The sequence below is a fragment of the Microbacterium sp. NPDC090281 genome, assembly GCF_044769635.1.
Classification (GTDB): Bacteria; Actinomycetota; Actinomycetes; order Actinomycetales; family Microbacteriaceae; genus Microbacterium.
The window spans coordinates 2270157-2326746 of sequence record NZ_JBIVYH010000001.1 but is presented as its reverse complement, the minus strand read 5'-3'; the positions used below and the strand labels follow the sequence as shown (position 1 = coordinate 2326746).

Genomic DNA, 56590 nt, shown 5'->3' with positions numbered 1-56590 from the left:
GTCTCCTCGCGGTCGTCATCAGTCGGCGACTCCCGCACGGCTCCTGGTGGTGGAAGTCGTTCGTCCTGGGTGCACTCAACATCGGCGCGTTCTTCCCCCTGCTGTTCCTCGCTGCCGAGCGGCTCCCGGGCGGCGTCGCTGCAGCCGTCGCCGGAGCGCAGCCGCTCATCGTCCTGGCCCTCGGAGCCCTCGTCCTCCACGAGCGCATCCGGCCGATCACAGCCACCGCGGCCGTGGTTGGCGCGGGCGGTGTCGCGCTGGTCGTCCTCGGTCCCGCTGCCGAGCTCGATCTCTGGGGCATTCTCGCCGCTCTCGGCGGTGTCACGGCGACCGGAGTCGGAATGATACTGACCAAGCGCTGGGGCCGGCCGGTCGGCGTGGGGCCCGTCTCCTATGCAGGCTGGCAGCTCAGCGCGGGCGGCTTACTGCTGCTGCCTCTCACCCTGATCGCCGAGGGTGTGCCGCAGACGATCGACGGCGGCGCCGCTCTCGGCTATCTGTGGCTCGCCACCGCGGGCGGGATCGTCGCCTACACGCTCTGGTTCCGCGGGATCCAGCAGCTGCCGGTCATCGCGCCGGGACTCCTCGCGCTCCTGTCCCCCATCGTCGCGACGGTCCTGGGGCTCGTGATCGCCGGTGAACGGTTCACCCCGCTCCAGGCTGTCGGATTCGTCCTCACGCTCGGCGCGCTCGTTCTGGGGCAGCTCGTCGCGCGTCAGAAGTCCCCCTCAGACGCACGTACGGAGGCGACGGTCGCGCAAGCGCTCACGACGCCGCGCTGAGACCGGGTCAGCTCTTGCCGAAAAGCTTCTGGATCTCGGCGAGGTCAGCTTCACTCGGAGCCTGAGCTGCGCCGCCGCCCAGGCCGAATCCCGAGCCGGTCGGGGTCGCGGTCGAGGTGACACCGGCGTTCTCGGCTGCCCGCTTCGCGGGGTTGCCCGATCGAGAACCACCGGAAGACTTGGCCTTCTTCCCGCGCTTCGAGGACGCTCCGGGGCGGCCCATCCCCGGCACGGCACCCATCCCGGGGATGTTGGGGGTGCCGCCACGAGCCACGGTCTTCATCATCTTGGCCGCCTGCTCGAACCGCTGTACCAGCTGGTTCACATCCGTGACGGTCATGCCGGAACCGCGTGCGATGCGCAGGCGACGCGAGCCGTTCAGAACCTTGGGGTTCCGACGCTCCCCCGGCGTCATCGACCGGATGATGGCCTCGGTGCGATCGATCTCACGCTCATCGAAGTCGTCGAGCTGCTGCTTCATCTGCCCCATGCCCGGGAGCATCCCGAGCATCTTCTTCATCGAGCCCATCTTCTTCATCTGCTGAAGCTGGTCGAGGAAGTCCTCGAGCGTGAAGGCCTCGGTCGCGAGCTTCTCGGCCATCTTGATGGCTTCGTCCTCGTCGAAGGCCTGCTGGGCCTGCTCGATGAGGGTGAGGATGTCACCGAGGTCGAGAATGCGGCTCGCCATGCGGTCGGGGTGGAACGGCTCGAGGTCTTCGAGGCGCTCACCGGTCGACGCGAAGATGATGGGGCGACCTGTGACGGAGGCCACCGACAGCGCCGCGCCACCTCGGGCATCACCGTCGAGCTTCGAGAGGACGACGCCTGTGAAATCGACGCCCTCCTGGAAGGCCTTGGCCGTGTTGACGGCGTCTTGACCGATCATCGCGTCGATGACGAACAGCACCTCGTCGGGGTCCACCGCCTTGCGGATGTCGGCTGCCTGCTTCATGAGCTCGGCGTCGACGCCGAGGCGACCGGCGGTGTCGATGATGACGACGTCGTGCTGCTGCCGACGCGCGTACTCGACGCCGTCGCGTGAGACCTTCACCGGATCGCCGACGCCGTTTCCGGGCTCGGGAGCGAAGACCGTGGCACCGGCCTGCTCGGCGACGACCTGGAGCTGGTTGACGGCGTTCGGACGCTGCAGGTCGGCAGCGACCAGAAGCGGCGTGTGCCCTTCGCCCTCGAGCTGCTTGGCGAGCTTGCCCGCGAACGTCGTCTTGCCGGAGCCCTGAAGGCCGGCGAGCATGATCACGGTCGGCGCCGTCTTGGCGAACTGCAGTCGACGCTGCTCGCCACCGAGAATATGGACGAGTTCCTCGTTGACGATCTGCACGACCTGCTGGGCCGGGTTGAGCGCCTTGTTGACCTCGTCGCCGAGAGCGCGCTCGCGCACCTTCGCGGTGAACTCCTTGACCACGACGAGCGCCACATCGGCGTCGAGCAGGGCACGACGGATCTCGCGGACGGTGCCGTCGACATCGGCCGCGGTGAGCTTTCCCTTCGTGCGCAGATTGCGGAAGGTCTCGGTGAGCCGATCGGAGAGCGTGCCAAATGTAGCCATGGTGCTCTGATTCTACGCGAGCGGAAGCTTCTTGCTCAGCGCAGCGCGGAGTCAGGACCAGGGCAGGTCGTGAATCGTCCCGAGCGCCTCCAGCAGGACGGTCTCCGGGGATCCTCGACCGGCACCCTGCTCCGCCCAGACTCGCAGGGAGGACAGGACCGCCGCCGCGTGCGCAGCTCCGAGGATGTCCGCACGGATGACATCGACACCGGATGCCGCCGCGGCCAGGGACACGGCCGCGGACAGCCGTGCGAGACGCAGCCCCGTGTCGCGGACGAGCTCCTCTTCCAGCCCCATCGCAGCGGCGTTCCGAAGGGCGAGAGCGAGCGGGTCCGGCGCGAAGTCGCGCACCACCAGCAGCAGGATGTCGCGCACCGACTCTCCCGTGGCGGCTCTGCCGAGCTGTTCGAGGGAGCGGGTGGCAGCGCCGATCCGCTCATCGACGCCGGACCACAGCACGTCGCTCTTCGAGGCGAAGTAGTTGAAGAAACTGGAGCGGCTGACTCCGGCACGCTGAGTGATGTCCGCCACGGAAGTTGCGTCATACCCGCGCTCGAGGAAGAGCTCGCACGCCGCCTCGGCGAGAGTCTCCCGCGAGGACGCCTTCGGGCGGCCCGCCCTGCCAGTGGAAGTCATGTCCTCACGCTACCGCGATGCGTGGCGTGGCGACGCTCGAGGCCGATCGAGGGAGTATTGTTGCCCTCGGTCCATTTATGCAACGAAGGTGGCTACGTGATGCTTGAGATCCTCACCCCCGGATTCGCTCCGACACCGGTGCCGTACATCGACGGGTGGGAGCTGCAGCGACGCGTCCACGCCGACGTCGTCGACGGCACGCGTCCGGACACGCTGATCCTTCTCGAACACGAGGCGGTGTACACGGCGGGCAAACGGACGGAGCCGCAGGAGCGGCCGCAGGACGGCACGCCCGTCATCGACGTCGACCGCGGTGGCAAGATCACCTGGCACGGGCCGGGACAGCTCGTGGGGTACCCGATCGTGCGCCTCGTCGAGCCCATCGATGTCGTCGCGCACGTGCGGCGGCTGGAGCGTCTGCTGATCGAGGTCCTGCGTCCGTTCGGCGTGGACGGCTATCAGGTCGAGGGGCGAAGCGGCGTGTGGGTGCGCCGACCGCTCTCGGAGGACAAGGTGGCCGCCATCGGCGTCCGTGTGCAGCAGGGCGTGACCATGCACGGATTCGCACTGAACTGCGACAACTCGCTGGCCGGATTCCGCGGCATCATCCCGTGCGGGATCACCGACGCCGGTGTGACGACCGTGAGCGAGGTCATCGGATCCGCCGTCTCCCCCATCGACCTCGTAGAGACGCTGACCGCGGCGTTCCTCGCCGAGTACGCCGGAACCGAACTGTCAGGAGCCACCGCATGACCGCCGCACCCGAGGGACGCAAGCTCCTTCGCCTCGAGATCCGAAACGCAGAGACGCCGATCGAGCGCAAGCCCGAATGGATCAAGACCAAGGCGAAGATGGGGCCGGAATACACGGCGTTGCATTCGCTCGTAAAGAGTGAGGACCTGCACACGGTGTGCCAGGAAGCCGGCTGCCCCAACATCTACGAGTGCTGGGAAGACCGAGAGGCGACCTTCCTCATCGGCGGCTCGCAGTGCACGCGCCGATGCGACTTCTGCCAGATCGACACCGGGAAGCCCGACGCCTACGACACCGACGAGCCTCGTCGCGTCGCCGAGAGCGTCGTGCGGATGAATCTCCGTTACGCCACGGTGACGAGCGTGGCCCGTGACGACCTGCCCGACACCGGTGCGTGGCTCAACGCCGAGACGGTGCGGAAGATCCACGAACTCAACCCGAACACCGGTGTCGAATTGCTCGCGAACGAGCACAACGCCGATCCGGCGTTCCTCGGGCAGATCTTCGACGCCCGCCCCGAGGTCTTCGCCCACAACGTCGAGACCGTGCCGCGTATCTTCAAGCGGATCAGACCGGCTTTCCGCTACGAACGCTCCCTCGACGTCCTCACCCAGGGTCGGAACGCCGGACTGATCACGAAGTCGAACCTCATCCTCGGCATGGGCGAGGAGCCGGAAGAGGTCGTCCAGGCGCTGAACGACCTCCACGAGGCCGGATGCGACATCATCACGATCACGCAGTACCTGCGGCCGACGCCTCGCCATCTCCCGGTCGCCCGCTGGGTGAAGCCTGCGGAGTTCGTGGAGTTCAAGGAGGAGGCGGAGCGCATCGGCTTCCTCGGCGTCCTCGCGGGGCCTCTCGTGCGGTCATCGTACCGAGCAGGACGCCTATGGGCGCAGTCCATGGTTTCGAAGGGCCGGCAGATTCCCGATCACCTTGCGCACATCGCCGACAGCGCAGACCTCGGGTTCGCGCAGGCCGTCTGACCCGCGCCGCCCGGGGCCGAGCCCCGGGCGGCGGATCAGTCGGCGCTCATGACGGACTGCACGCTGCCGTCCGAGCCGAGGTTCACGAGCAGGACATCATCGGTCGAGCTGTCGTCGAGCGCGTACTCGAGCACCGCGAAGGGCTCGGAGCCGCCGTGCTCGTCGGCAAGGATCGTCATGCTCATCAGACGCAAGGAGCGGATGATGTCGACGGCGGCATCGCCCGAGACATCGACGAGCACGTCGGGCAGCTCGTCCCCGTACGTCTCCTGCTGCTGAAGGATGTACTCGGTCACCTCGCTGGTGCGGTCGTCGACTTCGGCGAGCATTCCCCGGCGGGCGGTGTCGTCGACGCTCTCGAGACCGGCGATGAGGGACGCGGCGATGTCGAGTGCGTCAGAGGACACATCATCCTGGTCGGGCGCGGTCAGATCCACGGTGACGCTCTGGTCGCCGAGCTCGACGGTCTCCGACCAGAAGATCGAGCCGTCGGGACCCGAGGACAAGAGTCCGAAGTAGTCGTGTTCGATCGCCATAACGCTATGAAACCAGCCTCGTGCTCACTGCGGTAGTCCCGTCATCAACCGACCAACGACTGGACGAACACATGGGGGGTGAAACCGGTGAGATCGTCGATGCCCTCGCCCTGTCCAAGCAGCTTGACGGGGATGCCGGTGCGCTCCTGCACGGCGAGGACGAAGCCACCCTTGGCGGACCCGTCGAGCTTGGTGAGGACGAGTCCGGTGACACCGGCATGCTCGAGGAAAGCCTCTGCCTGCATCACGCCGTTCTGGCCGGTCGTGGCATCGAGGACGAGGAGAACTTCGCTGATCGGCGCCTGCTTCTCGATCACGCGCCTGATCTTCGACAACTCGTCCATGAGACCGCCCTTGGTATGCAGGCGCCCAGCCGTGTCGATGATGGCGATCTCGATCCCCTCGCGCATGGCGTACTCCACGGTCTGGAAAGCCACGGAGGCGGGATCCTGTCCCTCCTGCTGCGGACGCACGATCGCCGCTCCCCCGCGCTGAGCCCAAGTAGCCAGCTGATCGACCGCAGCGGCGCGGAAAGTGTCAGCGGCGCCGACGACGACGCTGCGCTGATAGCCGCGGAGAAACTTCGTGAACTTGCCGATGGTGGTCGTCTTGCCGACGCCGTTGACACCGACCACGAGCACGACCGCCGGACGTTCGGTGAGCTTCAGCGTCGTGTCGAACTTGGCGAAATGCTCCTCGAGCGTTTCGCGCAGCATGCGCTGGAGATCCTTGGGGTCCGTCGTCCGATACCTGTCGACCTTCTCACGAAGCTCTTCGACGACGCGCTCGCTGATGTCGGGACCGAAGTCCGCGGTGATGAGAGCCGTCTCGAGATCCTCCCAGGTCGTCTCGTCGATGGTGGGCTTGACGAACATGCCGCGCAGTGCGCGACCAAGAGACCAGGACTTCTCCGCCATCCCTCCAGCCTACGGGTAGCGCCAGGGGAAGACCCCCGCATCCGACGTCCGGTGTCCGTGAAGGCTCGAGAGCGCGGAAGACCGAGCCGCAGCAACCGCGTCAGACGGCCGCAGCTGCCCGATCACCGACCCGCTGCCCCACGACCGCCGACACGCCGTCCTGGCGCATGGAGACGCCGTAGAGCGCATCCGCGATCTCCATGGTGCGCTTCTGATGGGTGATGACGAGGAGTTGCGAGCTCTCCCGCAACTGTTCGAAGACGGTGAGCAGTCGACCGAGGTTGGCGTCGTCGAGGGCTGCTTCGACCTCGTCGAGAATGTAGAACGGGCTCGGCCTCGCCTTGAAGATCGCGACGAGCAGGGCCACGGCCGCCAGAGACCGCTCACCTCCGGAGAGCAGCGACAGGCGCTCGATCTTCTTCCCGACCGGACGCACCGACACCTCGATCCCCGTCGTGAGCATGTTGTCCGGGTCGGTGAGCGAGATGCTGCCGGTGCCACCGGGGAACAGCAACGGGAAGACCTGGCCGAACGCCTCCTTCGTGTCTTCGAAGGCGCTCGCGAAGATCACCTGCATCCGCTCGTCGAGGTCGGTGATGATCGTCAGAAGGTCCTGACGCGTCTGGGTGAGATCCGCCAGCTGCTCGGTGAGGAAGGCATGCCGCTGCTCGAGCGCGGCGAACTCCTCGAGTGCGAGCGGGTTCACCCGTCCGAGCTGCGCGAGCTTACGCTCCGCCTCCGCGAGTCGACGCTGCTGAATGCGGCGATCGAACGGGATGGCGGTGTCGTCGACCACATCGTCGACAGCAGCCTCCACACCCGGATCCCGCGGAACAAGCTGCTCAGGGCCATATTCCGCAACGAGAATATCTTCGTCCAGGGCGAGTTCGGAGGAGACACGTTCCAGCAAGCTGTTCAGGTGGAGCTTCTTCTCGTGGATCTGCAGCTCGAGTCCGTGCACACTCTCGGTGAGGCCGGCGAGACGTTCGCGAAGGGAGGCTTCCCTTGCACGAAGTCCGACGAGTTCTTCATTCTGCGCCGACCGAGCCGCCTCCGCCTCGCCCAGAGCGACTCGCGCTTGCGTGACTGAGCGGTCGAGCGAATCGAGGATTCGCGGGAGTTCGTCTGCGACTGCGGAGGCCGCCTCCCGCTGCCCTCGACGGATCACCGCTCGCCGTGCTGCCTCCGCTGCGGCATCCCGCTCGTGCTCACGCTGGCGCTCGAGGCTCGTGACTCTGGCCTGCGCAGCGCGGACGCGCTCTCGCAAGGTCTCGATCTCCATCCTCGCCCGCACTTCGCCCTCGCGGGCGACTTCGAGTGCCTCGAGCAGTCCGTCACGAGCTGAGGCGTCGAGGACGGGTCGAGGAGATGCGATGGCGTCATCAAGAGCAGCTTGGGCCGCCTGCGCCTTCGCCTCGGCGTCGGATACCGCGGACTGGGCCTGCGCGAGTCCGATCTCGAGACGCTCGCATTCGGCTACGGCCGACTCGTGGCGCACCGTGATGCGGTTGACCTGCTCGGCATGCGTCGCGAGGGCGGCGTCATGCTCGCGGAGAGCACGCAGCGCTTCCTTGGTCTGGCGCCTGGTCGTCTCCACCGCCTCGCTCGCGTCCTCGCGCGCCTCACGGAGCGAGTCGACCACGATCTGGATCTCGGCGAGGCGCTCGGCCGCGGCATCCCGCTCGGCCGCGAGTTCCAGACGCGAACGCTCCCCTCCGGATCCCGTGCGCAGAGTCTGGGCGGTGATCACGTCGCCACCAAGGGTGACGATCGTGGTCTCGGTATCCGCCGCGACATCCAGTGCCGTCCGTGCGGCACGCGCAGACTCCAGGTCGTCAGCGATGAGCACGTGCGACAGCACGCCGAGCACGCCATCGGGGGCTGTCACGGTCTCCACGGCGGGCGTGACGCCGGCGATCGCCGGGAGAACCGGCTTCGGACGGCGGGTATCCGCGATGACGAAGTCGACGACTCCCCTACGCTGCTCAGCCGTTTCGGCCGCCAGGAGGAACGCGTCAGCTGCGGTATCGATGAGCACGCCCTCAGCGAGTGGGCCGAGGACCGCGGCGATCGCCGCTTCGAAGCCCGCACGCACCTGGACGGCATCTCCCACGAGGCCGCGCACACCCTTGCCGCCCGCCTTGACGATCTCGGCTGCACCGCCGGACAACGCCAGAGCACTGCTCAATGCGGAGGCCTTCGCCGTCAGGGAGTCGACTTCGCGCTCTGCCGCGTGCAACCGATCGCGGAGGGTGTCGCGCTCTGCTTCTGCGGCCGTGGACGCACGCTGCGCGCTCTCGTACGCTGCAGCGTGTTCGAGCGCCGTGCCTTCCGGAGCCTCGGCGTCATCGATCGACTCAAGGGCTTCTGTGGCTTCACGCCTGCGAACGTTCGCAGCCTCGAGTGCATTCTCCTGCCGAAGCACGGCGCCTCGGACGGCGGCGAGGGCCGAAGCAGCGGCGTCGGCCGTGCCACGCAACGCGGATACCCGCATGTCGTACTCGGAGACGAGCGCACTCTGCTCGGCGATGTCGACGTCGAGAGTGTCAAGTTCCGCCCTGGCATGGATCACGTCGCGGCTCGCCGACACCGCGGCATCCTGCGCATCGCCGAGCCCTGCGGAGATCACATCGATCTCGTCCTTGGCTTCGTCGATCGTGCTCTGCGTCACGGTTACGGCGGTGACCGCTGCGTCGTCGTCGTCGGAACCGAGCAGTGCGAGGCGCTGGTTCGCGAGGGTGTACAGCCCCCGCATCCGCTCCTGCACCTGCTCCAGCCCGAACGCGACACCGCGCGCTTGGTCGACGGCCACCGAGTTCTGATCCTGCTCGAGTCGCGCGATGCCCGCACGCACCGTCTCGGCCTGGTCCGACAGCACCAAGCGTTCGGTGTGACGTTCATTCTCCGTGCGCGTGTGATCCGCAAGCGCAGCACGCAGGGCGACCACATCATCGGCGAAGATGCGCGCTTTCGCGTCGCGGACGACCGCAGCGATCGTCTGCGCCTCACGGGCGATCTCGGCCTGACGGCCGAGTGGCTTGAGCTGTCGGCGGATCTCTCCCGCAAGATCGCTCAGACGGGTGAGATTCGTCTCCATCGCGTCGAGTTTGCGGAGGGTCTTCTCTTTGCGACGTCGATGCTTGAGGATTCCCGCGGCTTCCTCGATGAAGCCGCGACGGTCCTCAGGCGAAGCCTGGAGGACGGTGTCGAGGCGTCCTTGGCCGACGATCACGTGCATCTCGCGACCCAGCCCCGAGTCGCTCAGGAGCTCTTGGACGTCGAGGAGCCGGCATCCCTCACCATTGATCGCATACTCGCTTGAGCCGTTGCGGAACAGAGTGCGGCTGATCGTGACCTCGGCGTACTCGATCGGCAGAGCGCCGTCGGCATTGTCGATCGTGAGCTGCACCTCGGCGCGACCGAGCGGGCCGCGCGTCGAGGTACCGGCGAAGATGACGTCTTCCATCTTGCCGCCGCGCAGGGTCTTCGCACCCTGCTCCCCCATCACCCAGGCAAGGGCGTCGACGACGTTCGACTTGCCGGAGCCGTTCGGTCCGACGATGCAGGTGACACCGGGTTCGAACACGAAGCTCGTCGGCTGCGCGAACGATTTGAACCCTTTGAGCGTCAGGCTCTTCAGATGCATGCGGGCACCGCTCGTCCGGGGAGAATCACGCGGCTACGCTACCGGAATTCCGGGCCTGGAACCTCATCCCGCGCGGGCGGCGGGAGAACTCGAATACCGGGCGACACGCCGAGAGGAACCGCAGGTGCTTGACGTTCACCGAGTGGATTCGCTACCGTGGCCTCCGGATCGCCACACGAAAGGAGGTTACCGATGATTACGACTCAGCTCAACGCACAGGCCACTGGCCTCGACGCGCCAGCGCACTTTGCGCCGCGCCCTGCGTTCTCGGTAACCGCCGGCGTCCGCATCAGCGCTCTCTCGTAGAACCGCACCCCGAGATCCCGAGCCCGTAGTGGGCTCTGTCCGGTCGGCTCTCCCGCGCCCCGTCCGCTGATCTGCACGGCAGATCACGGCTCATCCTCCGCGTTCGGCGGCCACCTTGCGTGGGCCCGCCGACCCGCTCTCCCGCATCGTTCCGACTGCTCTCGCGGTCCGCGTGCGGTGCTTCCGCATCCATCATCACCATCCCTTTCGAAGGAACCATCGTGAATACCACGTTGCATCGCAGCGACATCCACCCGCCCGATATCGAGGACCGCGAGGTCCTCCAGATCCCCCGCCCCGACGAACTGCGTCGTCTTTCGCTCGCGGATCGTCTCTCCCTCAGGATCGGCCTCTGGCTCTTCCAGCGGGCGCAGCGCCCACGACACCAACGCCGCAACCTGCACATCGATCCGGCAGACCTGTTTCTGCTCGGTGAGCAGCGTCATCGTTCGGCAGCGGAGTCCAACGCGCTGCTGACATTCGACATGCAGCGCGGAATGCGCTGACGGTCGGCCTATCGTGACGCCCGACTCCGCTCTGGTGGTTCCCCCGCATCCGCCCGCCTCATGGCCGGTGGATGCGGGGGCCTCATCGGGCCGGTGCCGCGATTCGTTCCACATACCCCGCTTCGCCTGACGCGGACCAACTCCACCCGAAGTCCCCTACGAAGGAAACCCACATGACGACCGTTGAACCGACGATCACGCCGCTGATCGTTCCGGTCTCCCTTGACGCCGACGACGCCGCGGACTTCCGCGCATGCGCCGCTCTCAACCGCCAGATCTGCGACGAACTGGTCGGGCTCCCCGATCTCGCCTCTGATGCCACGCAGATGCTGCCCCAATGGCAGGACGAGACGGACGCGATCCACCGCGGTTTCGTCGCCCGCATCGGCGAGAAGATCGTCGGCATGATCGTGATGTACATCGCCCAGGAGAAGGAAGCGCACGCGATCGAGTTCGACCTGCTCGTGCCTGCCGCCCACTGGGGACAAGGCATCGAGGACGCGTTGCTCGCGCAGGCGGAAGCCGAGGCACACGCCCGTGATCGGAACGTCCTGCAGACCTGGAGCCTGCACCGACCGGCCGAGGCCGAGCGCATGCTCGTCCCCCGTACCGGATGGGGCCGGATCCCGGCGACTCCACTCTCCGACCTCGTCGAGGCCGACGGGTATGTCCTCGAGCAGGTCGAGCGCAACAGCGAGTACGACCTGCACAGCGATGCCGCGCCGCTGCGCGAGTCGTTGACCGAGGCGAAGACCTTCGCCGGGCCGGACTACCGGATCCTCGAGTGGGACATGCCGACGCCACCGGAACTGCGGGACGGTTTCGCGGCTGTGCTGGCTCGACTGTCCACGGATGCTCCCAGTGGTGACATGGATTTCCCCGAGGAGAGCTGGGATGCCGATCGCGTCGTCCGGCGTGAGTCGAGAATTCTGAGCGCCGGGCAGGCCGTGTCGGTGGTCGCCGTGCAGTACGTGCCAACGGGCGAGCTCGTCGCATACAACGAGCTGGTCATCGCCGCGGACCGTACCGGCGTCACGGACCAGTTCGGCACCCTGGTGAGCAAAGGCCACCGTGGCCACCGCCTCGGCATGATCGTGAAGTGCGCCAACCTGCTCCGCTGGCGCGAGAAGATGCCGCATTCAACCGTGGTCTCAACCTTCAATGCGGAGGAGAACCGGCCGATGCTGAACATCAACGAGGCGATCGGCTTCCGTCCGGTCTCCTACACAGGGGCATGGCAGAAGAAGCTCTGATGCACGTGCGGATCCGATCTCATTCTTCGGGATGACGTCGGATCCGCATCGTCATCCGCCGGACCGACGACGCCGGACGCACGGGTGACGAGGCTGGAAACATGAACATCCCCGTGATCGAAGCCCATGCCCTCACCAAGAACTTCGGGACGACGCGCGCTCTCGCCGGCGTCGATCTCGCGATCCAACGCGGTGAGTCCGTCGCGATCATGGGTGCTTCCGGTTCGGGGAAGACGACGCTCCTGCACGTGCTGGCGGGTATCACCGCACCAGACTCGGGGAGCGTCGTCTTCCGCCCCGCCGAAGGTGCACCCATCGAGGTCACCGCACTAGGCGAATCCGCGCGTTCGCGTCTGCGCCGAGAGCGATTCGGCTTCGTCTTCCAGCAAGGGCTGCTCATTCCCGAACTCACCGCGGTGGAGAACGTCGCACTCGCCTCGATGATCAACGGCATCCGGCGCCAGGATGCGCTGCAGCATGCGGCGTCGTGGCTCGCCGCGCTCGGCCTCGCCGGAATGGAGGACCGACGAATCGGCGAGCTCTCAGGCGGGCAGGCGCAGCGTGTCGCGATCGCCCGCGCGCAAGCGACCGGTGCAGAGCTCGTCTTCGCCGACGAACCCACCGGCGCGCTCGACACCCACACATCATCCGAGGTGATGGACGCACTCCTGTGGTCCACTACCGGGCAAGCCCGCACCCTCATCGTCGTCACGCACGACCCCGATGTCGCCGCGCGCTGCACCCGAACGATCGCCGTGCGCGACGGACGGATCATCTCCTCGGCGGTGGCCGCATGAACCGGAACGTGCTGGCGCTGCTCCTGCGCCCGGCCCCGGGGCAGAACAGCGTTCTCGCCCTACCCGTCGTCGCGTTCGGGATCGTGACGACCTTGGTTCTCACCGTCATCGGCGGCGCCCAGTCGTTCTGGGGCTGGACCGATGAGTACGCGGCCCTCTACCAGGGCCTCGCCGCGATCGCGCTCGTGCTCCTGGTCGTTCCGCTGATGTCTCTCGGCGGCGCGGCGGCGAGGCTCTCCGCCCGCCGACGCGACGAAAGACTCTCCACCCTCCGTCTCCTCGGAGTCTCCCCAACCGGCGTCACCGTCGCCACGGTCGCAGAATCGGTTCTCGTTGCCACCGTCGGTGCGGTCGCGGGAATCATCGGACATGTTGCAATCAGCCCGCTCATCGGACTGATCCCGTTTCGAGGGGCGCCGCTCGGATTCTCTGCAGTCGTGCTCCCTCCCCTCCAGACGGGAATCGTCGTCGTCGCCGTGCTCGTGCTCGCGGCGACCAGCGCCGTCATCGGCCTCCGCCTCGTCGTCATCTCGCCACTCGGCGTGCGCACCCGCACCGAAGTGTCGAAGGTGCACTGGATCCGTGCTCTGTTCGGCGCGGGTGCGATCGCCATCTCGTTCGTTCTGGTCAAAGTCTTCCCCTCGATCGGCGGGGTCGTCATGACCATCGTCGTACTCGCTGCACTGTTCGGCGCGGCGCTGGGCGTACTCAATCTCGTCGGCCCGTGGGCCCTCAAGGTGTCGGCATCCGGTCAACTTCGTCGCGCCGACAAGCCCGAGCGACTCCTCGCCGCCCGCATCGTGCTCGACTCCCCCAAAGCTGCATGGCGTCAGGTCGGTGGCATCGCGATGGCGAGCTTCATGGCCGTATTCGCCGGCACCGGGGTCGCGATGCTCAACATGATGAGCGCTTCTGACGCAGCGGCGTCGGACCTCGCCCTCGCAGACGACATCCGCACGGGTCTCATCATCACGCTCATCGGATCGTTCCTGATGGTCGCGGCGTCCGTCGGCGTCAACCAGGCATCCGACATCCTCGACCAACGCGAGCTGCACCGCAGCCTTCACCACTTGGGCATGCCCCGGGAGACAGTGGACAGCGCCCGCCGGCGCGCCATCATGTCACCACTGCTGATCACGGCTGTCGGCTCAGCGCTGGTCGCCGGAATCCTCGTGTTCCCGTTGGTCGGAATAGCGATCGTGACCGCACCCCTGTCGCTGCTCACGATCGCAGCTGTCGTCGCGATCGGGATCGGGGTGGTGTGGGCGAGCACCTGGGCTACCAGTCCGTTGCTCCGTGGGGCGTTCCAGTCGGCGTGAAGACGTCCTAGATGCCGCACGAAGCAGCGGGCTGCCGATCATCGTATGCTGATTCCGTCGAGGCAATCGAGCAATCGTCGTGGGGCTCGGCGCCTGGCGCCTGACACCCCGAAAAGGAGAGAACTCGTGGAACTCGGTCTGCATTTCCGCCTCGATGACGAACAGATCGCGCCCGTGCTCGAAGCTGTCGGCGACGACCACCGGCTCCGGTCCGTGCTCTCCGCGTACGAGGAGGATGAAGCCGTCTACGCGCGAGCCTGCGAGACGGACAAGGCGTGGGACCCGATCGCATGCGCACTCGCACCGGCGGCGGAAGAGGGACCCTGGCCTGCGCGGGGTGTGATCGGAGGTGCTCGGGCTCTGCAGGTCGACGACGATGAGTCGTGGATCACGCATCTCGACCCCCTCGAGGTCGCCGATGTCGCCGGCTATCTCCGCGAACTCGACGACCTGCAGTTCTCGCGTCTGTACGCCCAGATGCCGGAGGAACTCCGCAATCCTGAGTACGGTCCCGATGAGGAACGCTATGCGCTGACCTGGTTGACCGCGCTGCGCCAGTTCTTCGCCGCTGCAGACGAAGAGCGAGCCCACGTCGTGTTCACTGTCAGCCTTTAGATGAAGCGCATCGAGCGCAGCGGCGGATCGGCCCACCGGCAGACACCGGTCCGAGCCGTGCTCCTCGCCATCTATCGCGTCCGCGTCCCGGTCTACGGTATGGCGGCTCTGGTCCTGGTCGTGGTGGCCCTCACCAGCGGGCTCGCCCTCTGGGACGGTTCCGGGCAGATGAGAGCCGTAGTCGCGTTCATCGCCATGGGTGTGCTGGTCGCATGCATGCTGCTGGTGCTCGTCGGCCCACGCCTGGTGCCGGAGCGCGAGACGTCGGTGGTCTCCTCTCCCGTCCACGGTCGATGGCTCGGAATGAACAGCCCCGCGACCAAGGTGCCCAGCCACGGCGTCCGGATGTACGGGCAGGCGTACGCCATCGACCTCGTACATGAGCCGATCGACGCAGAACGTCCTTCCTTCGGCTCCGGCCCTGCGATGAGAGAAGCCAGCGACTATCCCGCCTTCGGACAACCCGTCGTCGCGATGATCGACGGCACCGTCGTGCGTGCCACGGATCGCCAGCGGGACCACCGCGCGCGTTCGAGCGGGCTCAGCCTCGTCTACATGATGCTCGAGGGCGTCGTACGCGAGCTCGGCGGCACTGCTTTCATCCTGGGCAACCACGTCACGATCCGCGGAGCCGCCGGGGAGTTCGCCACAGTCGCACACTTGCAGCAGGATTCGGTGATGGTTCAGGTCGGTGCGAGGGTTCGCGCCGGAGAGCAGATCGCACGCTGTGGCAACTCCGGCAACAGCAGCGAGCCTCATGTGCACGCGCAGCTCATGGATCGGGCTTCGCCATGGACCGCGCAGGGCCTTCCGCTGGCGTTCGACGCCATCTCGCTCGACGATGCGCCAGAGCGAATGGCCACTCTTCCAGCGACTGGCCAGCACATGACCGCTCAGCCGGCGGACTCGCCGTCCGCATGAATCGCCCGATGCGGGCTTCTCAGCGTCGCCGCTGGCAGGTGGGACAGAAGTGCGACGAACGATTCATGAAGGAGACCCGACGGATCTCACCCCCGCAACTCGGGCATGGTTTCCCGCCCTGCCCATAGGCGTTCAGTGAATGGGCGAAGTACCCGGCCTGACCGTTGACATTGACGTACTGTGCGTCGAAACTGGTGCCGCCTTCGGCGAGAGCCTTCCCGAGCACGATCCGCACCTCCGCCAGAAGACGATGCACCGCCGCGGTCGAGAGGCGATTCGCCGGAGTCTCCGGGTGGATGCGCGCCGCCCAGAGCGACTCATCGGCGTAGATGTTGCCGATCCCGCTCACAACTCCCTGATCGAGGAGCACACGCTTGATCGCGCTCGCACGTCGACCCAGAGCGTCGCGAAACGCCTCATCGTCGAAGTCATCGTCCATCGGATCGCGCGCGATATGCACGACCTGGGTCGGGATCCTCGATGCGCCGTCGTCGACCAGCGCATCCACCGCGAGAGAGCCGAAGGTCCGCTGATCCGCGAACACGATCGCGAGCTCACCGTGAACGGGATGCTCGATGCCGATCCGCACCCGCTCATGTCGCTCCGCGCCTGCGGTCGGAGCGCGAAGAAGCATCTGCCCACTCATTCCCAGATGGGCGATGAGCGCGGATTGCGAATCGTCGAGGGGAAGCCAGAGGAACTTTCCGCGGCGCGCTGCCGCCGAGAAGGTTCGCCCCTCGAGCCTGCCGACGAAGTCGGCGGCGCCGGCCGAGTGCCGTGTCAGCGCCCGCTCGTCGAAGACGCTGACGGAGGTGATCAGCGAGCCGACGGCAGCCGGTTCGAGTCCGGCGCGAACGACCTCGACCTCGGGGAGCTCAGGCATGCTCGCTGAGAGTGCGCCAGGCGCTGAGAGCCGCCGCCATCTCCGCGGTCTTCTTGCTGCTGCCGGTGCCGGTCATGCTCACATCGCCGACAGCGACGGTGGCCAGGAAGCGACGGTCATGATCCGGACCGCTCGCCTCCACCGAGTACCGAGGAGGCGACGCGCCCAGACGGGCGGCGAGCTCCTGCAGGCTGGTCTTCGGGTCCATCGCAGCGCCGTAGCGCTCGGGGTCAGCCAACAACGGCTTCGTCAGACGAAGCACGAGTTCTGTGGCGGCGTCTGGCCCCACCGAGAGATACGTCGCTCCGATGACGGCTTCCATAGTGTCGGCAAGGATCGAGTCCTTGTCGCGACCGCCCGTCTGCTCCTCACCGCGACCGAGCAGAAGGTGACTGCCGAGATCGATCCCGCGCGCCACCTCCGCGAGCGCGACGGTCGACACGACGCTTGCACGTCGCTTCGCCAGCTCACCCTCATCGAGGTCAGGGTGCGTGGTGAAGAGCATCACCGTCACGGCTTGACCGAGGACCGAGTCTCCGAGGAACTCAAGCCGCTCATTGTGTGGGATGCCCCCGTGCTCATACGCGTACGAGCGGTGGGTGAGAGCCAACTCCAGAAGCTCCGCGTCGATATCGACGCGGAGCTTTTCTGGGAGAGGCCTCGTCCCCCCGGGGACCTCCGTCACAGTACGCGACTCAGACGTCGGCGACCTTGCGGCCCTTGTACTCGAGGAAGAGTTCGGTGCCCTGCGAGTCGGTGACGACCTTCGCCTGGTGCGGACGGCTGTAGACGACCTGACCGTTCTCGATGGTCTTGACGAGCGCGATGGGCGCCGCCTTCCACTGCGCGCGACGCGAGCGGGTGTTCGAACGGGAAACCTTGCGCTTCGGGGGGTTACCAGCCATGACTAGCTCTCTTCTTTCTCGGCGGCGCGAGATTCTTCCGCACCGTCTTGGTCTGTGATGTTCTGGAGCGCACTCCATCGAGGATCGATGGGAGCAACCTGCTCCGTTCCGATGCTCACGGCCAGTCGTTCACCCGTTTTCGGGTCAAGACCCGGGCAATCCGGCTGACACACCGGCTGAAAAGGAAGGGCCAGTACGGCCGCATCCCTGACGAGAGTTTCAAGATCCACGTGGTTGTCTTGAACCTCGAAGTCAGTTTCTTCCTCACCAGGATACGCGAAAAGCTCCTGGAACTCGACTTCGACGGGCCGAGTGATGTCGATCAGGCACCTTCCGCACACACCGACATACTCTGCATCAGCCGTTCCGGACACCAGGATGCCCTCGTGAACGGACTCCAGACGCACGTCGAGGGCGAGAGTGGAGCCTGCCTCGTACGACACGATCCCCTCGCCCCACGCCTCAGCGAGAGCCACGGTCAACTCGTGTTCGCGCATCTCTCCCGGATGCCGGACGATGTCGCGGACGGGGAGGACGAAAGGGCCGTTCATTCGGGAGCGCACCCTGCCATGTTACCGGGCCGCGCTTCGGATCGGGCTGGCCGCACGTTCAGGGAGCAGGCTCAGACGCCGCGGCCGCCGGTGTCCAGGAAAGCCGCCACCGCGGGCGGGACGAAGGGCGTCACATCGCCGCCGAGAGAGGCTACCTGTCGCACGAGAGAGCTGGAGACCATCGCGTGAGAGGGGTCGGGAAGCAGGAAGACGGTCTCGATGCCGGCGAGGTGGCGGTTGACGATGGCCATCGGAGATTCGTAGGCGACGTCGATCTGAGACCTGATGCCCTTCACCAGGACTCCGGCATTCACGTCGCGGGCGTAGTCGACGAGAAGACCCATGCTCCACGAGCCGATCACGATCTCGCCCTGCATGCCGTCCTCAGCGATCGAGCGCTCCAGAAGGGAGAGTCGCTGCGCGATCGGCAACATCGCCTCTTTGCCCGGGTTGTGAACGACCAGCACATGCAGCTCGTCATACAGCGCGGCCGCACGCCGGATCACATCGAGATGACCCAGGGTCGGCGGATCGAAGGAACCCGGGACGACGGCGATCCGGCTGCTCATGGCTTCCAGCCTAGGGCACGTCGTGACGACGTCAGTTCTTCGCCAGCGCTGCGCGGTCTTCGTCGCTCACGCGTCTCCCGATCGCCTCACGCAACCCCGGATGACCGGTCAGATCGGGGTCTGCGGCGAGAATCCCTTCCGCCACCTCGCGTGCCCGGCTGATGAGTCCGGCGTCTTTCACGACCCGCAGGAGCTTGAGCGAGGAGCGCACGCCTGCCTGGGCGGCACCGAGCACGTCTCCCTCGCCTCGCAGCTCCAGATCGACCTCTGCCAGGGCGAAGCCATCGAGCGTTGCCGCAACCGCATCGACACGGTCGCGTGCGAGCGAACCCGCTTCCGATTCGGTGACGAGCAGGCAGAGACCCGGGACACCCCCTCTGCCCACCCGACCGCGGAGTTGGTGAAGCTGCGAGACCCCGAACCGATCGGCGTCGAGCACGATCATCGTGGAGGCATTGGGTACGTCGACACCGACTTCGATCACCGTGGTGGCCAGGAGCAGGTCTATGTCACCGCGGGCGAACGCCTGCATGACGGCATCCTTCTCATCGGACGGCATCCGCCCGTGCAGCACGGCTCTTCGCAGGCCCCCGAGCGTGGGGTGGGTCGCGAGTGCCTCGTCGAGCTGCACGACGCCCCACCGCGGCCCTGTCCCGCCCTCGGGCGCCAGCGCCGCAGGCTCCCCCGCCTCCGCCGTCTTCTTCGCAGTGTCAATCGCCGCGCACACCGCGAAGACCTGCCTGCCCTGAGCTATCTCTTCGGCCGCACGTTCCCAGACGCGGTTGAACCACCCCGGGTGCTCAGAGAGCGGGGCCACGAACGACTCGATGCCCGCGCGGCCGGCCGGCATCGTGCGGATGACCGAGGTGTCGAGGTCGCCGAACACCGTCATCGCCACCGTCCGCGGGATCGGAGTCGCCGTCAGGACCAGCGCGTGAGGGCTCGACCCTTTCGCCCGCAGAGCCTCGCGCTGCTCCACGCCGAATCGGTGCTGCTCGTCGACCACCACGAGGCCGAGGTCGGCGAAAGTCGTCTTCTCGCCCAGCAGCGCGTGGGTACCCACGACTATGAGCGCCTGACCGGAGGCGACTCTCAGAGCGGCCTTCCGGCGCTCCGCCGCAGGCATCTGACCGGTCAAGAGTGTCGGCATCAGGATCGGGGAGAGATCCGGGCCGAGCATCTTCGCGATGGAACGCAGATGCTGGCCGGCAAGAACCTCGGTGGGGGCGATCAGCGCCGCCTGGCCACCGCTCTCGGCCACCTGCAGCATCGCCCGGAGCGCGACCAGTGTCTTGCCCGATCCGACCTCGCCCTGCACCAGGCGGTTCATCGGCCACGCCCCGACGAGGTCGGCGGAGATCTGCTGCCCGACCGTCTCCTGATCCGGAGTGAGCGTGTACGGAAGGCTCGCATCGAACCGCTCGAGCAGCCCAGCGGGGAGCGCGGGCCGAGAAGTCGCAGAGAGGGCTCGGATGGCATCTCGCTGCTGCAGGAGCGCCGTCTGCAGGGTGAGGGCCTCGTGCATGCGCAGCGTGCGCACGGCAGGGTCGATGTCATTGCGCGTGCGCGGGCGGTGCACGAGCTCCAATGCCTCGCGAGCAGTGAGCAGTTCTTCGCCTTCGCGGATCTCCGCACTGAGCGGGTCAGGTGCATCGGGCAGGTCATCCAGCACCCGGCCGATGAGTCTGGCGATCTGCCAGGTCTGAATCGCCGAGGTCGCGGGATAGATCGGGATCGGCACCGCGGCGCGGGCGTCGGCGCTTCGCCGTGCGGAATCCTCGTCGTCGAACAGCTCGTATTCGGGGTGCGCGAACTGCGTCATGCCGTTGAACTCGCCGACCTTGCCGGAGAACACCCCCCGACGCCCCACCGCGAGATCTGTCGAGCGCCACTCCGCCGCACCGACGTTCTTGGCGAAGAAGGTCAGCGACATCCGGCCGATGCCGTCGCCGATGACGACGTCGACCATGGCGCCCGGGCGGTTGCGCATGCGCCGGAAGCTCGAGGACAGCACCTCGGCGACGATCGTCACCGTCTCGCCCAGCGGAAGATCGCGGATCGGGGTGAGCTCACCCGGATCGGCATAGCGGCGCGGATAGTGAGCGAGCAGGTCTCCGACGCTCTTCATGCTGAAGGCGCGACCGAGCGTCTTGGCAGACGCTGCACCGAGCGCATCCTCCAACGAGGAATCGAGCGTGAGCGACATGCTCCGAGTCTAGGGAACGCGACCGACACGGCTGTCACCCTGGCTGTCGTATCGTGATCAGGTGACGAGGATCATCGCAGGCAGCGCCAGAGGTGCCCGACTCGAGGTGCCGGGCGCCGGAACACGTCCAACGAGCGATCGGGTACGCGAATCGCTCTTCGGCGCGCTCGAGTCCCTCAGCGCCATCTCCGGCGCACGGGTCCTCGATCTGTACGCGGGATCGGGAGCGCTCGGTCTGGAGTCCCTCAGCCGAGGAGCCGCGAGTGCCGAGTTCGTCGAGCGAGGACGCCAAGCCGCTGCCATCGTTCGGCGCAACGCCGCGATCGTCGCGAAAGCCGGCGGCATGGCGAGCGGCCGGGTCCACGAGAGCGCGGTCCACGCCTTCCTCCAGCGGGCGAGCGGTCCGTTCGACCTCGTCTTCACGGACCCGCCGTACGATCTCGATGACACCGCGATGACGGCCGATCTCGTCGCACTCGCACCACTTCTTTCGTCCGATGCCGTGGTCGTCGTCGAACGAGCACGTCGCTCCACGCCTCCGGACTTCACTGCGGCCGGCCTGGAGCTCTTCCGGGAGAAGTCCTACGGAGACACCACGCTGTGGTGGGCGGAACCGGCCTCGAACGACGAGAGCGCCGCACCGATCGATCAGCCGGCGACCGAGTCCCAGTCGCGGTAGGGATCCCATCCGCTGACGTCGACCGGCAGATCGTCGCAGAGCAGTCCTTCATCGCCGCGATGCTGAACCTTCCCGATGATCCGGAACCCCGGAGGCAGCACGCCGTCGGGGAACGTGGCGAGGAGCGCGTGGTCCTCTCCCCCGGCCATCGCTCGTTCCGGATCATCGCCGAGCGCGGCCCTCTCGAGAGCGATCGTGACCTCTGATGCCGCAGCCATCCGTCGAGCGTCGAGAGCCAGCCCGTCGGAGATGTCCATCATCGCCGTGGCACCGGCGGTCGCCGCCACAGCACCGAGACCGATGGGCGGAGATGGACGCAGCTGCGCGGCCAGGGCAGCGCTCTCCCCCGAAGCGAGCTTCGCCACGTCGACCGCGACCGGAACACCGTCGTCGCGGAAACGGCCGAACAGCACGGCGAGGCCGTGCGCTGCATGGCCGAGTTCGCCGGCCACCGCGACGACATCGCCCGGCCGCGCACCGCTACGAGTGACGGCGGCGCGTCCCTCGAGGTCACCGAGAGCCGTCACAGCCACGGTCAGCACGTCGGAGACGGTCAGGTCACCGCCGACGACGGCGCATCCCGGCGCGAGTGCCGCACACGCATCCTTGAAACCATCGGCGAGCCGCTCGACGAACGAGAGTCGGAGGTCGCGTGGCACGGCGAGAGCGACCAGCAGTGCGGTCGGACGCGCGCCCATCGCCGCGACATCCGCGAGGTTCACCGCAGCGGCCTTCCAGCCCAGGTCGTACCCGCTGGACCAGGCGAGACGGAAGTCCGGTCCGTGAACGAGAGTGTCGGTCGTCGCCACCACGGACCCGGAAGGAGTCGCGATCACTGCGGCGTCGTCGCCTGGCCCGATCAACGCGTGGGACGCAGCAGGCGTCCGGGTCAAGATCGCCTGGAGGATGCGGCCTTCGGACACATCGCCCAGGCGCGGATCGTCGGCTTCGGGTCGGGAGGGCATGCTGTCAAAGGTAGCCTGGAAGCATGCCCCGTTCCCGTCGCCTCGCTGTCCTCGCAGGCGCAGTGGCCCTCGCTGCGATGCTCACCGGCTGTTCGACCACCGTGCACCTCGAACCTGCTGCGGATGCGAACAACCCGGCATGCGCGAATGTCTCGGTATTGCTTCCTGACGCCGTCGGCGATCTCGACCGTCTATGGACCGACGCTCAGGCCACGGGCGCATGGGGCGACCCCACCGTCGTGTTGCGCTGCGGCGTCGAGCCGCCGGCCCCCTCGGCCCTCGTGTGCACGACGCTCGGCGGGGTCGACTGGTTGGTACTCGAACAGGAAGAGGAGCGGCAGCGTCTGGTCACCTACGGGCGCGACCCCGCGATCGAGGTGAGCATCCGCCGTGGCGAGCAGGTCGACTTCCAGTCGATCGTCGACAAGATCTCCTCGAGCATCCAGGCAGGTCTCGCACCCGCGACAGCGCAGTGCACCGACCGCGTCGAGTTCCCCGCGAGCTGAAGCCCGCGAGGAACTCCGCTGTCAGCGGCGCAGGCCCGCTTCGACCAGCTCGGTGATCAGGTCGCCGTAGCTCAGCCCTGAAGCCACCCAGCACTTCGGGAACATCGAGATCGGGGTGAACCCCGGCATCGTGTTCAGCTCGTTCACCACGAGATCGCCGGACGATGTCAGGAACATGTCGACACGGGCGAGACCTCGACCGTCGACGGCCTCGAACGCACGGATGGCCGCTCCCTGGATCGCTGCCAGCTCGGAGTCGGTCACCTCGGCAGGGCACACGACATCGACACCGTCGCCACCGAGGTACTTGCCCTCGAAGTCGTAGAAGCCGCGCGAGGTCAACACGATCTCGCCGGGGAGCGACGCCCGCACACCCTCTGCGCTCTCGAGCACCGCGACCTCGATCTCGCGACCGCTCACACCCGTCTCGATCAGCACCTTGTCGTCTTCGGCGAAAGCCACAGCCAGCGCAGCATCGAGCTCGTCCGGGGTGTCGACCTTGGACACGCCGACGCTCGATCCCGCACGCGCAGGCTTCACGAACAGCGGCAGCCCGAGCTCGGCGGCGTGAGCGCGCACGGCGGCAGCGTCACGGTCCCAGTCCTTGCGGCGGACCGTCACCCAGGGCGCGACGGAGATGCCGGCTGCCTGGAGGGCGATCTTCATGAAGTGCTTGTCCATGCACAGCGCGGAGTCGAGAACGCCGCCACCCGCATAGGGAACCTCGAGCGTGTCGAAGTAACCCTGGATCGTGCCGTCTTCGCCGTGCGGACCATGCAGGATGGGCAGCACGACATCGATCTCACCGAGACCGTCCACCGTTCCGTCGACCTGCACGACACGCAACGTGCGGTCGCCTCCGGGCTCCGGCCACAACACGCGCGTGCCGTTGTCGACGACCTCGGGGAGGTGTGCGGCATCCAGCGGGAACTTCGCGGGATCGTCGTCTTCCAGGACGAACGCGCCCTCACGAGTGATCCCCACCGGGATCACGGCGTAGCGGTCGCGATCAATTGCCCCCAGCACGCCCCCCGCCGTTGCGGAACTGATCGAATGCTCGCTGGAGCGCCCGCCGAAGAGCACCACCACCGTCTGCTTGTCCATGGTTGGTCCTCTCACCCTGCGGGGTGTCGTCGTCCGTCGTCAGGTGGGGTGCGATGTCCCGCGGATCCATCTTGCCGTCGAGCACCATCTTCACCTGCTCGACGATGGGCATGTCGACCTCGGCCTCGCGCGCGAGCTGCAGGATGGGCGCGACCGACGCCAGACCCTCTGCGGTCTGCTGCATCTGCTTCACGACGTCCTGGAAGCTGTACCCCTGGCCGAGCAGGCGTCCTGCGGTGTTGTTGCGGCTCAACGGCGACTGGCACGTGGCGATCAGGTCTCCGAGCCCTGCAAGGCCCTGGAGCGTCTCCGGATGTGCACCGTTCGCCACTGCGAAGTCCGTCATCTCGACGAGTCCGCGAGTGATGATCGACGCCTTCGTGTTCTCGCCGTATCCGACACCGTCGACGATGCCGATGGCGACCGCGATCAGGTTCTTGAGCACACCACCGAACTCGGTGCCGATCACATCTGTGTTCACGAACGTGCGGAAGTAACTGTTCCGAGCCGCGCGTGCGACGATCTCGGCGGTCTCCTGGCTGCGCGAGGAGATCACAGCGGCCGTCGGCTGCTCTCGAGCGATCTCGAGTGCGAGGTTCGGACCGGATGCGACCGCGATGCGATCAGGGTCGCAGCGCAGTTCCTGCTGGATCACCTGGCTCATGCGCAGACCGGTACCGCGCTCGACACCCTTCATGAGGCTGATGACCTTCGCATCGCTATCGGCGAGCAGAGGCCGCAGCGCCTTCAGATTCTCACGCAGCGACTGGCTCGGCACCGACAGGTAGACCTGGTCGACGCCCTCGAGTGAGGTCGCCAGTTCATGAGTCGCCGCCATCGTCCGCGGCAGGTTGATGCCGGGCAGATAGCGGGAGTTGCGCTTGGCCTCGTTGATCTCCTGCGCGAGTTCTGCACGACGGGCCCACATCGTCACCTGGGCGCCGCCGTCTGCGAGGATCTTGCCGAAGGTCGTTCCCCAGCTGCCGGAGCCGATGACCGTGGCCCGCGGACCTACCGGAACGGTTCTCTTAGGAGTCAAGGCGTCCGGTCTCCTTCTGGCCGTGGCTGGCCGGGTTCCATCGTTCCGCCGGAGCCTTCTCGTCGCGCAGCTCTTCGAGGAGCACGGTGATGGCGTTCATCAGCCTGGTCGTCGCCTCGTTGAGCGCGGCGGGCTCGCCTGCACGTCCTCGCAGGTCGGCGACATCGACGGGGTCGCCGATCAGTACCCGGACGGGCTTGCGGAGCGGCCAGAGGCTGAGGCCCTTCTGGTACCGCCCCATGATCTCCTGGGTGCCCCACTGCGCCATCGGGATCAGTGGGATCCCGTCGGCGAGGGCCAGTCGCACTGCGCCGGACTTGCCCCGCATGGGCCAGAGGTCAGGGTCACGGGTGAGCGTGCCCTCGGGGTAGACGATCACGCCGCGACCGTGCTCGACGAGTTCTTTCGACTGCACCATCGTCTGTCGCGCCGACGCTGCCGAGGAGGTGCGCGCCACAGGGATCATTCCGGTGCGCCGCAGGAACCAGCCGAGCACCGGCACCTTGAACAAGCTCTCCTTGGCCATGAACCGCGGCGCACGGCCGATCCGCCAAACGGCGACGGCGACGATGAGCGGATCGAACTCCGAGTAGTGGTTCGGTGCGAGGATGAACGAGCCTTCACGCGGCAGCTTCTCCGCACCACTGACACGGATCTTCGCGATCAGGGCGACCACGGGGATCACCAGCGCCGCGAGCGGCCAGAACACGCTCGGTCGCGTCGTCTCCGTGGATCGGGACGTCATCGGGCTCACCGAATGACGTCGAAGTCGGCACCGAGCGCGTCGAGCTTGGCGAGGAACTTCTCGTACCCCCGGCTGAGGATGTCGACACCGGACACCTTCGACTCACCCGTTGCCGTCAATGCCGCGATGACGTGGCTGTAACCGCCACGCAGGTCGGGCACCACGATGTCGGCACCGTGCAACGGCGTCGGACCGGTGATGACCGCAGCCTGCTCGAGGTCACGACGGGGAACGCGACGGGGTCCGTCCTGCAGGCCGCGCGGGTGCACGACGATGTCGGCGCCCATCTTGACCAGAGCATCAGTGAAACCCAACCGGTTCTCGTAGACGGTCTCGTGCACGACCGAGCGACCATGAGCCTGGGTCAGTGCGACCACCAGGGGCTGCTGCCAGTCGGTCATGAAGCCGGGATGCACATCGGTCTCGATGACGACGGGCTTGATCTCTCCGTCACGGCGGAAGAGGATGCCGTCTTCCTGGATGTCGAACCAGCCGCCCGCCTTGCGGAAGACGTTGAGGAACGTCAGCATCTCCTGCTGCTTGGCTCCGCCGACGAAGATCTCGCCGTCGGTGGCCAGCGCAGCCGAAGCCCAGGACGCCGCCTCGTTGCGGTCGAAGATCGATCGGTGGTCGTAGCCGCGGAGCGTCTCGACACCTTCGATGACGATGACCCGGTTGGGCTCGTAGGAGATGATCGCGCCCATCTTCTGCAGGACGGCGATCAGGTCCATGATCTCGGGCTCGATGGCGGCGTTGCGCAGCTCGGTGACGCCCTCGGCGCGGACGGCGGTCAGGAGCACCTGCTCCGTCGCGCCGACGCTCGGGTACGGCAGGTGGATGTTGGCTCCGTGCAGGCGTCCACCGCCTGTCGAGAGGCGGATGCCGCTGGGAAGCTTCTCGACGATGGCTCCGAACTTGCGCAGCGCGTCGAGGTGGAAGTCGATCGGGCGGTCGCCGATGCGGCATCCGCCGAGGTCGGGGATGAACGCCTGACCGAGGCGGTGCAGCAGCGGGCCGCAGAACAGGATCGGGATGCGGGACGCACCGGCATGGGCGTCGATCTCCTCGAAGTGGGCGGATTCGACGTCGCTCGGGTCGAAGACCAGCGCACCGGGCTCGTCGCCCTCGGAGACGCGGACGCCGTGCACCTCGAGCAGCGAGCGCACGACGGCGACATCACTGATCGCCGGCACGTCGCGCAGAGTGCTCACGGTCTCACCGAGCAGCGAGGCGACCATGGCCTTCGTGGCCAGGTTCTTCGCACCCTTGACATCGACGCGACCTCGGAGCGCACGTCCGCCTCGAATGGCGAGGACGTCTCCGGTGAGGGCAGGGACTCCGTCCGGAAGAGCGTCGCGCACAGGTGTCGTCATTCGGAGCCTCACTTCATTAACGGATTTCGGGGGCGGGTTGCCCCCTGGCTTCCCACCCCCGACCGTCTACTGAACGGGAAGGGTCCGGGGCCGCCACGACTCGCGACGGGCCTCGAACTGCGCGATCTTGTCTTCGTTGCGCAGTGTGAGCCCGATGTCATCGAGCCCTTCGAGGAGCCGCCATCTAGTGTAATCGTCGATCCCGATCTCGGCCTGGACGTCACCGATCGATGCCGTCCGAGCCTCGAGGTCAACCGTGATGTTCGCACCGGGGTTCGCGTCGATCTCGGCCCAGATCCGCTCCAGGTCCTCTTCTGAGATCGTCGCAGCCAACAGGCCCTGTTTCCCCGAGTTTCCGCGGAAGATGTCGGCGAATCGCGGGCTCAGGACGACGGCGAACCCGAAGTCACGGAGCGCCCAGACAGCGTGCTCACGGCTGGATCCGGTGCCGAAGTCGGGACCGGCGACCAGGACCGACGCGCCGATGAACGGCTCCTGGTTGAGCACGAAATCCGGGTCCTGACGCCACCCGTGAAAGAGTGCATCCTCGAAGCCCGTCTTGGTGACCCGCTTCAGGAAGACCGCGGGGATGATCTGGTCGGTGTCGACGTTCGAGCGCTTCAGCGGCGCCGCGATGCCCGTATGAGTGATGAACTTCTCCATGGTCAGACCCCTTCCTCGACGAGCAGATCGCTCGGACTCGACAATGTGCCGCGGATGGCCGTCGCTGCTGCGACGAGCGGAGAGACCAGATGCGTGCGCCCGCCCTTGCCCTGCCGACCTTCGAAGTTGCGATTCGAGGTGGAGGCGCAGCGCTCACCCGGTGCGAGCTGGTCGGGGTTCATGCCGAGACACATCGAGCAGCCGGCGAATCGCCACTCCGCTCCGAAGTCCTTGATGATCTTGTCGAGGCCCTCGGCCTCGGCCTCCAGGCGCACTCGCGCGGAGCCGGGAACCACCATGACACGCACACCATCGGCCTTCTGCTTGCCCTGGATGATGGAGGCGAAGGCTCGCAGGTCTTCGATGCGGCTGTTCGTGCAGGAGCCCATGAAGACCGCATCCACCGGTACCTCCTTGAGAGGTGTGCCCGGAGTGAGGTCCATGTACTCGAGTGCGCGCTCTGCGGCTGCGCGTTCGTTCGGGTCTTCGATCTCGACCGGGTTCGGCACCGACGCAGACAACGAGCTGCCCTGACCGGGGTTCGTGCCCCACGTCACGAACGGCTCGAGCTCGTCCGCGTCGATGAACACCTCGGCGTCGAACTCCGCGCCGTCATCGGTCGGCAGCGTGCGCCAGTATGCGACCGCGTCGTCCCAGTCCTGTCCCTTGGGCGCATGCGGACGGCCCTTGAGGTACTCGAACGTGGTCTCGTCCGGTGCGACCATACCTGCACGAGCTCCGGCCTCGATCGACATGTTGCAGATCGTCATGCGACCTTCCATCGACAGCGCTCGGATCGCACTGCCACGGAACTCCAGCACATACCCCTGTCCTCCGCCGGTGGTGATCTTGGCGATCACGGCGAGGATGATGTCTTTCGCGGTTACTCCGGGGCGCAGGGTGCCGTCGACGTTGATCGCCATCGTCTTGAACGGCTTGAGCGGGAGCGTCTGGGTGGCCATGACGTGCTCGACCTCGCTCGTTCCGATGCCGAACGCCATCGCTCCGAATGCACCGTGGGTCGAAGTGTGCGAATCGCCGCAGACGACCGTGATGCCGGGCATGGTCAGGCCGAGCTGAGGACCGACCACGTGCACGATCCCCTGCTCGGCGTCGCCCAGCGAGTGCAGGCGCACACCGAACTCGGCGGCGTTGCGGCGCAGCGTCTCGATCTGCGTGCGGCTGGTGAGGTCGGCGATCGGCTTGTGGATCTCCAGCGTCGGGGTGTTGTGGTCTTCGGTCGCGATCGTGAGGTCGACGCGGCGGAGCGGCCGTCCTTCGCTGCGAAGACCATCGAAGGCCTGCGGGCTGGTGACCTCGTGCACGAGGTGCAGGTCGATGTAGATGAGGTCGGGTTCGCCGTTCTCACCCTTGACGACGAGGTGGTCGTCCCAGACCTTCTCGGCGAGGGTCCTGCGGCGTGCGGAATCGGCACCGTTTGCGGGGGTGTTCATTGCGTGTCTCCTGTGGCTGGCGGTTCGGCCCACGATGGACTCCGCGACGAGGAGGGGCTCAGAACGAGGTCTCGTCGCGGCGCCTAAGAAGAAGGTTCACGGTCCGCATGACGCCAGATTACCACCGCTCGGACATGCTCCGACCCGTCATGACACTCTGTTGAGCACCCGAACGACCGAGAGGCAACGCATGACCGTCGACACCGCCCGCTTCGCCACCCGTGCGGTCCATGCAGCGAGAAGCCGCGAGACGGCTGCCGCGCGCGCGACACCGATCTATCTGACGGCGGGCTTCGAGTTCGACGACTTCGACCACGCCGCCGATCACTTCAGCACCGGTGCCGGCTTCGGGTACACGCGCACCGGCAACCCGACCGTTCGAGCTGTGGAGCGCCAGCTCGCCGCCCTGGAATCCGGTGCGGATGCCGTCCTCGTCGCCAGCGGACAGGCGGCGGTGGCCACCGCACTGCTCACCGTCGCCGGCGCAGGCGATCACATCGTCTCTTCGACCCACATCTACGAAGGCACACGGGGACTCTTCCTCGACAACCTCGCCAGGCTCGACATCGAGACGACGTTCGTCGACGACATCGCCGATCCGGATGCCTGGCGCGCGGCGATCCGCCCGAACACCCGCGCTCTGTTCGCCGAGTCCCTCGCCAATGCACGAAACGATGTGCTGGACATCCGCGCCATCAGCGACATCGGCGACGAGTTCGCGATCCCGCTGATCATCGACAACACGCTCGCGACGCCGGCGTTGCTGCGTCCGATCGAGCACGGCGCGGCGATCGTCGTCCACTCCGCGTCGAAGTTCCTCGCCGGACACGGATCCGTGCTCGGCGGTGTGATCGTCGACGATGGCCGCTTCGACGCCGAGCACGCCGGACACAACGCGCCGCATCTCGTGCTCCCCGGCCGAGGGGACGCGCCCAGCGTGTTCGCCCGTCATGGAGGTCGGGCCCGGATCGCCTATGCCCGGGAGTCCGTGGCCCCTCGATTCGGCGCATCTCCCTCACCGCTCAACGCGTTCCTGATCGGACAGGGCGTGGAGACGCTCAGCCTCCGCGTCGAGCGGCAGTCTCAGAACGCCCTCCGGATCGCCCAGTGGCTGGAGCAGCACGAGGAGGTCGAGGGCGTGGACTACGTCGGCCTCACCTCGCACCCCGACCACGAGCTCGGAAAGGGGTACCTCGGCGGCGGATTCGGCTCGATCTTCACCTTCACCCTTCGTGGTGGCCTCCCGGCCGCGCGCCGATTCGTCGAGCACGTGCAGGTCTTCACCCACATGACCCACATCGGCGACGTGCGTTCCCTCGTGCTGCATCCGGGAACGACGAGTCACGCGCAGCGGACCGAGGAGGAGCGCGTAGCGCTCGGCGTGCACCCCGGCACGCTGCGGCTCTCGATCGGCATCGAAGACGTCGATGACCTTCTCGCCGACCTCTCCCACGTGCTCGAGGCCGTGCGGGAGACGGTGGCATGAGCCGCCCCCAGCACTTCGGCTGGTTCCTCGCCCGCGGCTTCGGTCCGCAGGGATGGGGCTATCCAGCCCTCGACTGGGACTATGACTGGACACGCCCCGAGATCTATCAAGACGCCGCCCGCACGCTCGAGCAGGCCGGGTTCGACCTCGTGATCATCGAGGATGCGCCGTCGCTCGGGTCGCCGTCGACGATCGACCTGCGGGTCCGCCATGCGTTCGGCGGCCCGAAACACGATCCGCTTCTCCTCGCCCCCTATCTCTTCCAGGCGACCACGCATCTCGGCGTGGTGCCGACCGTCAATCCCGCCGCCTACCTCCCCTATACGGCCGCCCGCCAGTTCGCGACTCTGCAGCATCTCAGCGGGCATCGACTGGGGCTCAACGTCGTCACCGACACCGGGAGCGCCCGCCACTTCTCCGCCGCGCCGCAGCTCGGACACGACGAGGCCTACGACCGCGCCGAGGAATGGCTCGCCGGCATCCGCGACCTCTGGCGCAGCTGGGACGACGGTGCGCTCCTTGCCGATCGGGCGACCGACGTCTTCGCGGACGGCACCCGACTGCGGACGGTCGAGCACCGCGGCGAGTACTTCTCCTTCGACGGCCCGCTGAACGCCGTACCCTTCACCGACGGGGATCCCGCGATCGTCTCCCCCGGCGGCTCGGGACGCGGGCTCGGGTTCGCCGGTGCGAACTCGGATGTGCAGCTCGCGCTGGCCCCGTTGAACGAGAAGTCCGTGCGCGACTACCGCGCCAAAGTGCACGATGCGGCGATCGCCGAGGGCCGGCGCCCTGAGGACATCAAGATCCTCTTCGCCATCCAGCCCGTCATCACCACCTCCAGCGAGGAGGCCGACCGCATCGTGGCGGCTTCCGCTCACCCGGACGATGCCGCGCTCGTGCAGATCGCTCGGAAGCAGTCCAGCGACCTCGAGACCGATCTGACCTCGCTCGATCTCGACAAGCCGCTCGACCTCTCGATCTTCGGCGCCCATGTCTCTCGCGGAAGCATCCAGCGCCTGATCGGCGACCGTGGCGAGGGCGCTCCCCTGCGCGCACACCTGACGGCACTCGCCCGTGCGGGACGGATCACGGACCGCAGCGGCTTCGTCGGCACTGCCGAGGAGTTCGCGGACCTGATCGAAGAGCTCGGCGATTGGGGCAACGACGGGGTCCTGCTGTGGGGCGACTTCCACCCGGTGACGTTGCACCGGACGCTCGACGAGCTCGTACCGGTCCTGCGCCGCCGCGGAATCCTCCGTCGCGAGTACGCAGAGGGCGGCCTGCAGGCGAACCTGCGCCAGTTCTGATCCGGGCGCAGGTCCGCTGCACGACTATTCGCTGATCGCGGCCTTCGTCTTCGCGCGCTTCTCGCGCGACGAGGCGATGAGGCTCGCCACCGTCGCGATGGTCATCGATGCCAGGATCACTCCGAGCGAGACCATGTTGCTGATGTCGGGCACCCACTCGACGTGCTCGCCGCCGTTGATGAACGGCAGCTCGTTGACGTGCAGGGCGTGCAGGATCAGCTTGATGCCGATGAAGCCGAGGATGACGGCGATGCCGTAGTGCAGGTAGCGCAGGCGGTCGAGCAGGTCGCCGAGCAGGAAGTACAGCTGGCGAAGACCCATCAGCGCGAAGATGTTGGCTGCGAAGACGAGGAAGCCGTTCGTGGTGATCTCGAAGATCGCGGGGATCGAGTCGATCGCGAAGATCAGGTCGGTCACACCGATCGTGATGAAGACGATCACCATGGGCGTCCACATGCGCTTGCCGTCGACCGTGGTGCGGATCTTCGATCCGTCGTAGGTCTCGCTGATGTCGACCCGGCGACGCAGCAGCCGGACGATGAAGTTCTCGCGCTGCACCTCGCCCTCGTGATCGCCGTCCGGCATCGCCTGACGGATCGCCGTCCAGATGAGGAAGGCGCCGAAGATGTAGAAGATCGGCGAGAAGTTCTCGACGATCGCGACGCCTGCGAGGATGAACAGCCCGCGCAGGACGAGGGCGATGATGATGCCGACCATGAGCACCTGCTGCTGCAGACGACGTGGCACGGCGAACTGGGCCATGATCAGGACGAAGACGAACAGGTTGTCGATCGACAGGCTGTATTCCAGCGCCCAGCCGGTGACGAAGTCGCCCGCGTTCTGCCAGCCGCCGACGTTGCCGAGGAGCACCGCGAACAGCAGGGCGAGTCCGACGTAGAACACCACCCAGAGAGTGGACTCCTTGGTCGATGGGATGTGCGGCCGCAGCCGGATGAGGAGCAGATCGCCGATCAGGATGATCGTGAGGACGACCATCGAGGTGATCTCGAACCAGACGGGAATTTCCAAGGGCGCACTGCACCTTTCGCGGAGGGGTCGGGAATGAGTCGAAAGTCTCTCCCCCGCACGGATGTGCGGCGCGCGCCCGGAGCAGCGATGACGGTGCTCGTGATGACGTTACGCGCGGATTCGGGATACTCCCTCTCGCCCGGGCAATGCTACCGGAGCCGTGAGGACACAGGGAACAGTTGTTCCTTACGGATCTGAGACGATGGGGCATCCATCGACACTTTCCCTGTGAGAGACACCGAACGGAATCAGGATGCCCCTGCAGACAAGTGACCAGAAGTGGGCGGCGCAAGCCGCGGCCGGCGACGAGAATGCCTTCCGCGAGCTCTACCGCGCACACGTGCGACCTGTGTACTGGATCGCGCAGGGCATCCTCGCATCGCCGGCTGATGCGGAAGACGTGACCCAGGAGACTTTCGTCGTCGCCTGGCGAAAGCTTCCCGCCCTCGAACTCCAGGGCGAATCGATCCTGCCGTGGTTGGCCACGATCTGCCGCTTCCAAGCCGCGAACCGGCTTCGCCAGCGGCGACGGGATCAGGCGCACACGGCCGAGGCCGTCGATGAGGCCCTGCTGCCGGACACGATCAGCGTCGAGGAGCAGGTCATCACGGCGGAGCTGGCCGCGCGGATCGCTGCGGAGGTGGGCACCTTGAACGAGCTCGACCGTGAGATCTTCCGTCTGTGCGCGTCGGAGGGCTACGCCTATCAGGCGGCAGCCGAAGAACTCGGCGTGACCCATGCGGTCGTCCGGAACCGTCTCTCTCGAGTACGCACCCAGCTGCGCGGCGCCGTGAAGGAAGCGAGAGACGCATGAACGACCAGACCACCCCCGGCGACCTGCCCGAGCTTTCCGCCGAGACCATCGCGCGCATCGAGGAATCGGTCTTCGCGGAGATCGCGACGGAACGAGCGCCCGCGACCGCAGACCCGGCTGAGGCGAAGTCTCACACCCGGCGTCGACGCTGGCTGACCGGCGGCGGCATCGCTGCCGCTTTCGTGATCGGCGTACTCGTGACACCGCCGATCCTCGGAGCGGTGGGCGGTTCTTCCTCGGTGACGGCCGAGGGCCTGAACACGCAGGGCGGATCCGTTGCGGATTCCGCGTCCTCGTCGCCCGAGAGAATCACGGGAGTGACCCCGGAATCGCTGCCGGACGGCGCTCTGAGCTCCGATGTGAGAGGCGAGATGCTGCCGGGCACAGCGGTGTCGGACAGCGGTCGCGAGATCATCGCGACCGCGCAGGCAACGGTGCAGGTCACGAGCATCCCCGACGCGTCCGCGGCGATAGCAACGCTCGCCGAGGAGCACGGCGGCTACGTCGAGAGCACCGAGATCGGGAAGACGGTCGCCGTCGACGGCACCTCCGAGCCCGTGCCCGGCGACTCGGCATACGGCTGGATCGGGGTCCGGGTGCCTTCCGCCGACCTGGCTGAGGTGATCGCCGCGCTCGGCGACACCGGAGAAGTGCTGTCCTCGTCGACCTCGAAGCAGGACGTGACCTCCGTCGCGATCGACCTGCAGGCCCGCGTCGACTCCACGAAGGCATCCGTGGAGCGGCTCACACAGCTGATGGCGCAGTCGGGAAGCGTCTCCGAACTCATCGAGGCGGAGGTGGCCCTCACCGACCGTCAGGCTCAGCTCGAGTCGTACGAGCAGCAGCTCGCAGCGCTCGACGATCAGGTCGCCATGTCGTCGCTGCAGGTGCAGCTGACGAAGGCGAGCACACCGACCACCGCCGACCCTGCGGGCTTCGGCGACGGCCTGTTGGCGGGATGGAACGGCCTGGTGGTCTCGCTGAACGCTCTCGTCATCGCCCTCGGCTTCATCCTCCCCTGGCTCGCGATCGCGGGCGCCGTCGTCCTGATCATCTGGGTCATCCGCCGGACGCGTCGGAACCGACGCATCGCCCGCGCATCGTCGGCGGAGAAGAGCCCAGACGAGAGCTGACCCGCACCGCACACGAATCGGCTCGCCCGGAACATGCCGGGCGGGCCTTTTCGTTGAATTTCCGAGGTATACAAGATACCTTGTGCGTTTCGCATCGCGCGATTAGCGTCATCTTCCGTGGAAGACATCTCCGTGATCACCGCCGTGCACCACCCGCTGCGCCGACGCATCTACGACTACCTGCTCCTGTACGGCACCGCGCAGGTGACCGCGATCGCGCGCGCGCTCGACAGCCAGGTCGGCAGCATCAGCCATCACCTTCGGATGCTCGAGCGCGCCGGCGTCGTGGAGCGCGCGCCGGACCCGACGGGCGACAAGCGCACCAGCTGGTGGAAAGCGGCACGCCGCGGGCTGACGTGGTCGACCGACGACTATGCCGACTCTCCCGCCGATGCCCTGCTCGCGCGAGAGGCCCAGCGGCAGGGCATCCGGATGCAGATCGATAGGCTTCAACGCTGGCATCGCGGCAGGCATGACCCCGCATATGCCGACTACGACGGCTCGAACACCGAGACCACAGCATGGGCCTCACCCGATGAACTGCGGGACCTCTCCGCGCGGATCCTCGGGACGATCCGCGAGTGGCAGGACGGCATCGATCTCGACGATGGCCAGGACCGCGCTCCCATCTTCGTGTTCGCACACGCCTTTCCCACGGTGCCATGATGGCCACCGTCAACGAACCCGTCGAGATCGTCGCACCTCCTTCATTCCGCCGTGACCGCCTGGTGCATGCCTGGATCGGCGTCAAAGCGCTCTCCGATGCCGGTGACGCATTGTGGACGATCGCCCTCGCCTGGACCGCCGTGCAGGTTGCCTCCCCCGCCATCGCCGGACTGATCGTCGCGGCGGGAACGGTTCCCCGCGCGGTGATCCTGCTCTTCGGCGGCGTACTCGCCGACCGTGCGAATGCCCGCCGGATCATGCTGGTCTTCAACGTGCTCCGGGTCTGCGTGCTGGTCGCTGTCGCGGTGTGGGTACTCGCGACTCCGCCCTCGGTCGCAGTGCTGCTGTTCGCCGCGATCGCATTCGGCGTGTGCGACGCGTTCTACGAGCCCTCAGCCGGGACCATCGCGCGACAACTGGTCAGGGCTGAAGATCTCCCCTCCTACGGCGCCGCGGCACAGACGGCCTCGCGCCTCGGCACGATGGGCGGCGCAGCGATCGGCGGGGTGATCGTGGCGCACGCCGGCCTCGTCGGCAGCGCCTCGGTGAACGCGCTGACCTTCACGCTGGTCGTCGCCTTCATCGCGATCTGGCTGCGTCCACGATTCCGCCTCGCTCGTGCAGACAAGGAGACAGCACTGCGAGGGATCGCGCAGGGCTTCGCCCACCTCTCGTCGAACCCCACGACCCGCACGCTCGTGATCGCTCTGTCGGGGTTGAACCTCGCCGTCGGGCCCGCCGTCGGAATCGGGCTCGCACTCCGCGCCCATGCCGAGGGGTGGGGCGCACAAGCTGTCGGCCTCTTCGAGGCGTTGCTCGGCCTCGGTGCGGCGCTGGGGGCCATCTCCGTGGCGAAGTGGCGACCGCGTCACGAGGCACGCGCCGGCTTCTGGGCTCTGGTGGTCCAGGGCGCCGGGATCGTCGCGCTCGGCTTCGGACCGGCGTGGACCGTTGCTGCAGCGGCGTTCATTATCGGTGCGACGGCCGGATACGCGTCGGTGCTGCTGAGCGCGACCTTCTCAGCGACCGTCGACACCGCCTATCTCGGCCGCATGGGCTCCCTCACGCGCCTCGGCGATGACTGCTTGATGCCCGTCGCGATGGCCGGGTTCGGCGCACTCGCATCCGCCGCAGCCCTCTGGGTGCCGTTCGCACTGTTCGGCGGCGCGATGATGGCGCTGATGATCCTGCCGCTGAGCAACACGACCTTCCGGACGATGTCGCTGCGACCGGTCGACTGAGCCTGAAGCGCAAGAAAGGCCGGAAAAGCGAGAAAGCCCCCGGCGAACCGGAGGCTTTCTCGTGTTGTGTGACCCCAGCGGGATTCGAACCCGCGTTACCGCCGTGAGAGGGCAGCGTACTAGGCCGCTATACGATGGGGCCGTCTGGCGAAACGTTTCCGTCGCGCGACAACCGTTCAAGTATGCCATGACGATTCTCACTCCGCCAAATCGATGCCACCTCGTCCTGACGCCCGGGCGTGGCGGGTGGAATCCGTTTGCCGTGGAGCACATGAAGGAGTTGACTCTCCTCATGCGCGTCACCAAGTTCGAACATGCCGCCCTCCGCCTCGATGCGAACGGGAAGACCCTTCTGATCGATCCGGGCTCCTTCACAACACCTCTGGACGACCTCGAAGACCTCGTCGGTGTCGTCATCACGCACGAGCATCCGGACCACTGGACGCCCGACCACCTCGATCGATTCCTGCGTGCCGCACCGGGAACGCCGATCTACGCTCCTGCCGGAGTGGCACGAGCCGCAGCCGAATATGACATCACCGTCGTCGCCCCTGGAGACACCGTCGAGGTCGGTGGATTCGCCCTGCGATTCTTCGGCGGCACTCACGAGGTCATCCACTCCTCTCTCCCGACGGTCGAGAACGTCGGAGTGCTCGTGAACGACGAGCTCTACTACCCCGGCGACTCCTACGCCGTCCCTGAGGGCGTAGAGGTCGGCACCCTCGCAGCGCCACTCGGCGCCCCGTGGCTGAAGATCGGCGAGGCGATGGATTACGTGCTCGCCGTCGCACCGCGTCGCGCCTTCGGCACACACGACATGACGCTGTCGGTGATCGGCAGGAACATGCACCGTCAGCGCCTGCAGTGGGCGACCGAGCAGGGCGGCGGCGAATTCTTCGTGCTGGAGCCCGGCGAGTCCCTCGACCTGTGAGCGGCGAACCGCATCGCCTCCTCCCGTCGCCGACCGAACGGTTGACGTTCCGGGAGATGACCGCCGACGACCTGGACCTGATGGCTGATCTGCTCGGCGACCCTCAGGTCATGGCGTTCTACCCGGCTCCGAAGACGCGCGAAGAGAGCGCGGAGTGGATCGCGCGCATGCAGGAGCGATACGAGCAGCACGGGCACGGACTCTGGATCATCGAGACGCATGACGGCGTCTTCGTCGGCGACTGCGGCCTGACCTGGCAGTCGGTGAATGACGTTCCGGTGATGGAGGTCGGCTATCAGGTGCGGCGTGCGATGCAGCGCCGGGGATATGCGACAGAGGCCGCGCGAGCCTGCGTCGAACTCGTCGCGCGGGAGTTCGCGCCGACGCTGCTCACGGCGATCATCCACCCCGACAACGACGCCTCACGCGCCGTCGCCGAGAACCTCGGCATGACCCACATCGACGATGACCGCGCGCACCCGTGGATCGTGCGCACGGTCATGGGGATGCAGGTCGCGCCGGCCTAGCCCTGCGCGGCTCGAACCCGGAGCTCACGCTCGAGGTGATCCCGCTGCTCGATGACGAGCCTCCTCAGCGCGGCGGGAGCAGCCTGGTGGCCTGCGAGCCACGCGTCGACAGGCTCCAGGGAGTCAGTCGAAGGGAACAGCCCGATGACCAGCCGTCGCGCGATCTCGATGCTGCGCTCGTTCCAGGCCTGATCGATCCGCACGAAGTACTCGTCATCGAAGCCATCGATCAGATCCCGGCGTCCACCGGCACGGAACCCGCTGATCTCGGCGTCGAGATGGTCGTTGCTGAGCGACAGGTCATTCCACGCGGATTCCCACGCCTCACGCCGTACGTCCAGATCAGGGCGCGATGAGCGCGCCCGTCTGGCGGCGGTGCGTCCGTCTCCGGTGTCATCCCGGTCCAGCTCGGCCGCGATCTCGACCATGCCGGCATGCCCGGTGGTGACGAGGGCAGTCAGGAGCTGCCAACGCAGATCGGGATCAACGGTGAGCCCCTCGGGCACCACGCCGTCGAGTAGAGCCTGCGCGTGCTCGTGGTGCGCGTCGTCGAACGCGGATGCCGTCGCGAACGCCCTTGCCCACGAAAGCTGAGCATCGCTGCCGGCGTCGGCAGCCTGGAGTGCGGCCCAGACGGCGTCGGTCCAGGTCCGCTGCTCCTCGGCACGGTCCGCATCGACGACGAAATGGCGGATCGTGTAGAGCGCGTTCGCGACGACTCCCGTCAGCAGTCCGATGTTGAATTCCGCCGGCGCGTGCGTCCGCGCGATCGCGAGGTACCGTCTGGCGTCGAGCTCACCGTCCCGCGTGGCGTTCCACAGCGACGACCACACGAGTGCACGTGCCAGCGGATCGTCGATGGAGGACAGCGACTGCTCGACCGTGGTCAGAGAGCGCTCATCGAGGCGCGCCTTCACGTAGGTGAGATCGTCGTCGTTGAGGAGCACCAGCTCGGCCTCGGGCAGCTCGACCTCGGTCCACTCCCCGACGACGTCGAGCTCCTGCTGATCACGCCGGACGATACGGCCGTCCACCCGCTCGTACAGACCGATGCGAAGCCGGTGCGGACGAGGATCCGTCTGCACGAGGAAGAGGCGGCCGTCCGCATCGTTCTCGGTCCACAGCGTCGAAACGCCTGAGGTCTGCAGCCAGGCCGCGGACCAGTCGCTCATGTCGCGTCCCGACACAGCGCTCAACTGCACCAGGAAGTCGTCGAGCGTCGTGTTCCCGAACGCATTGGCGGTGAAGTACCGGCGGGCGCCCTCGAAGAACGCCTCATCGCCGACGAACGCGACGAGCTGCTTCAGCACGGCTGCGCCCTTGGCGTAGGTGATCCCGTCGAAGTTCAGCTTCGCGGCCTCGAGGTCGGTGATGTCCGCCACGATCGGGTGGGTCGTCGGCAGCTGATCCTGCTGATAGGCCCAGGCCTTGCGGCTCGCGGCGAACTTCACCCACGCGTCCTGGAATCGGGTGGCGACGGCCGACGCATGCGCACCCATGTAGTCGGCGAACGACTCCTTGAGCCAGAGGTCATCCCACCAGGTCATCGTGACGAGGTCGCCGAACCACATGTGCGCCATCTCGTGCAGGATCGTGTTGGCACGTGCCGCGCGCTGGGCATCGGTCGCAGCCCCGCGGGACAGGTAGGCCTCGGTGAAGGTCACGAGGCCCGGGTTCTCCATCGCGCCGAGGTTGTACTCGGGCACGAAGATCTGGTCGTACTTGCCCCAGGGATACGGATACGCGAAGGCGTCCGTGAAGAAGTCGAGTCCCTGCCGGGTCACCTCGAGGATCTCGTCGGCCTCCAGGTGCGGTGCGAGCGATCGGCGGACGAACACTCCTAGGGCGATGCTCTGCTCGCCCCGCTGCCACTCCCCGTCCACGCGCGAGTACGGTCCTGCGGCGACAGCCGTGATGTAGCTCGAGATCGGCAGCGTCGGAGCGAACTCCACACGCTGCACCCCGACACCCAGATCGGTGTGCGCGGCCGTCTGGTTGGAGAGCACCTCCCACCCGGACGGTGCATCCACGACGAAGGTGTACTCGGCCTTCATGTCGGGCTGCTCGAAACACGCCATGACCCGACGCGAGTCCGCCGGCTCGTACTGCGTGTAGAGGTACGTCTCTTCATCGACCGGGTCGTGGAAGCGGTGCAGACCCTCGCCCGACCGGCTGTAGGCCCCGACCCCCTCGACGCGGACGACGTTGGACGCAGCAAGACCGGAGAGGCTGATCCGCGCGCCGTCGTAGACGACATCCTGATCGACGCCGTTCACGACGACCCGCTGCACCTCTTCGCCGATGAAGTCGAGCCATGTCGCGTCGGCGGTGGCGTCGAACTCGAGCGTGGTGACGGTCGGGAAGCCGGAGCGTGCGCGCTCGGGTGCGCCTGTCAGGTCGAGCTCGACGCGGATGCGGTGCACGGTGACCGCGGCGGATCGCGCTGCGGTCTCCTCGCGGGTGAGGTTGGCTGTGTCCATGTATCCATCCTGGCATCCGGAGGCCGCACCGACTGCCCCGCTCGGGACGGGTCACGCCATCTGGAGCCGGTGACCGATCTCGGCATAGACCTGTGCGGAAGCCAGCGAGCGACTGAGGGCCGATTCCTCGTCGTCGCACGCTTGCGCGACGGCCGCCAGGATCGCATCGCTTCGTGCCACCTCGGCACGGTCGCCGGTAGCCTCCGCGATGCTCCGGGCCTCCTGCGCGTGCTGCTGGGCCTCCTGCAGGAAAGCACCCGCATCGATCGCGTCCAGGGCGGCTGCGGACACCAGGATCTCGGCGAGCGAGTTCGCAGCCTCCGTCGCGATCAGCGGCGATCCCGCACGCTCCGCCTCCCGAAGGATTCGTTCGGCGCTGGCTCTCGCCTTCGCGAACTCCCCGGTCCTCCCGTCGATGCGTGCGTCGAGCAGCTCGAGGTCGGCGGACGTCGCGAACTCCCCCGCGATCTGCAGGGTCTGCATCGCGATCGCACACAGCTCACGGGCATGCACGTCGTCGCCCCGTGCTTCCGCGACGAGGGCGAGCGTGCGCCGAACGAAAGGCAGCGACTCGCCACCAGACTCCGCCAACAGTTCCTGCAGCTCCGCCTCCGCATCGTCGAGGCGCCCGACTGCGAGGAGCAGTAGCGGGCGATTGCCGCGGACGACAGCCACGTTCAGCTCGTCGCCCTCTGCTCGCGCCATCGACAGGGCGATGGCGTAGCGCTCGAGCGCCTCCGGGTACCGGGCGAGGATGCGAAGGGTGTCAGCGTGGTTGCCGGTCGCGCGCCCCTCGATGACCCGGTCGCCCGCGTCTCGCGCGTGTGCGATCGCGCGTTCATACGATTCCAGGGCTTCATCCAGGTGACTCATCCAGCGCTGGACATTGCCGATCTGGTTCCAGGTGCGGGCCAGCGAGGCGCCTGTGGCTATCCGTCGCACACGATGCAGCGTGATCAGCGCCTCGTCCAGGCGCCCGAGCTTCTCTGCGCAATGCGCGACGCCGAGAGCGATTTCCGGCAGGAGGTCGAGACCCTTCCCTCGCGCGGCGAGGTCGTGCAATCGCAGCGACTCGTTCCAGAGCGACCAGCGCGAGAGTGCGGGGTGAGCCTCGATCGCAAGCTGCTCCGCCGCGGAGTCGAGGCCGTGCTCGCGAGCGGCCGTCGCGACCGCGAGCACTGTCGAAACCTCACGCGCGGCGTAGTCGGGGTCGTCGCCGATGCGGGCGAGCACCGCATCCGCAGACCTTCCCACGAATCCTCTGCGGGCAGACGAAGGTCGCAGCGACCGGGAGCGCTCCGCGGCGAACGCGAAGACAGTGTCGTGCATCCGCACTCGCCCGTCTCGCAGCTCGATCAGGTGGCGGGCGTTCAGCCGGCGCAGGTTCCGCGCGGCAGCCGGTCCGCCCGCTGCGACGAGCACACTCACGTCGACATCTCGATCGAGCAGCGCAGCATCCGCGAGCAGGTCGGCCTCGCCGTTGGGCAGCGACCGCGTAGCCGCTTCGAGCACTGGACGGATACGCGCATCCCGAGGCTCGTGTTCGAAACGCGACGCGAGGTCCTGGAAGGACCAGCCCTCGTGCTCCTGCACGATTCCGGCCAGCATCACGAGGTCGAGTGGAAGACCCCCACCGACGGCGACGATGCGTCGGAGCGCCTCCGTGCGCACGGCCAGCTCTTCGACGGTTTCGGAGGTGGAGGCTGTGCGGGGTGCGTGGGCTGTCTCGACGCTGGCGGACGAAGCGTCGCCGGCAGGCAGGAGACTGCGAAGGAGGCGCAGTGCATCATCACTCGTCATCGGAGGGACGACGATCCTCACCATGCGCGCATCCGCCGACGGCACCCGCTGCTCCAGGTCGGCGAGGTCCACGCGCGACGTGACGATGAAGCGCACACCGGGAACGAGCAGAGCGGCCAGACGCCGGGGATCCCCCGCATCCTCGATGATCACGGTCATGCCGTGTGCGACGTTCTGCAACCGCTCGCGCAGACGGGGCAACTCGTACGGAAGCGAGCGAACGCCGAGCGTACCCAGCATTCGCCGCAGGATGTCGATCGGGTCGGCCTGCGGACGGTCCGGATCGGACTCGCGCAGGTGAACCGTGAGCACCGGTGCCGACCCCGACAGCGCCGAGGCGAGGGTCGTCTTGCCCGCACCCGGTAGGCCCGTGAGGATGAGTACGTCGGCGTCGGGAACGGCGGCGAGCAGGTGTTCACGCCCGATCTCCGCGCCAGGAGTGTTCCGACGACCGAGAGTCACCTCGATATGCACTCCCGACCTCTCTCCGCTGAGCACACGGGCGCTCTCGCGCCAACGGTCGGCCTCGGCCTCGTCGCCGCCCAGGACCCGCACGATGTCACCGATGAGACGATCGTCGACCCGTCGTCGACCAGGGCGGAAGCAATCGTAGACGGTCACCTTCGGCGGTTCTGCACCGTCGCGCATGCGGCCTATCCGACGCGCGATCTCGGCATACGACGGAGAACCCGCAGTCGCGCGCATCCCTCCGAGCCCCAGGCAGAGCTCGTCGAGGGTGCGCGGGGCGGGCATGAGTCGAGCCTATGGCACCCGATCACAGCAGTGAATGCGGCACAGTTCGGGCTCGTTCGGGCTCGTTCGGAGTCGGACGGGCCCACGCCGCACGCACCTAGGCTCACTCGACGGAGAGGCCGCCCGACCTCCCGGACAAGGAGAGACACCCATGACGACACGCGCCGAGATCGCCGCGAAACTCGACGACTTCTCATTCCAGAAGGTCAACTTCGGCGGGTTCCTGATGAACAAGCGCGCCAAGAACTCCCATGCCCTGTGGACCCGCGCCTCCGACAAGGGGGTCACCGAGCTGACGTTGCTCACCACGAGGGACTACGGCGAAGGCAACGTGTACGACGTCGCGGCCTTCACCATCGATGGGACCGTCCCCGCAGACATCCTCTCGGAACTACGGCAGCAGGCGGACGCCCTCGCCGACCGCGTCAACCTGCGCGCGCATGGCTATGTGTACACCTGCCTCGAGCCCTGGGATGGAGGGGACGCCATCTGGATCTCGAAGAAGCCCGAGTTCCGAGCACTGAGCCGCCCCGAACAGGGCATCTACGTCATCCCGGTCCAGCGGCTGACCAGCACGGGCGTGCCGCGATGGCTTGCGTGGGTCCGGGACGCCGGCCAGCTGAACATCGCCATCGTGTACAAGCCCTGACCTGTGACGATGCTGTCGGAGAACACGACGGCACCGCATGCTGGGGAGCGCATGCGGGGCGGCGTGCTCCTCGTCGCCGCATCCGTGACGTTCCTCGAGATCGCGGGCCTTCTGGCCTTCTACCTGTTGCCGGTGGGATTCGGCCTGACAGGCCCCGCCCTCGGACTCGCCCAGGTGGGTGCGATACTCCTCGGAGCGGCGCTGGTCATCTCCTCGACGATCACCATCCGCCGACATCTTCGGCGGCGCGCCGCTCTCATCTCCGTCGCCGAGGCACTCGGCTGGGCATACCGAGCGGACATCGGCGATCGCATATGGGGCGGCTCCATCGACGAGCAGATCGATCGCGGAAGCCGCACGGCCAGGGATCATCTCGATGCCTTGCAGTGCGATCTCCCCTTCGACAGCGTCGAGCGCACCTTCGTCGTCGGCGATCGCGAGGGCGCGACGATGCACACCGTGCGAGCAGTCCGGATACCGCTGCCTTCCGAGGCTCCGCGGATCACGCTCCGTTCCCGGCGCGGCGGCGGAGCGCTCAGCGTGCTCCCCCGCCGTCCGAACGGCAGATCCCGGCTCCGGCTGGAGGGCGACTTCAGCGACGTCTTCGATGTCTCGGTGCCGACCGGCTACGAGACCGACGCGCTCTACGTGCTCACGCCCGACCTGATGGTCATCCTCCTCGACGAGAGCGCCGACCTCGATCTGGAGATCGTCGACAGCACCCTGCACGTGTACTTCCCAGCCGTCGACCTGACCGACGAGGCGGAGTTGCGCAGATTCATCGCCGTGATCGCTGCGCTCTACGACCGCTTCGGTCGTCGCACCCTGTTGTACCGCGACGAGGCTGCTGAGCCTCTAGACCCTGCGACCTACCGCCGCGATGGCGACACGCTTGCCGATCGTGCGCGTCGGGTCGACACCCGCGTGCGGTGGTGGCCGGTGGTCGCCGCGGTGGCCACGCCACTCGTCCCGATGCTCATCGCCGTCGTCTGGCTGCAGCTCGCCGGCTGACCTTCCACGAGATCTCCGGGCCACCGAGAAGCCGACGGATCGCCGTCTCCGGTGTGACGGAGAGGTCGAGTGTGCGTCCGCGGGCGTATTGACCGAAGACACGCGGGTCTATGTAGCTACCGCGAGCGACCGCTGTCGTGTTGCCGAGCGCCGTCGCCGCCGCCTGCACGGCCAGGCGCTCGGCCTGGCTCCGGTGGTTGCGGCTGTCGAGCTCGCCGATCCGAGCAAGAGCGTCGGCTGCGATGATCGTCCCGTGCAACGTGCGGAAGTCCTTCGCCGTGAACGATGCACCCGTGACCTCTCCCAGATACGTGTTGACCTCCACCGGGGTGATGCGCACCCGCCGACGACCCCGGCGATAGGCGAGGAGGAATGCTCCGGACTTTCCTGCGGCGAAGTCTGCAAGTGCTTCGGCGAGTGCCGCGTCTGTGATCTCGATCGATGCCGTGCGACCGCTCTTGGCGGGGAAAGACAACGCCAGGTCATTGCCCTCCACCCGCACGTCCCGCCGTCGAAGGGTCGTGAGACCGCGACTGCCGTGCCGCACCAGATACCGCTCCGACCCGATGCGGAGCGCCGCGTCGTCGAGAAGGCGGAAGGCGATGGCGAGGGCGCGCTCCTTCGTCTGCCCCTCCTGGGCGAGTGCACGAGTGACCTGAGCCCTGGCACGGGGAAGGGCCGCTGCGAGATCGAGTGCACGCACGAACTTTCGACGATCACGGGACACTCGCCACAGTGGATGGTAAAGGTACTGCTTGCGCCCCGCACCGTCGATGCCCACGGCCTGGATGTGCGCGAGCGGATCCGCCGCGATCCACACATCGTGCCAGGCGGGAGGGATCACGAGGTCGTGGATCCGCTCCTGATCAGCCTCGGGTGCGGCGATCCCCTCCGGATCGACATAGCGGAAGCCCGACCCCGATCGCACGCGCCGGAAGCCCGGGTCCTGCCCCGGAACGACCCGGATGAGTCTTGCCATCGTGCTGCCTCCCTCGACTGTCTTCGAAAGAGGATGCCTGGCCGCGAAGATCAGCGGAAGGGAGTGGCGCCACGGGGTACCGGCGTGCTATTCGCCCTCGGGCTCAGCGCGGGGCGCCGCGAAGGTGCTGCGCATGTGGTCGCTCGTCAGGAAGTCGGCGATGCCGATCATGATCAGGCTGAACACGATCTGCTCCGACACCATCCACAGCGGATAGAGGCCGGGGATCGCGGCCATGACGAGCGTGATGACGGGGAAGATCTGTGCGAAGAGCCGCAGACGCTGATAAGCCCACCGCCACCCGCGTTGCGCGCGCCAGGCGAAGTAGAACAGCGTGGCGGTCATCGCGAGCACGACCAGCGTGCGCATCCAGACGGCGAACGAGACCGACTCACCGTCGACCGCCAGCACCAGAGCGACGACGACGGCACCGACCCCGATGATCAGCTCGACCACGAGGAGCCAGAGGATCCAGGTGAATGCGCGGATGGTCTTGGGGTGCCTGCGGTCGGCCTCGCTGATCGCGACACCCGCCTGCCGCCCGCCTGCGATCCGGTCGAGCCGTAAGAAGAGAGACTCCAATGCCATGCTCGGAGCCTATTGCGTGCGCACCGCGCCGTCCTCCCCCGTTCGATGGATGTCGGTCACACCGTTGGCGTGAGGGGTGACGACCCGCTCGAGCGCGATCGCGAGCACGCCGACGGCCAGACTGCCCGCGATCATGAGGCCGATGAACCAGGCGTCCAGTCCTCCGCCCAGCATGACACCCGCCACCAGCGGCCCCAGGATCGCACCGCCCTGGAAGGCCGCGGAATTGATCGCGTTGTACCGGCCTCGCGTGCGGTCCGAAGCGAGGTCGTTGTAGATCGCGGGGACAGTGGGCTGCAGCATCGTCTCGCCGAACGCGAAGACCCCCATATAGGCGATCACGCCCACGGCTGCGGCCAGGGTGCCCGGCAGGAAGCCCGTCGCCCCGAGCAGCACCCACGACAACGCCCAGATGAGAGCCATCACCTGCATGACTCTCGTTCGCCGCTTGCCGGAGATGAGCCTGAGGACGGCGAACTGCAAGAGCACGATCACGGCGGTGTTCACGGCGAACGAGAGGCCGACGACCTGCGTCGAGACCTCGGACACCTGCCGAGCGAAAGCCGGGAAGCCGGCCTCCATCTGCCCGTACCCGATGAACACCGACAAGAACGTGAGAAGGGTCAGCCACAACACGGCCGGGCGACGCAGGATCTCCCGGTAGCCGCCGACAGGAGGAGCATCGGCCTCGGCCTCGTGCTGGGTTCGCACATGCCGAAGCGGGCCGAGCACCAGCGCCAACGGGATCAGACCGCTCGCGGCGTCGATCAGGAAGATCGTCGTGAAGGTCGTGGGATCCGTCACGTCGACGAAGAATCCGCCGATCACCCCGCCGACGCCGATGCCGAGGTTGACCAGAGCGAAGTTGACGCCGAAGTACTGCTGACGCACCTCACCCTCCACCACGGTGGCGATGAGGGCGTTGAACCCGGGCCACGAGACACCGAAGTTGACGCCGATGAGCATGACGGCGACAGCGGCGACAGCGGGGTGTGTGGCGTAGGCGAGGAGCGTGCATCCGGCGATCATGGACAGCAGTCCGACGATGAGCACCCGCCGCGCGCCGAAGCGGTCGATGAGCGTTCCGCCCGGACCCGTCACGATCAGGCCGGTGATCGCGATGAGACTCATCAGCGCCCCCGAGACGCCGAGGTCGAAGCCGCGCACCTCGTGGAAGTAGATGATGGTGAAGGGCAGGGTCATCCCCCGCCCGAGCGTCTGGATCGCGACCGTCGACAGCAGCCAGCGCCCCTCGGTGGGCAGGGCGTTCCAGAAGCTCCTCATACCGATCACCTCGACATTCTTCCGGACGCCGCGGACATCGCATGACCGGATACGGATTGTCCGACGACCGGGGTATCTGCCATCATCGCGAGCATGGCCCTGTCATTCGAAGAATTCCGTTCGTCGCTGCTCGACGCCGGCTCCCGGCAGGGGCTGGGCATCCAGCTCACGGATGCCGAAGCGCAGCAGGTCGCAGCCGACCAGCAGGCCACCCAGAGCTGGTACGAGTACTGGCTCGCAGTGACTGCGCAGCCTGCCCCTCCGACAGGCGTGTTCCCGGCTCCGGACACCTTCGCGACCGCGGAGACGGTGCCGCTCGGCGGACACGACTTCGCGCAGACGGCCGCCTTCGCCTCCGCTCCCCCGGCCTACGGCGGCACGCCACCAGGACCTGCACCGTATGCCGCCGCCGCCGGCGCCCCGCAGAAGAAGAGTCGAGTCGGGCTCTGGGTGACTCTGTCGATCGTGGGAGCGCTGCTGCTGATCGCCGTCATCGTCGTGATCGTCGCGTTCACCACCGCCCGGCACTGGACCAAGGTCGATTCGCCGGAGAAGCCCGAGACGTTCCACAGCGAAGAATACGAGACCGGCCTCTACCTCGTGGCGGACGACGGCGTGAGCCCGTGCGTCGTAGATCAGGACTGGAGCGACTGCATCGACGCGATGGAGGCCCAGTACGCGGGAGCCTGCGCCGGCGTCGAGCTCGTCCCTGCAGCGGCGACGCTCTGCGGTCAGCATCGCGCCGAGATCGACCGCATGCGCGCGGAGGACTCCGAAGGCTCGGTCGTCGCCTCACTCGGCGACTTCGGCCACCTCACACGCACGCCCGAGACAGCGACGCGACAGGTCTCGAACAACGACTACGAAGCCGCCGTCACGCACGAGGCCGTCTGCTATCTCGGGTTCCTCGGGGAGTGTGAGTAGCGGCGCGGAAGAGACCCCTCGACGCGAGCGGCCTCGCGTTCAGGCCGCCGTGTCGGGCAGGCCCACCTTCGCCTTCGCCCAGGAACGCCCGCGGGTGTCCTTGAGGATGTCGTACTCGACGTCGACGTGCGGCTCGATCGCGCTGTACTTGTCGTTCGGCGCACCGATGACGAGCTGGAAGCCGAGCCCTCTCCAGGCGCCGATCGCGCGCTTGGTGAAGTGGGCATCCGCCTTGATCAGCGCCTCGTCCATGAAGACCGGCGCATAGCGCGGCCGCGCGGCACCCGCATCCCCGAGCTGGTAGCGAAGGGCTGCGCCGACGATGAACGCGACGAGTTCCTGCGACTCCCCGCCGGACTTCTCTCCGATGTGGTCGTAGAGCGCGACGTGCTCACGCGTCGCGGCGGTGACCCGCTCCGCGCTCACCCGCACGTGGTTGCGCACGTCGATGAGTTCGGCGAAGTCAGGGGCCGACCGCCGCATCCGTCCGATGAGGCGGCTCATCTTGCGGTAGACGGTTTCCCGTTCCGCATCAGTCGATGCCGCGTCGATCAGTCCCCGGACCTCGCGAAGCTCGCGGCGGAATCGCTTGCGTGCCTCGCTCTGGTTCTCGCGCGGGGTGATCTGGAGACGATGATCGTCGTCGTAGAACGGCAGCTCCTCCATGATCCGGTTGATGGGATCGATACGATCCTTGATCTCGCGCAGAGAACGGCTGAGCGTCGAATCGAGACTCGTCAGATCGTTCCCCGACAGCTTGAGCAGGCTGTCGCGCCACTCGATCTCCAGCTCGTGCAGGCCGTTGGTCTGGAGCGCCGACAGGATGCTCTCGAACTCCCCGACCGATGCGTCAGGATCCGGGAGGATCGTGAGGTTGTCCCAGCGCTCGAGGAACCCGGACATCAGCCGCCGCATGCTCTCGCGCTGCTGCTCGTGCGCCTCGGCAGCCTCGCGGCGATCCTCGTGAAGGCGCTGCGCCGCGGTCCGCAGAGCGGTGTCCAGATGTGCCAGCCGCTGAGACGCGGACGGGGTGTCCCCCGTCTCGGAGTGCAGGAATCGGCCGTCCAGGAACGACGCATGCCCGTCCCCCAGAGCCACTCCGGATGCCGACGCCGAATCGATCACGGTCTGACACGTGTCGACGTCGTCGGTGACCTGTCCCCAGTGCTCCTGTGTCTGGGCGAGTTCATTGCTCAGACGCGCCTCCTCGTCGCGGAGCCGCCCTGCACGAGACCTCAGGTCTTCGGCCTGACGCTTGAGCTGAGCGATCTCGGGGCTGGCCGTCGTGACCTCTGCTTCGACGGCGAGCCAGCGTTCTCTCTCGGCCTCCACCGCGGCGGTATCGATCTGCTCCCAGGTGAGGTCTTCGACCTTCGCGAAGGCGGTCGACCGCGCCTCGATGCGGTCGAGAGCGGACTCGGCAGCCTGCGCGGAGGACGCGCACTCCTCGTAGCGATCGGCCAGCCGCAGCAGTTGATCGTCGATCTCACGCAGCCGACGGTCGTTCGTGAAGCCCAGCACATTCGCACGGCCCTGCCCGCCGTGGGCGCCTCGGCTCCCCTGGGACATCTGACCGCTGATGGTGAGGGCCTTCTGGTGCTCGCCCAGCTGCGATGACGAGTCCACGCAAACATAGCCGAAGCGATCCTGGAGCCGCTGCTGAAGCCAGCCGGTGAAGGGGGTCGGCAGATAGTCGAGCCGAGCGGGGAGTGTCTTCGGGTCGGCGTTGCGAGCTTCAGGGAGCCCTGTGTGCACGCCCTCGTAGTTCAACCGCTCCGGTGTGCGTATGGAGTTGATGGCGGTGCGGAACGACGACAGGTGCTCGGCATCGATCAGGAGCGTCCTGGCGAAACCCCCGAGCGCCAGGTTGAAGGCCTCGCGCCAGGGCTCGAACTCCGTCCGCAGCTCGATGAGCTCGCCGACGAACGGAAGATCCGACGGGTCGAGTCCGACTGCCTCCGCGAGCAGCGAGCGCGATTCGTCGAGGTGCGCGGGGATGCTGCCGCGCACGCGGCTGGTCCGCTCGCGTTCGTCGCGCAGCCGCCGGATCTCGGCCTCGGCCGTCCTCCGCGCCGTCTCGGCATCGGCGAAGGCTGCACGCGCGTCACGGATGTCAGACTTCGGCGACGAGCCCCGAGCGCCGGACACGAAGGCCTCGAACTGCGCGGGGGTGTCGACGTTCTCCCCGAGATCCCGGACGATCGTGTCGAACTTCGCCCGTTCCCGAGTGACATCCTCCACACGACGCTCGGCGACACGGAGCTCACGCTGCGCCGTCTCGAGGCGGTCGCCGCCGGACTGCCGCAGCACATCGAGAAGCCCTTCGCGCTCGACATCGGCGGCGTCGACGAGCGCACGCTTCTCGCGCACGGCGAGGCTCAGCGCACGGGAGCGTTCCCCCAGCTCCACTTCGACGTCGCGCAGCAGATCCAGACGCCGCTGCGCGTTCCAGAGGGCGGCGAGCGAGGCGGGATCGGTGAACACCCCGACCTCGTCGATCACACGCACGCGCTCGGCGGCCGACGCGATGCGGTCTTTGATCCCTCGGATCGGCTCGAGTGCACTCACCTGCTGCTTCGCGGTGAGCATCCTCGTGCGCGTGCTCTCGAGCTCGTCGAAATGCGCCACGACGGCGTCAGCCGTCGCCATGGTCTCCGGCTCTTCCAGCACGAGCTTCTTGTACAGATCGTCGACCGTCGTGATCTGCTGCCCTGCCTGGATCCTGGCGAGAAGGCTGATCGCCTTGGCGCCGGAACCTGCCGCCCCGATTCCGAGCACCGCCTGCAGCCTCGCCGAGAACTCACGGTCGGTGGCGAGGGTCTCAAGGCCCGTCGCCCGCACCGACGCATCGGAGAGCCGCTGCGTCGCAGCCTTCTCCAGCAGCCCCAGGTCGAAGGGCCCGCTCACCGTCGCCCGAACCCGAACCGTGTCTTCCAGGACGCGCGCATCCGCCGGGATGTACCACGCCCGCACCGCAGTGAACCGCGACCCGTCATGATCGAGCCACGTCGTCGCGATCGCACTCCAGGTGTCTTCGCCGTCTCCGCGGAGCACGCGCAGCTTCGTGCCCTCTTCTGTGCGGGACTCGTCGATCTTCCCGCGCCCGTAGGAGAGGATGTTCCGCTGCTCGTCGCCGCGAGGTCGTCCCGTCACCCCACCGTTGGATGCACCGTTGAACGGCGTCGTATGCGGCATCATCAGGGCGATGTATGCATCCATGAGGGTGGACTTGCCGGAACCCGAGCCACCGCAGAGCAGAGTCGCGTCGGGTGAGAAGCGCACGCGGTGGGGGCCTCCGTCATATCCGCCCCAGTTGATCAGCTGCAGTTCCTCCGCCACCCACTGCTGTCCCCGAGAACCCGCCGGGATGAGTCCGAAGAGCGTGTCGACCATCGTCATCGTTCCACCACTTCCTGCGACCGCAGCCAATCGCGGAGCTCTTTCAGGGTCTCCGCACTGAGGACGACCTCGACGAGCGCGCTGATCCGATAGCGCCCGCTGGTCTCCTCCTGGACGATGCCCTCTCGGTCCAGCCGATCCATCGCGTTGCGGATCGCCTTCTGCTGCCGTGCTGTGCCGCCGTCGACGTCGGTGAAGTAGCTCAGCACGGTCTGCTCGAGATCTTCGATGTCGATGCGCACGGATGCCTCCCCCGCCGCGGACTCGCGCTGATAGACCGTGCGCAAGTGCACGAGCACCAGGGTCTCGGCACGCGTGTACGGGGCGTCCTTGAGTAGAACCGGCATGTCGATCTCGTCGGAGCGGAGCTGCTGCTTGTAGGCGAACCCACGACCGTGGTCGACGACCAGGCGCAGGTACAGGTCGTTCAGGCGAGACTCGATCACCTGCTGATGGTCGAGCAGGAGGGTCCATTCCCGACGGTTGCGTTCCGCAGCGATGAAACGACGCTGGAGGATGTGCGCCAACAGACGCCGGATCTCGGGGTCGAGCGTGCCGCGGTCACCCGCGAAGTGCTCCTCGATGTCGTCTTCCATCGGGACCGGGGCGATGAACGGATCATCGACCGGCGCTTCCGTCACGAGGCTCTCTTCAGGCATGTGCTTCTTCCTTCGGGTTGCGTGCCGTGACGGCGCCGAACGCGAAACGTCGCGTCGAACCGTCCGGGCGCACCGCTTCGACCACCGACACCGCATCGCTCTCGGTCATGCCGTTTCGGTGGGCGATCTCGAGCAGTCCGACGAGGTCGACGGGGCGACGGGTGTCGTCGGCACCCTCCGCGAACGCGGCGGCGAGGTCGAACTCCGGGCCGAGACCTGCGACGTACTCCTCGAGCTCGGCGTAGCGCGGACCGCCCCATGCGCGGGAATCGACGTCGGCGAACTCGACATCGCCGGCATCTGCCAGAGGAGCAGGGACGGCCGGCGGGCGAATGCTGGAGACGGTCTGTCTGAGGTGCCCCAGATCGACCAGCGGAAGGCTGCGCACCGGTGCAGCGCTCGCTCCCGCGCCATCCCAGACGTGCAGAGCGGCGATGACGTCGCGAAGAAGATCGTCGATCTGACGGTCCCGCAGCGGATCATGCGTCTTCACCTGGCCGGTGATGACGTGCGACGCCCGCCGTTGTGCGGCCAGGACCTCCTCCACGCCGAGTTCCACCCGACGCCCGATGGCATCGAGCTCGGCGCGTTGAGTGTTGTCGAGCATGCGGGCGAACGGCTGGCGGAGCAGGCCGTGCAACTGATCGGTGAGCGCGTCGATGCGATCCGGGTCGCCGATCAGCCGGAGGGCGCCGGCGAAGGCACGCCCTTCGGGAGTCGAGTTCATGACGTCCTGCGCGCGCTGCAGATACTCGCGGAGCACCTCGCCGGTCGGCCGCTCGTCGCGCCGCAGATGGGCGACGACGTCGCGCTGCATGAGCTTGAGCGACTCGGCGACCCGGGTGAAGTCGGCCGGGAGCTCACGCGCCAGATGCAGCACGTTCTCGGCTTCTTCGAAGAGCTCCTCGTCATCCAGCGGGTCGGCTCGCCCCGACTCCTCGATCCGGTCGATCTCGGCGTCGAGGACGGCGCGTTCCTCGCGGAGACGTGCGAGTCGCCGGACCGGATCGGCCTCGGCACTGTCCGCCAGGTGTTCCACGGCTTCGAGAAGCGTGCGCACCCGCGAGTTGGAGACACGCGTGCGACCGCCGCCGGTGCGACCCGCGATCTCCAGCGCCTCCACAGCATGCGCGGACAGCCGGTACACCTCGACGTCCTCGTCGATCTGCTGCACCAGCCAGCCAAGCCGGACCCAGTTCCTGGCGACGTCGCGGCCCGTGCCTGCCGGAACACGACGGTCGTCTTCGTCATACCCCGCGCCGCGCAGCTCGTCGAGGATCTCGGAGAGCTCGGCCTGGGCATCGGCGATCGGGATGGATGCGCGGTCGGCCGTGAACAGGAGAGAAAGCGATGCGACGACGAAGGGCGCGAACCGACCGTGGAGCAGATCGAGGGTCGGAGTGCTGAATGCGGTGACAGCGCGGGAGAATGCCGCTTCAGCTCGTGTTCCTGTCACGTATTCACATTACTCGGCGCCCTCGACATCGTCGGACGCGACGCGGGTCGACGGCGCAGCCCGACCGAACGCCTACCGCGAGAACTCGGTGCGCGTGAGCGGAGAGCTCTCTCGCGATGCCGTGACCAGAAACGTCACGGTATCCGGCAGGTAGCGGTCTTCGCCGTACTCGATCGGCTCGCCCCCAGGGGCGTAACTCACCCGCCGCACCCGCAGCAGCGGGCTCGCACGACGGACTCCGAGCAGGTCGGCGTCGGCGCTGGAGACGGAGACGGCGTCGATGGCGTGCTCGGCGAACGCAGTCACCACCCCGAAGTCGCGGGTCAGCGCGTCGACGACAGAGGCTTCGTCATCGGCGATCGCAACGACTTGATCGGCGATCCAGTGGGGATAGCACGTGCGCTCCAGCATCACATCGCGCCCGTCGATGCTGCGCGTCCTGGTCACGCGGAGTACCCGCGCCCTGGGGCTCACCCACAGCCGGCGCGCCTCGGCCGCTGTCGCCTCGCCGAACTCCTTGCGACGCACTCGGCCGCCGGGCTTCATCCCTTTGGAGCGGGCCCACTGGGCGAACGACCGTAGCTCCTCGAACGACTGGCTCTGACGGCCCGAACGGACGATCCACCCCGTGCCCTGAACCGGGGACACCAGCCCCCGGTCCTCGAGCCCCGCGAGTGCGCGGCGCACGGTCCCGCGGGCAGATCCGTAGTGCAGACCCAGCTTCGTCTCGGAGGGGAGGCTCGACCCGGGGACGAACTCCCCGTCGATGATCCTGGTCATCAGATCGCTCATGATTTCGCGGTGTGAGCGCGCGGTCGCCGGTGGCACGGTCTCACACTAGGCGAGCCGCACGGCCTCTGAACGCGCGAACAGGACAGCAGTTCACAGTTGTCCCGCGTGTCGCCCCGGGAGCAGCGATCGTTCAGCGGTCGTTCATCTGCGCGCCGTCCTCTGCACACCGAGGCGCGGGGTAATCATCCGGTGCCCCCGTCGATGACCCTCCCCCACCGCCACCTCGCAGAATGGCCCTCCGCCGTGCTCTTCGACCTCGACGGCACGCTCGTCGACAGCGAAAGCGTGTGGCTCGACACGATTCGTTCCCGGCTGGAGCGCGTCGGTGCACCGGTCTCGCCGACCCAGCTCGCCGACTTCGAGGGGCTCTCGAGCATCGACGCCGCACGCATACTGATCGCGGCCGAGGGGCTTGCCGCTGACGAGACGGAGGTCGTCACCGAGCTCGAAGACCACACGATCGGCACCTTCGCCGGTCGCCTGCGCTGGATCCGGGGCGCAGAAGAGGCGCTCCGTGGCTTGCGGCGGGAGGGCGTCCCGCTCGCCCTGGTCACGAGCTCGTCGCGCCGCTGGGTCGCCGCGGTCGAGGAGAGCGTGCACCTCGGCGCCTTCGACGCAGTGGTCACCGCCGATGACGTCCGGCATACGAAACCTCACCCCGAGCCCTACCAGCGGGCGGTCGGCCTACTCGGTGTCGACCCCAGCCACTGCCTCGTGTTCGAGGACTCGATGGTCGGGGCCCATGCCGCCCTCACCGCCGGCTGCCGAGTGGTGCAGGTGCGACCTGACGAGCACGGAGTGACCGGTACGACCGACCGGATCCCCGACCTCAGTCGTGTGACCCCGCCGTGGATCGCCTCCCTGCTGACCCGCGACCCCGCACTCCCCTGACCTCTCCCGCAGCCCACCCTCGTTCGAACCCGACCACCCCACGTGAGGAATCCCCATGTCGACCACTGAGCATCCGATGAAGACGCGCTCCCGTCCCGAGGCGACGCTGCGTCGTGCGCTGGGCGGAGGGGTGATCGCGGCGACGACCGCATTCGCCCTGCTCGTTCCCGCCCTCCCGGCAGCGGCTATCGTCCCGACGGCTCCACCCGCCGCAGAGCCGATGACCCAGCAGCGCATCGATGCAGCAAACGATGCGTACAACGGCGTGGACGCGAAACTCGAGTTCATCACGATGTCCGACACCGAGCTCGGCGGCGCCGCCACTGCCGACAAGACCTCGGAGCAGGTCGCCTATGAGGGAGCGAAGCCGCATTTCCAGGCGATCCGGTCCTGGGCGGACGCGAAGGGCTTCGACCCCAGCGTCGTCGTCGACAACGGCGACGTCGTCGGTGCGAACGATCCCGAGTACTCCGCCCACCTGGCGGGCGACAGCGAGAAGGTCGCAGGCTGGTATCGCGCGGTCGAACGGGTCATGCGCGAGAGCTTCCCCGAGTCGCAGGTGCTGCTCACCCAGGGCAACCACGACATCGCCGATCTGATGGGCAA

Annotated in this window: 52 protein-coding genes and 1 tRNA gene (2 of these 53 only partly in view); 24 read left to right on the top strand and 29 right to left on the bottom strand. The window is 67.2% G+C overall.

What is annotated here, in order from left to right; translation table 11 throughout:
* On the top strand, nt 1–782 hold the 3' portion of the coding sequence (locus ACIQTX_RS11120) for an EamA family transporter (RefSeq protein ID WP_402972115.1). It extends 133 nt beyond the left edge of the window; the window shows 782 of its 915 coding nt (coding positions 134–915); its start codon lies beyond the left edge, outside the window; its stop codon occupies nt 780–782.
* 7 nt (nt 783–789) lie between these two features.
* Here ACIQTX_RS11120 and ffh read toward each other — a convergent pair whose 3' ends face one another.
* A complete protein-coding gene (gene ffh, locus ACIQTX_RS11115; protein WP_028502681.1) occupies nt 790–2349 on the bottom strand; it encodes a signal recognition particle protein in 1560 nt (519 codons plus the stop codon).
* Between the two features lie 51 nt (nt 2350–2400).
* Complete coding sequence (locus tag ACIQTX_RS11110; RefSeq protein ID WP_402972112.1) at nt 2401–2985, bottom strand: TetR/AcrR family transcriptional regulator; 585 nt, start codon at nt 2983–2985, stop codon at nt 2401–2403.
* Nucleotides 2986–3084: 99 nt separating this feature from the next.
* Here ACIQTX_RS11110 and lipB point away from each other — a divergent pair, with 99 nt between their 5' ends.
* Complete coding sequence (lipB, locus tag ACIQTX_RS11105) at nt 3085–3738, top strand: lipoyl(octanoyl) transferase LipB (RefSeq protein WP_402972110.1); 654 nt, start codon at nt 3085–3087, stop codon at nt 3736–3738.
* Complete coding sequence (lipA, locus tag ACIQTX_RS11100) at nt 3735–4724, top strand: lipoyl synthase (protein ID WP_402972108.1); 990 nt, start codon at nt 3735–3737, stop codon at nt 4722–4724. The genes lipB and lipA overlap by 4 nt, the downstream gene beginning before the upstream one ends.
* A 35-nt stretch (nt 4725–4759) precedes the next feature.
* Here the strand turns inward: lipA and ACIQTX_RS11095 are convergent, their stop codons facing one another.
* From ACIQTX_RS11095 to smc, 3 genes are all read right to left on the bottom strand, one after another.
* Nucleotides 4760–5260, bottom strand: a complete 501-nt coding sequence (locus tag ACIQTX_RS11095; RefSeq protein WP_028502685.1) for a DUF2004 domain-containing protein — start codon at nt 5258–5260, stop codon at nt 4760–4762.
* Nucleotides 5261–5304: 44 nt separating this feature from the next.
* Nucleotides 5305–6177 (bottom strand): signal recognition particle-docking protein FtsY, encoded by an 873-nt coding sequence (gene ftsY / locus ACIQTX_RS11090; protein ID WP_028502686.1) that lies wholly within the window; start codon nt 6175–6177, stop codon nt 5305–5307.
* Nucleotides 6178–6277: 100 nt separating this feature from the next.
* The gene (smc, locus tag ACIQTX_RS11085; RefSeq protein WP_402972105.1) at nt 6278–9823 is read right to left on the bottom strand and encodes a chromosome segregation protein SMC; all 3546 of its coding nucleotides are present in this window, start codon (nt 9821–9823) and stop codon (nt 6278–6280) included.
* Nucleotides 9824–10350: 527 nt separating this feature from the next.
* Here smc and ACIQTX_RS11080 point away from each other — a divergent pair.
* From ACIQTX_RS11080 to ACIQTX_RS11055, 6 genes are all read left to right on the top strand, one after another.
* Nucleotides 10351–10635 carry a hypothetical protein gene (locus tag ACIQTX_RS11080; RefSeq protein WP_402972103.1) on the top strand — a complete coding sequence of 95 codons (285 nt, stop codon included), beginning with the start codon at nt 10351–10353 and terminating at the stop codon, nt 10633–10635.
* 173 nt (nt 10636–10808) lie between these two features.
* On the top strand, nt 10809–11888 hold the full coding sequence (locus ACIQTX_RS11075; protein ID WP_402972101.1) for a GNAT family N-acetyltransferase: 1080 nt from the start codon (nt 10809–10811) through the stop codon (nt 11886–11888).
* Between the two features lie 101 nt (nt 11889–11989).
* Nucleotides 11990–12685: an ABC transporter ATP-binding protein gene (locus tag ACIQTX_RS11070; RefSeq protein ID WP_402972099.1), complete on the top strand. Its 696-nt coding sequence runs from the start codon at nt 11990–11992 to the stop codon at nt 12683–12685.
* Nucleotides 12682–14004, top strand: a complete 1323-nt coding sequence (locus tag ACIQTX_RS11065) for a permease (protein WP_402972097.1) — start codon at nt 12682–12684, stop codon at nt 14002–14004. Before ACIQTX_RS11070 ends, ACIQTX_RS11065 begins: the two co-directional genes overlap by 4 nt.
* A 126-nt stretch (nt 14005–14130) precedes the next feature.
* On the top strand, nt 14131–14619 hold the full coding sequence (locus ACIQTX_RS11060) for a DUF1877 family protein (RefSeq protein WP_402972095.1): 489 nt from the start codon (nt 14131–14133) through the stop codon (nt 14617–14619).
* Nucleotides 14620–15540 (top strand): M23 family metallopeptidase, encoded by a 921-nt coding sequence (locus tag ACIQTX_RS11055; RefSeq protein WP_402972093.1) that lies wholly within the window; start codon nt 14620–14622, stop codon nt 15538–15540.
* Nucleotides 15541–15559: 19 nt separating this feature from the next.
* Here the strand turns inward: ACIQTX_RS11055 and mutM are convergent, their stop codons facing one another.
* The 6 genes from mutM to ACIQTX_RS11025 all read right to left on the bottom strand — a co-directional run bounded on the left by mutM (nt 15560) and on the right by ACIQTX_RS11025 (nt 20654).
* On the bottom strand, nt 15560–16423 hold the full coding sequence (mutM, locus tag ACIQTX_RS11050) for a bifunctional DNA-formamidopyrimidine glycosylase/DNA-(apurinic or apyrimidinic site) lyase (protein ID WP_402972091.1): 864 nt from the start codon (nt 16421–16423) through the stop codon (nt 15560–15562).
* The gene (gene rnc, locus ACIQTX_RS11045) at nt 16416–17108 is read right to left on the bottom strand and encodes a ribonuclease III (protein ID WP_028502694.1); all 693 of its coding nucleotides are present in this window, start codon (nt 17106–17108) and stop codon (nt 16416–16418) included. Before rnc ends, mutM begins: the two co-directional genes overlap by 8 nt.
* A 10-nt stretch (nt 17109–17118) precedes the next feature.
* A complete protein-coding gene (gene rpmF / locus ACIQTX_RS11040; RefSeq protein WP_028502695.1) occupies nt 17119–17328 on the bottom strand; it encodes a 50S ribosomal protein L32 in 210 nt (69 codons plus the stop codon).
* A gap of 2 nt (nt 17329–17330) precedes the next feature.
* Nucleotides 17331–17879, bottom strand: coding sequence for a YceD family protein (locus tag ACIQTX_RS11035; protein ID WP_402973033.1), 549 nt, complete (start codon nt 17877–17879; stop codon nt 17331–17333).
* 71 nt (nt 17880–17950) lie between these two features.
* A complete protein-coding gene (gene coaD, locus ACIQTX_RS11030) occupies nt 17951–18448 on the bottom strand; it encodes a pantetheine-phosphate adenylyltransferase (RefSeq protein ID WP_105525472.1) in 498 nt (165 codons plus the stop codon).
* 31 nt (nt 18449–18479) lie between these two features.
* Nucleotides 18480–20654 (bottom strand): ATP-dependent DNA helicase RecG, encoded by a 2175-nt coding sequence (locus ACIQTX_RS11025; protein WP_402972089.1) that lies wholly within the window; start codon nt 20652–20654, stop codon nt 18480–18482.
* A 61-nt stretch (nt 20655–20715) separates the two neighbouring features.
* Here ACIQTX_RS11025 and rsmD point away from each other — a divergent pair, with 61 nt between their 5' ends.
* Nucleotides 20716–21333: a 16S rRNA (guanine(966)-N(2))-methyltransferase RsmD gene (gene rsmD / locus ACIQTX_RS11020; protein WP_402972087.1), complete on the top strand. Its 618-nt coding sequence runs from the start codon at nt 20716–20718 to the stop codon at nt 21331–21333.
* Here rsmD and thiL read toward each other — a convergent pair.
* The gene (thiL, locus tag ACIQTX_RS11015) at nt 21303–22298 is read right to left on the bottom strand and encodes a thiamine-phosphate kinase (protein ID WP_402972085.1); all 996 of its coding nucleotides are present in this window, start codon (nt 22296–22298) and stop codon (nt 21303–21305) included. The genes rsmD and thiL overlap by 31 nt on opposite strands.
* A gap of 23 nt (nt 22299–22321) precedes the next feature.
* On the opposite strand from thiL, the gene ACIQTX_RS11010 reads away from it, so the two are divergent.
* Complete coding sequence (locus ACIQTX_RS11010) at nt 22322–22804, top strand: DUF3515 family protein (protein ID WP_028502701.1); 483 nt, start codon at nt 22322–22324, stop codon at nt 22802–22804.
* A 21-nt stretch (nt 22805–22825) separates the two neighbouring features.
* Here ACIQTX_RS11010 and ACIQTX_RS11005 read toward each other — a convergent pair whose 3' ends face one another.
* From ACIQTX_RS11005 to leuC, 6 genes are all read right to left on the bottom strand, one after another.
* The gene (locus ACIQTX_RS11005) at nt 22826–23908 is read right to left on the bottom strand and encodes a D-alanine--D-alanine ligase family protein (RefSeq protein ID WP_402972083.1); all 1083 of its coding nucleotides are present in this window, start codon (nt 23906–23908) and stop codon (nt 22826–22828) included.
* The gene (locus tag ACIQTX_RS11000) at nt 23814–24947 is read right to left on the bottom strand and encodes an NAD(P)H-dependent glycerol-3-phosphate dehydrogenase (RefSeq protein WP_028502703.1); all 1134 of its coding nucleotides are present in this window, start codon (nt 24945–24947) and stop codon (nt 23814–23816) included. Before ACIQTX_RS11000 ends, ACIQTX_RS11005 begins: the two co-directional genes overlap by 95 nt.
* Nucleotides 24937–25692, bottom strand: coding sequence for a 1-acyl-sn-glycerol-3-phosphate acyltransferase (locus ACIQTX_RS10995; RefSeq protein ID WP_105525478.1), 756 nt, complete (start codon nt 25690–25692; stop codon nt 24937–24939). Before ACIQTX_RS10995 ends, ACIQTX_RS11000 begins: the two co-directional genes overlap by 11 nt.
* A gap of 5 nt (nt 25693–25697) precedes the next feature.
* Entirely contained in the window at nt 25698–27065 is a 1368-nt protein-coding gene (gene murA / locus ACIQTX_RS10990) for a UDP-N-acetylglucosamine 1-carboxyvinyltransferase (protein ID WP_028502705.1), read from the bottom strand.
* A gap of 66 nt (nt 27066–27131) precedes the next feature.
* Nucleotides 27132–27728, bottom strand: coding sequence for a 3-isopropylmalate dehydratase small subunit (gene leuD / locus ACIQTX_RS10985; RefSeq protein WP_105525479.1), 597 nt, complete (start codon nt 27726–27728; stop codon nt 27132–27134).
* A gap of 2 nt (nt 27729–27730) precedes the next feature.
* Complete coding sequence (leuC, locus tag ACIQTX_RS10980) at nt 27731–29182, bottom strand: 3-isopropylmalate dehydratase large subunit (RefSeq protein ID WP_028502707.1); 1452 nt, start codon at nt 29180–29182, stop codon at nt 27731–27733.
* 190 nt (nt 29183–29372) lie between these two features.
* On the opposite strand from leuC, the gene ACIQTX_RS10975 reads away from it, so the two are divergent.
* Nucleotides 29373–30668 (top strand): O-acetylhomoserine aminocarboxypropyltransferase/cysteine synthase family protein, encoded by a 1296-nt coding sequence (locus ACIQTX_RS10975; protein ID WP_402972079.1) that lies wholly within the window; start codon nt 29373–29375, stop codon nt 30666–30668.
* Nucleotides 30665–31978: an LLM class flavin-dependent oxidoreductase gene (locus tag ACIQTX_RS10970; protein WP_402972077.1), complete on the top strand. Its 1314-nt coding sequence runs from the start codon at nt 30665–30667 to the stop codon at nt 31976–31978. Before ACIQTX_RS10975 ends, ACIQTX_RS10970 begins: the two co-directional genes overlap by 4 nt.
* 24 nt (nt 31979–32002) lie before the next feature.
* Here the strand turns inward: ACIQTX_RS10970 and ACIQTX_RS10965 are convergent, their stop codons facing one another.
* Entirely contained in the window at nt 32003–33007 is a 1005-nt protein-coding gene (locus ACIQTX_RS10965) for a TerC/Alx family metal homeostasis membrane protein (RefSeq protein ID WP_028502710.1), read from the bottom strand.
* Nucleotides 33008–33260: 253 nt separating this feature from the next.
* Between ACIQTX_RS10965 and ACIQTX_RS10960 the strand changes: the two genes are divergently transcribed.
* The 4 genes from ACIQTX_RS10960 to ACIQTX_RS10945 all read left to right on the top strand — a co-directional run bounded on the left by ACIQTX_RS10960 (nt 33261) and on the right by ACIQTX_RS10945 (nt 36861).
* Nucleotides 33261–33821 carry an RNA polymerase sigma factor gene (locus ACIQTX_RS10960; protein WP_402972074.1) on the top strand — a complete coding sequence of 187 codons (561 nt, stop codon included), beginning with the start codon at nt 33261–33263 and terminating at the stop codon, nt 33819–33821.
* Nucleotides 33818–34954 carry a DUF4349 domain-containing protein gene (locus ACIQTX_RS10955; RefSeq protein WP_402972072.1) on the top strand — a complete coding sequence of 379 codons (1137 nt, stop codon included), beginning with the start codon at nt 33818–33820 and terminating at the stop codon, nt 34952–34954. Before ACIQTX_RS10960 ends, ACIQTX_RS10955 begins: the two co-directional genes overlap by 4 nt.
* Before the next feature lie 117 nt (nt 34955–35071).
* Nucleotides 35072–35620, top strand: coding sequence for a helix-turn-helix domain-containing protein (locus tag ACIQTX_RS10950; protein WP_105525484.1), 549 nt, complete (start codon nt 35072–35074; stop codon nt 35618–35620).
* Complete coding sequence (locus ACIQTX_RS10945) at nt 35620–36861, top strand: MFS transporter (protein ID WP_402972070.1); 1242 nt, start codon at nt 35620–35622, stop codon at nt 36859–36861. Before ACIQTX_RS10950 ends, ACIQTX_RS10945 begins: the two co-directional genes overlap by 1 nt.
* Before the next feature lie 69 nt (nt 36862–36930).
* Here ACIQTX_RS10945 and ACIQTX_RS10940 read toward each other — a convergent pair.
* A tRNA-Glu gene (locus ACIQTX_RS10940) sits at nt 36931–37003 on the bottom strand.
* Nucleotides 37004–37153: 150 nt separating this feature from the next.
* On the opposite strand from ACIQTX_RS10940, the gene ACIQTX_RS10935 reads away from it, so the two are divergent.
* Nucleotides 37154–37792, top strand: coding sequence for an MBL fold metallo-hydrolase (locus ACIQTX_RS10935; RefSeq protein ID WP_402972068.1), 639 nt, complete (start codon nt 37154–37156; stop codon nt 37790–37792).
* A gap of 56 nt (nt 37793–37848) precedes the next feature.
* A complete protein-coding gene (locus ACIQTX_RS10930; protein WP_402972066.1) occupies nt 37849–38319 on the top strand; it encodes a GNAT family N-acetyltransferase in 471 nt (156 codons plus the stop codon).
* On the opposite strand, the gene pepN is transcribed toward ACIQTX_RS10930, so the two are convergent.
* Nucleotides 38316–40799 (bottom strand): aminopeptidase N, encoded by a 2484-nt coding sequence (gene pepN / locus ACIQTX_RS10925; RefSeq protein ID WP_402972064.1) that lies wholly within the window; start codon nt 40797–40799, stop codon nt 38316–38318. The two genes, ACIQTX_RS10930 and pepN, sit on opposite strands and share 4 nt — an antisense overlap.
* 51 nt (nt 40800–40850) lie before the next feature.
* A complete protein-coding gene (locus ACIQTX_RS10920) occupies nt 40851–43352 on the bottom strand; it encodes a tetratricopeptide repeat protein (RefSeq protein WP_402972062.1) in 2502 nt (833 codons plus the stop codon).
* A gap of 151 nt (nt 43353–43503) precedes the next feature.
* Here ACIQTX_RS10920 and ACIQTX_RS10915 point away from each other — a divergent pair, with 151 nt between their 5' ends.
* Together ACIQTX_RS10915 and ACIQTX_RS10910 are read left to right on the top strand one after the other, a co-directional pair.
* Nucleotides 43504–44001, top strand: a complete 498-nt coding sequence (locus tag ACIQTX_RS10915; protein WP_402972061.1) for a hypothetical protein — start codon at nt 43504–43506, stop codon at nt 43999–44001.
* Nucleotides 44002–44010: 9 nt separating this feature from the next.
* Complete coding sequence (locus ACIQTX_RS10910; protein WP_402972059.1) at nt 44011–45012, top strand: hypothetical protein; 1002 nt, start codon at nt 44011–44013, stop codon at nt 45010–45012.
* Here ACIQTX_RS10910 and ACIQTX_RS10905 read toward each other — a convergent pair.
* The 3 genes from ACIQTX_RS10905 to ACIQTX_RS10895 form a co-directional block, all read right to left on the bottom strand.
* Nucleotides 44978–45991 (bottom strand): DNA topoisomerase IB, encoded by a 1014-nt coding sequence (locus ACIQTX_RS10905; RefSeq protein WP_402972057.1) that lies wholly within the window; start codon nt 45989–45991, stop codon nt 44978–44980. The two genes, ACIQTX_RS10910 and ACIQTX_RS10905, sit on opposite strands and share 35 nt — an antisense overlap.
* Nucleotides 45992–46078: 87 nt before the next feature.
* Nucleotides 46079–46579 carry a hypothetical protein gene (locus tag ACIQTX_RS10900; protein ID WP_402972055.1) on the bottom strand — a complete coding sequence of 167 codons (501 nt, stop codon included), beginning with the start codon at nt 46577–46579 and terminating at the stop codon, nt 46079–46081.
* 9 nt (nt 46580–46588) lie between these two features.
* Nucleotides 46589–47863, bottom strand: coding sequence for an MFS transporter (locus ACIQTX_RS10895; RefSeq protein WP_402972053.1), 1275 nt, complete (start codon nt 47861–47863; stop codon nt 46589–46591).
* 93 nt (nt 47864–47956) lie between these two features.
* Here ACIQTX_RS10895 and ACIQTX_RS10890 point away from each other — a divergent pair, with 93 nt between their 5' ends.
* Nucleotides 47957–48787, top strand: coding sequence for a hypothetical protein (locus tag ACIQTX_RS10890; protein ID WP_402972051.1), 831 nt, complete (start codon nt 47957–47959; stop codon nt 48785–48787).
* A gap of 39 nt (nt 48788–48826) precedes the next feature.
* Here ACIQTX_RS10890 and ACIQTX_RS10885 read toward each other — a convergent pair whose 3' ends face one another.
* From ACIQTX_RS10885 to ACIQTX_RS10870, 4 genes are all read right to left on the bottom strand, one after another.
* A complete protein-coding gene (locus ACIQTX_RS10885) occupies nt 48827–52186 on the bottom strand; it encodes an ATP-binding protein (RefSeq protein WP_402972049.1) in 3360 nt (1119 codons plus the stop codon).
* Nucleotides 52183–52845 (bottom strand): DUF4194 domain-containing protein, encoded by a 663-nt coding sequence (locus tag ACIQTX_RS10880; RefSeq protein ID WP_402972047.1) that lies wholly within the window; start codon nt 52843–52845, stop codon nt 52183–52185. The genes ACIQTX_RS10885 and ACIQTX_RS10880 overlap by 4 nt, the downstream gene beginning before the upstream one ends.
* On the bottom strand, nt 52838–54301 hold the full coding sequence (locus tag ACIQTX_RS10875; protein WP_402972045.1) for a DUF3375 domain-containing protein: 1464 nt from the start codon (nt 54299–54301) through the stop codon (nt 52838–52840). The genes ACIQTX_RS10880 and ACIQTX_RS10875 overlap by 8 nt, the downstream gene beginning before the upstream one ends.
* 72 nt (nt 54302–54373) lie before the next feature.
* The gene (locus ACIQTX_RS10870) at nt 54374–55093 is read right to left on the bottom strand and encodes a GntR family transcriptional regulator (protein ID WP_402972043.1); all 720 of its coding nucleotides are present in this window, start codon (nt 55091–55093) and stop codon (nt 54374–54376) included.
* Between the two features lie 201 nt (nt 55094–55294).
* Here ACIQTX_RS10870 and ACIQTX_RS10865 point away from each other — a divergent pair, with 201 nt between their 5' ends.
* Both ACIQTX_RS10865 and ACIQTX_RS10860 read left to right on the top strand, forming a co-directional pair.
* Nucleotides 55295–55984 (top strand): HAD family hydrolase, encoded by a 690-nt coding sequence (locus ACIQTX_RS10865; RefSeq protein WP_402972041.1) that lies wholly within the window; start codon nt 55295–55297, stop codon nt 55982–55984.
* Nucleotides 55985–56039: 55 nt separating this feature from the next.
* On the top strand, nt 56040–56590 hold the start of the coding sequence (locus ACIQTX_RS10860; protein WP_402972039.1) for a LamG domain-containing protein. It continues 2503 nt past the right edge of the window; only the first 551 of its 3054 coding nucleotides appear in the window; the start codon lies at nt 56040–56042; the stop codon falls past the right edge of the window.

Bases quoted from the DNA above. Each gene is read 5' to 3' on its own strand.
- ACIQTX_RS10885 (WP_402972049.1), bottom strand. From the start codon at position 52,186: ATGACGATGGTCGACACGCTCTTCGGACTCATCCCGGCGGGTTCTCGG.
- ACIQTX_RS11070 (WP_402972099.1), top strand. From the start codon at position 11,990: ATGAACATCCCCGTGATCGAAGCCCATGCCCTCACCAAGAACTTCGGG.
- ACIQTX_RS11075 (WP_402972101.1), top strand. From the start codon at position 10,809: ATGACGACCGTTGAACCGACGATCACGCCGCTGATCGTTCCGGTCTCC.
- ACIQTX_RS10880 (WP_402972047.1), bottom strand. From the start codon at position 52,845: ATGCCTGAAGAGAGCCTCGTGACGGAAGCGCCGGTCGATGATCCGTTC.
- ACIQTX_RS10975 (WP_402972079.1), top strand. From the start codon at position 29,373: ATGACCGTCGACACCGCCCGCTTCGCCACCCGTGCGGTCCATGCAGCG.
- rpmF (WP_028502695.1), bottom strand. From the start codon at position 17,328: ATGGCTGGTAACCCCCCGAAGCGCAAGGTTTCCCGTTCGAACACCCGC.
- ACIQTX_RS10935 (WP_402972068.1), top strand. From the start codon at position 37,154: ATGCGCGTCACCAAGTTCGAACATGCCGCCCTCCGCCTCGATGCGAAC.
- ACIQTX_RS11035 (WP_402973033.1), bottom strand. From the start codon at position 17,879: ATGAACGGCCCTTTCGTCCTCCCCGTCCGCGACATCGTCCGGCATCCG.
- ACIQTX_RS11025 (WP_402972089.1), bottom strand. From the start codon at position 20,654: ATGTCGCTCACGCTCGATTCCTCGTTGGAGGATGCGCTCGGTGCAGCG.
- pepN (WP_402972064.1), bottom strand. From the start codon at position 40,799: ATGGACACAGCCAACCTCACCCGCGAGGAGACCGCAGCGCGATCCGCC.
- coaD (WP_105525472.1), bottom strand. From the start codon at position 18,448: ATGAGCAGCCGGATCGCCGTCGTCCCGGGTTCCTTCGATCCGCCGACC.
- ACIQTX_RS10995 (WP_105525478.1), bottom strand. From the start codon at position 25,692: ATGACGTCCCGATCCACGGAGACGACGCGACCGAGCGTGTTCTGGCCG.
- murA (WP_028502705.1), bottom strand. From the start codon at position 27,065: ATGACGACACCTGTGCGCGACGCTCTTCCGGACGGAGTCCCTGCCCTC.
- ACIQTX_RS10960 (WP_402972074.1), top strand. From the start codon at position 33,261: ATGCCCCTGCAGACAAGTGACCAGAAGTGGGCGGCGCAAGCCGCGGCC.
- ACIQTX_RS10890 (WP_402972051.1), top strand. From the start codon at position 47,957: ATGGCCCTGTCATTCGAAGAATTCCGTTCGTCGCTGCTCGACGCCGGC.
- ACIQTX_RS10905 (WP_402972057.1), bottom strand. From the start codon at position 45,991: ATGGCAAGACTCATCCGGGTCGTTCCGGGGCAGGACCCGGGCTTCCGG.
- ffh (WP_028502681.1), bottom strand. From the start codon at position 2,349: ATGGCTACATTTGGCACGCTCTCCGATCGGCTCACCGAGACCTTCCGC.
- ACIQTX_RS10900 (WP_402972055.1), bottom strand. From the start codon at position 46,579: ATGGCATTGGAGTCTCTCTTCTTACGGCTCGACCGGATCGCAGGCGGG.
- ACIQTX_RS10910 (WP_402972059.1), top strand. From the start codon at position 44,011: ATGCTGTCGGAGAACACGACGGCACCGCATGCTGGGGAGCGCATGCGG.
- mutM (WP_402972091.1), bottom strand. From the start codon at position 16,423: ATGCCTGAGCTCCCCGAGGTCGAGGTCGTTCGCGCCGGACTCGAACCG.
- lipB (WP_402972110.1), top strand. From the start codon at position 3,085: ATGCTTGAGATCCTCACCCCCGGATTCGCTCCGACACCGGTGCCGTAC.
- lipA (WP_402972108.1), top strand. From the start codon at position 3,735: ATGACCGCCGCACCCGAGGGACGCAAGCTCCTTCGCCTCGAGATCCGA.
- ACIQTX_RS10955 (WP_402972072.1), top strand. From the start codon at position 33,818: ATGAACGACCAGACCACCCCCGGCGACCTGCCCGAGCTTTCCGCCGAG.
- ACIQTX_RS11095 (WP_028502685.1), bottom strand. From the start codon at position 5,260: ATGGCGATCGAACACGACTACTTCGGACTCTTGTCCTCGGGTCCCGAC.
- ACIQTX_RS10915 (WP_402972061.1), top strand. From the start codon at position 43,504: ATGACGACACGCGCCGAGATCGCCGCGAAACTCGACGACTTCTCATTC.
- leuD (WP_105525479.1), bottom strand. From the start codon at position 27,728: ATGGAGAAGTTCATCACTCATACGGGCATCGCGGCGCCGCTGAAGCGC.
- ACIQTX_RS10895 (WP_402972053.1), bottom strand. From the start codon at position 47,863: ATGAGGAGCTTCTGGAACGCCCTGCCCACCGAGGGGCGCTGGCTGCTG.
- ACIQTX_RS10865 (WP_402972041.1), top strand. From the start codon at position 55,295: ATGACCCTCCCCCACCGCCACCTCGCAGAATGGCCCTCCGCCGTGCTC.
- ACIQTX_RS10970 (WP_402972077.1), top strand. From the start codon at position 30,665: ATGAGCCGCCCCCAGCACTTCGGCTGGTTCCTCGCCCGCGGCTTCGGT.
- ACIQTX_RS10920 (WP_402972062.1), bottom strand. From the start codon at position 43,352: ATGCCCGCCCCGCGCACCCTCGACGAGCTCTGCCTGGGGCTCGGAGGG.
- leuC (WP_028502707.1), bottom strand. From the start codon at position 29,182: ATGAACACCCCCGCAAACGGTGCCGATTCCGCACGCCGCAGGACCCTC.
- ACIQTX_RS11065 (WP_402972097.1), top strand. From the start codon at position 12,682: ATGAACCGGAACGTGCTGGCGCTGCTCCTGCGCCCGGCCCCGGGGCAG.
- ACIQTX_RS10930 (WP_402972066.1), top strand. From the start codon at position 37,849: ATGACCGCCGACGACCTGGACCTGATGGCTGATCTGCTCGGCGACCCT.
- ACIQTX_RS10945 (WP_402972070.1), top strand. From the start codon at position 35,620: ATGGCCACCGTCAACGAACCCGTCGAGATCGTCGCACCTCCTTCATTC.
- ACIQTX_RS10870 (WP_402972043.1), bottom strand. From the start codon at position 55,093: ATGAGCGATCTGATGACCAGGATCATCGACGGGGAGTTCGTCCCCGGG.
- ACIQTX_RS11110 (WP_402972112.1), bottom strand. From the start codon at position 2,985: ATGACTTCCACTGGCAGGGCGGGCCGCCCGAAGGCGTCCTCGCGGGAG.
- ftsY (WP_028502686.1), bottom strand. From the start codon at position 6,177: ATGGCGGAGAAGTCCTGGTCTCTTGGTCGCGCACTGCGCGGCATGTTC.
- ACIQTX_RS11055 (WP_402972093.1), top strand. From the start codon at position 14,620: ATGAAGCGCATCGAGCGCAGCGGCGGATCGGCCCACCGGCAGACACCG.
- ACIQTX_RS11010 (WP_028502701.1), top strand. From the start codon at position 22,322: ATGCCCCGTTCCCGTCGCCTCGCTGTCCTCGCAGGCGCAGTGGCCCTC.
- smc (WP_402972105.1), bottom strand. From the start codon at position 9,823: ATGCATCTGAAGAGCCTGACGCTCAAAGGGTTCAAATCGTTCGCGCAG.
- thiL (WP_402972085.1), bottom strand. From the start codon at position 22,298: ATGCCCTCCCGACCCGAAGCCGACGATCCGCGCCTGGGCGATGTGTCC.
- ACIQTX_RS11005 (WP_402972083.1), bottom strand. From the start codon at position 23,908: ATGGACAAGCAGACGGTGGTGGTGCTCTTCGGCGGGCGCTCCAGCGAG.